Here is a 57,671-nt window from a genome sequence, read left to right on the forward strand (position 1 = left end):
CGGACGACCGGCCGCGCAAGGCCGCGCGCCGCCGCCGGCTCGGCGCCGCCGGAGTGCTGATGACGCCGTTCTTCCTGCTGCTCACGGCGGTCTTCCTGATCCCCGTCGGCACGGCCGTCTGGCTCGGCTTCTTCAGCGACGACCAGCCGGGCCTCGGCTTCGGCCCCGAGCGCACCGTCTTCACCGGCCTGCGCAGCTACGCGGCCGTCCTCGGTGACCCGACCTTCGTCGGCGGACTCGCCACCGTGGGCCTCTATGTCCTGGTCTATCTGCCGCTCATGGTCATCGGCTCGCTCGCCCTGGCCCTGCTGCTCGACTCCGGCGTCGTACGGCTGCGGGCCTGGGCCCAGATGGCGCTCTTCCTGCCGCACGCGGTGCCCGGCATCATCGCCGCCATCATCTGGCTGTACCTGTACACGCCCGGCCTCAGCCCGGTGATCGACCTGCTCGGCAAGGCCGACATCACCGTCGACTTCCTCGGCATCCACACCGTGCTGCCGTCCATCGTGAACATCTCGCTGTGGAGCAACCTCGGCTACAACACGGTGGTCTTCTACGCGGCCCTGCAGGCGGTCCCACGCGAAGTCCTCGAAGCGGCCGTGGTGGACGGCGCGGGCCCCGTGCGCACCGCGATCCGCGTCAAGGCGCCCCTGGTGCGCGCCTCCACCGTGATGGTCTCGATGTTCACCCTGATCTGGGCCCTGCAGCTGTTCACCGAGCCGATGCTGATCAGCCAGGCCACCTCGGTGGTCAACTCCCGCTTCTCGCCCAGCATGTACATCTACGACGCCGCCTTCACCCGCAACAACTACGGGCTCGCCGCAGCCGCCTCGGTGATCCTCCTGGCCATCACCATCGCGCTGTCCTACGGCGTGACCCGCTGGACCCGGCGGGCCGACAACGCGGAGGGGGAGACCCGATGAGCCGGCAGGCAACCGCACTGCGCCCGCGCACCATGGGCCGGATCACCGTCAACACCGTGGTGGGCATCTCGGTGCTCTACACCCTGCTGCCGGTGCTCTGGCTGGTGCTCGCCGCCGCCAAACAGCGCGACGCCCTCTCCGGAGGCGATCTGCTGTCCCTCGGCGACCTGTCCTTCTGGAGCAACCTCTCCGATCTCTTCGCCATGGACGGCGGGGTGTACACGGACTGGTACGTCAACAGCCTGCTGTACGCGGTGCTCGGCGCCGCCATCGGCTCGTTCGTCAGCGTGGCCTGCGGCTACGCCTTCGACAAGTACCACTTCCGGCACAAGGAGAAGCTGTTCGGCCTGGTCCTCGCGGCCGTGATGGTGCCGCAGACGGTCCTCGCCCTGCCGCTGTATCTGCTGGCCTCGAGCACCGGCCTGGTGAACACCTTCTGGGCGGTGTTCGTCCCCGTCCTGTTCAACCCCTTCGGGGTCTACCTGGGCCGGATCTTCGCCCAGGGGTACGTACCCGACGAGGTCCTGGAGGCGGCCCGGGTGGACGGCACCGGCGAACTGGCCGCCTACTTCCGCGTGGCGCTGCGGATGCTCGGGCCCGGCCTGGTCACCGTCTTCCTCTTCCAGCTCACCACCATCTGGAACAACTTCTTCCTGCCCATGGTGATGCTCTCCGACCAGCAGCTGTACCCGGTCAGCCTGGGCCTCTACAGCTGGAACAGCGCGGCGACCGTCTCGCCCGAGTACTACCCGGTGGTCATCATGGGATCCCTGCTCGCGGTCCTCCCGCTCATCCTCGCCTTCCTCCTGCTGCAGCGCTTCTGGCGCTCCGGGCTCACCGCCGGATCCGTGAAGTAGCAGACGAAGCAGGCCGGTTGACGGAGACCGGCCACCCTCAGCCCCCGCACAGAGAGACCCAGATGTCCGCACCGAACACCCCCCGCCCCACCGGGCGTCCGCGCGCCGCCTTCGCCATGGCGGCGACGACCGCGCAGTCCGTGCTGCGCCCGTCCGTCCGTACCGCGTTCGGCGAGGTCTGCGAGCTCGCCCCCGAGGTGCTCGACGACTTCGGCACCGAGCACGCTCGTGCGGTGCTCGCCGACACCGAACTCCTCGTCACCGGCTGGGGCTGCCCGCCCCTCGACGCGGCCGTACTCGAAGTCGCGCCAAGGCTGCGCGCCGTCGCCCACACCGCGGGCACCGTGCGCGGCCATGTCACCGAAGCCTGCTGGGCACGCGGCATCGAGGTGTCATCGGCCGCCGCGGCGAACGCGCTGCCCGTCGCCGAATACACCGTCGCCATGATCCTGCTCGGCGGGAAGCAGGTCCTCGAATCGGCCCGCGAGTACCGGGCCACGCACCGCAGGGACATGCTGCGTACAGCACTCGACGTGGGCAACTACCGCCGCACGGTGGGCATCCTGTCCGCCTCGCTCATCGGCCGCCGGGTGATCGAACTGCTCCGCCCGTACGACTTCCAGGTGCTGCTGCACGACCCGTACGTGCCGGATGCCGAGGCGGCCGAGCTGGGCGTCGAACTCGTGGGCCTCGACGAGCTGTTCGCGGCGAGCGACATCGTCAGCGTGCACACCCCGCTGCTGCCGGCCACCCGGGGCCTGGTCGGCGCGGACCAGCTCGCCGCGCTGCGCACCGGGAGCCTGCTCATCAACACCTCCCGGGGCGCCGTGCTCGACCAGGACGCCCTCACCGCCGAGTTGGTCGCGGGCCGGCTGCGCGCGGTGCTGGACGTCACCGAGCCCGAGGTACTCCCGGACGGACACCCCCTCTGGGACTGCCCGAACGCCCTGATCACCCCGCACCTCGCCGGCTCCCAGGGCAACGAACTGGACCGACTCGCCGACCTCGCCCTCGCCGAGGTGACCCGCTGGGCTGCGGGCGACGGATTCGCCCATCCCGTACGACCCGAGAGGCTGGCCTTTCTCGCATGACGGAGCGTCCGACCCGACACCCGCTGTCCCCGCACCCCGTGCGGCTCCCTGCCGACGACCGCACCCTCAGCCCGTACACCGGATTCACCCGCCGGCACTGGGAGGCCGCCGCTGACGGACTCCTCGAGGCGGCCTGGCGCTGGGCGACCCCGGGCCGGGCCCTGCTCGACCTGCCCGGGCGGCCGTCCGCCTCCGGTGTGCGCTCGGACGGCCTGGAGGGGTACGCCCGCACCTTCCTCGCGGCCGGCTTCCGCGTCGCGGGCGCGGGCGGCTCCGATCCGCACGGCTGGCTCGAGCGGTACGCGGACGGCCTGGTGGCCGGCACCCGCACCCCAGGCCGGGACGACACGGAGTCCTGGCCGCTGATCGGTGACCACACCCGGCAGTTGGGCCAGCCGATGGTCGAGTCCGCGTCGGTGGCGCTCGGCCTGCGGATGACGCGGCCCTGGCTGTGGGACCGTCTCGGCGAGGCGGAACAGGACCGCGCGGAGGAGTGGCTGCGCGGCGCACTACGGAACACCCCCGCGCCCAACAACTGGTACCTCTTCCCCTACACCGTCGCCGGCTTCCTCGAGTCCGTCGGCCGCGGCGACCAGGAGACCGAGCGCGCCAGGACCCGCGCGCTCGAACTCCTGGAGGGCTGGTACCGCGGCGACGGCTGGTACGCGGACGGCGACGGCCGGGCCTTCGACCACTACAACGGGTGGGCGCTGCACCTGTATCCGGTGCTTGACGCGCACCTGGCCGCGGGTGAAGCGGGGGACGGGGCCGGGATCGCGGGTGCGGCCGCCGTCGGCGCGAGCGCGGCCACCGCCCGGCACCGGGACCGGCTGCGCCAACACCTGGACAGCTTCGGCCTGTTCTTTGGTGCGGACGGCGCGCCCCTGCACATGGGCCGCTCCCTCACCTACCGCTTCGCCGCCACCGCGGCCGTCGGGCTCGGCGCAGTCACCGGTGACACCCCGCTCCCGCCCGGCGTCTCCCGGCGCCTGATCAGCGGCGGCCTCCGGTACTTCCTGGACCGCGGCGCCCTCACCCCGGACGGCCTGCTGTCGCTCGGCTGGCACGGCCCGAACGACGCGGTACTGCAGAGCTACTCCGGACCGGCATCCCCGTACTGGGCGAGCAAGGGCTTCGTCTGCCTCCTCGCGGACGAACAGCATCCGCTGTGGACGGCCACCGAAGCGGCGGCCCCGGTCGAGCAGGCCGACCGGACCCTTGCCCTGCCTGCCCCCGGCCTCCTCCTCCAGACCACCCGCGCCGACGGGATCGTCCGGCTCCACAACCACGGCAGCGACCATGTCCGCCCGCACGAGGGCGAGTCGGCGACGGACGACGACCCGCACTACGGCCGTCTCGCGTATTCGACGGTGACCGGACCGACCGCGCGGGCCAATACGGCGGACAACCACCTGGCCATCGTGGTCGACGGCGCCCGCAGCGTACGCCGCAGGATCCACCCGCTCGGCGCCGGCCAGGGCAACGGCTGGGCCTGGGCCGCCTCCTGGCACACCCCGGTCCTGCCGGCGGGGGCGCCGACCGTGCCCGGACTCCGGGTGGAGAGCGTCACCTTCGCCCACGGCCCGTACGAGCTGCGGGTGCACCGGGTCGTCGGGGCGCCCGAGGGCTCGTCCGTGGAGGAGACCGGCTGGGCGACGGGGCCGTCCGGTCCGCCGTACGCGACGCTGTGTCCGCTGGCGGGGTGGGACGAGCCCGGCGGCGGTGGGCACTTGGACCGCGTCCGGGCCCCGCAGGGCACCGCGTACACCCGCTGGGCCTTGCTCGACCGCCTCCGCGGCGAGGGCACCGGCCTCTATGCCTCCCTCACCACCCTCACCGGCGAACCGACCGGCGACCTCACCTCCGTCGTCGCCGTCACCACCGAGCCGGCCGGCCCCGCTACCCTCCGCTTCCACTGGAAGACCACCTCCGCAACCACCGCGATCTCCTTCGACCCGCTCGAGGTCACCCACGTCGAGCCTTGAGTCCCGCGGCTTCACGGCCAACTCGCAGCGACAGTCCGCCAGGAGGAAATGGGGCATCTCGGGAAGCTGCGTGGCGTGGTGAAATCATCTGGCGTCCCGGTGACGCAGCGGAGTGAGTCGTAACGCCTCGTGCTTGCCGGAGGGGTGACGAGCTCCGACCCGCGTTGTTGGTCTACGCCAAGTCTGCGTATGGGCAATGGAGTTGCAGAGGCCCGAACGTGCGCGGGCAGATTCCGATTGCTGTGCGCGAAGCCGCGTCTGCCACGGCTCGGCTTGGCCCCGCGCACTACAGCGGGCGCCCTGCCTGCCCCGTCGAATGCCGGGGCTGAAATTCGCCGCAACCGTCCGCGATCATCCGTGAACACCTGTGCGGTTGTGCGCGTTGCGTGATGAAGTGCGTGAGCCCAGTGACCGTGGGGGTCACTGGGATTTCGTATGTCCTGAGGAGGAGCATGTCTTCACGCACCACAGGAACAGGAACGGGAACACGGCTCAGACGCAGCCAGGTCACCGCCCGTCGCTCCGCGATCGCGGTTGTTGTCGCAGGTGCGCTGGCCGCCGGGGCGATACCGGCGGCCATGGCCGCACCGGGTGACCGGGACAAGCCGGTGTCGGCTTGGGGCAAGGACGGCGGCAAGGCGACGATGCCGGCAGTGAAGGTCGGCAAGAACCAGGCGCCGAAGGCCGTGGCCGAGAAGAAGCCATCGGCTGAGGTGGCTGCCTGGCGGGCCGCGCAGAAGGAGCGGGCCGGGACGGCGACGGATCAGCGCAAACGTGCCGCGAAGGCCGTCGCCGCAGTCGTACCCAAGGGCCAGGGCGATGTGCCGTATCACCAGATCTCGGATGTCCGGGTCACGGACTCTCTGGTGGCCCGGATCAACTACTCGACCGGCAATCTGATGCTGGCCGGCACCGACCTCCAGGTCGCCGGTGTCGGCCAGTCGCTGCAGCTGACGCGTACGTACAACTCCCTTGAGGCGCCGTGGGGGAAGGTGTCGCAGCGCTGGTGGCAGAACTACGAGCGCTATCTGCAGGTCGAAGACGACCAGGTCGTCCTCTATGACGGGACAGCGGGTGCGGTCACCTTCACGAAGAAGACCGACGGCACATACACCACCGCCAAGGGCTACCGGCTCGATCTGAAGAAGACCGACAGCGGCGAGTTCACGGTCACCGAGCGCGGCTCGGGCACCAAGGACACCTATAGCGCATCGGGCACCCTGTTGAAGATCACGGACCGCAACAAGGGCGAGATCAGCGTCGAGCAGCACGACGACGGCGACGAGCACACCGGGTTCAAGCTCACCGATCAGCGTTCGGGACGTTTCATCGATCTGACGAAGACGGATGCGTCGCAGTGGCAGGCGAAGGACAACGCCGGCCGCACGGTGGTCTATGACCTGAACGAGGCCGGTGACCTGGTCAAAGTCGCCGATACGGAGGGCAAGGCGACCGAGTTCGGTTACGACGCCGACCGCCGCCTGACGAAGATCACCACCCCGGAGGGGCGGGTCACGGTCTTCACCTACGACGCCGACAACCGCGTCACGTCGATGAAGCGGGCCACCGACTTCGACGGCTCCGGCGAGACCGGCCCCACCTACACGTACGCCTACACGGCGGGTGAGGGGGACGCGGGGACGACGAAGGTGTCCGACCCGGCGGGCAACACGACCACGTACGCGCACGAGGCGAACGGTGAGATCACCAAGGTCACCGATGCCCTCGGCAAGTCCCGCGAGCGCACCTACGACGCGAATCTCAACCTGGAGACGGCCGTTGACGCGATGGGCGTGGGAGGCGAACCGGGCAACGTCACGGCGTACGGTTGGGACGAGCGTTCAAATCCCACGTCCCTGAAGCTCCCGACCGGTGCGACCTCTTCGCTCACCGCGTACCAGACGATCGCCGGTGCCGACGTCCCCGGAAAGATCACTTCGGCGGACGGTGTCGTGGTCGACTACACCTACGACTCCAAGGGCAACACCACCAAGGAAACCGTCGCCGGCACCCAGGGCGGCACCCGCACCTTCACCTACAACCCCGCGGATCCCACCTGCGGCGGCTTCGAGGGCCAGCGCTGCGAGGTGAAGGACGCCAACGGCCATGCCACCAAGTTCTCCTACGACTCCAAGGGGAACCTGACCAAGGCCACCCCGCCCGGTCCCGTCGGTGAAACCACGTACACCTACGACGAGTTGGGCCGCGCCGAGACCGCCACCGACGGCCGCGGCATCAAGTCGGTGTTCGTGTACGACGACCGGGACCGCATCACCAAGGTCTCCACCACCAACACCACGGTCACCTACGCCTACGACGGCGACGGGAACCTCAAGCAGCGTTCCGACTCCACCGGCGTGACGAAGTACGACTTCGACCCGCTCTCCCGCGAGACGGTGCGCACCCTGCAGGACGGCTCCCAGACCGTCCTCGCCTACACCGCCGAGGGCAACGTCGAGTCCTACACCGACCCCTCCGGCCAGGTGAAGTACACCTACGACAAGGTCAACCGCCTCGTCTCGCTGACGGACGCGCAGGGCAAGAAGACCGGCTACGAGTACAACGCCAACGACGCCCGCACCAAGACCAGTTACCCCGGCGGCACCGTCGAGACGATCACGCGTGACAAGGCGAACCGGGCCGAGCGGATCAAGGCCACCTCCGCCAAGGGCACGCTGATCGACCTGGCCTACGACTACTCGTACACCAGCGGCGGGGCGAAGAAGGACGGCACCCAGATCCGCTCGGAGAACGACGCTGTCGAGGGCCTCAAGCGGGCGTACGAGTACGACTCGGCCGGGCGGTTGACGTTCACCAAGGAGACCGAGGGCTCGACCACCGCGAACAGCTGGCTGTACTGCTACGACAAGGCCGGCAACCTCACCTCCCAGGGCATCAAGGCTGGCTGCCCGGGTGGCACCACGTACGACTACAACGACGCCTCCCAGATCACCGGCAAGAACGGGGAGACGGACGGCTGGTCCTACGACGAGACCGGCAACGAGACCGCCGGTGCTCCGACCCCGGAAACCGCCCGCACGGACGCCACCTGGAGTGACCACTCCCAACTGACCGGCATCACTCAGGGCGGCACCGACTACAAGGCCCGCTACGGAAGCACGGACAACTCCGAGCGGATTCAGTTCGGTGACACCACGTTCCACCACGGCCCGGTCGGCCTGTCCTCACAGACCACCGGCGGCGTCGACATGGACTTCACCCGCGAACCGAACGGCAACCTCAACTCGTTCCGCACGGAGACCCCGACGCGTTCCGAGGGCACGTACTACTACCTCACCGACGCCATCGGCAGCGTGAAGGCAGTCGTCGACGACCAGGGCGAGAAGGTCAACACGTACTACTACAGCCCCCGCGGCGTCACCGTCCCGACAGAGAAGGTCCCGCAGCCGAACCGCTTCGCCGGCGGCTACCAGGACCCCACCGGCCTCTACCACCTCTCCGCCCGCTACATGGACCCCCGCACGGGACGGTTCACCCAGCCCGACCCCAGCGGCCTGGAGGCCAACCCCTACCTCTACGCTTCCGGCGACCCCACCAACATCATTGACCCCAGCGGACTCTTCGGCTGGGGCGACGTGTACGGAGCAGTGCTAGGAACTGCCGTGGGTATCACAGTAGGCGTAGTAACCAGAAACCCGTGGGCCGGTGGCGCGGCTGGCGGCTGTGTGACAGGTGCTGTCAATGAGGCCTACCAGGAGAACTCCAAGCTGGAAATGCTCGGTTCGTGCGTACTTTACGGAGCATTTGGCACTCCCGCAGGTGGAGGCGCGGGGCAATTGTTGAAGAAGTTCGGACCCGGACGCAAGTAATTGATCTGTTGGGGATCCGGGGTGTTCAGCAGGCGGTGACGCCACCGAACACCCCGGATTTCCGGTATGGGCGGCAAGGCTCAGCATTATTAGATAAATTGATCTTTGGGGTGCATCGAATGAGCGGATGCTCCTTCGGTTCCGCATTCAAGATTGGCTGCTAAAGTGATCGGACAGGTATCCATGGATGAAAATTCGAGGATTCGTCGCTCCGTACGCCGTGGACTCTTCGCGCGATCTATTCTGTTCGCCTGGGCTCTCGCTGGGTTCCCCCTTGCCCTGCTCGGCATTCAAACTCTACTGCGAATCGAAACTGCAACAGACCCCGTGTTCTTCGGTGTATGGGTGGGGAGTGCATGGGTTGTCTATTTCAGCGGGCAATCTTGGAAGGATAGGAAACGAGTTCAGAGTCTGATCCAATCTAATGAAACGCTCCAAGCGGTGCTGCCAGTAGTGATGCCTGGTGCTACAAGAATTCAGCGCATGGCAAGTGGCTGCTTCATCGTGCTCACTGACCGAAAAGCTCGAGCGGTCACCTATAGTCGAATTCTTGACGTCCCTATCCGTTTCTGGGCGACTGTCGACCGGAGTGAATGTTCGGTCGTTTCGCAACCGGAAGGAGGAACTGTCTACTTCAGGTCCGAAGGGCTTGAGAGCACGTTTCGTGTGTCAGCGAGAAGGTGGCAACAAATTCAAGATTTTCTGGCCGAGCTGGGCAGGTAGAATCCTGGCCCAGTCGGTGCCTATTTGGGTGCAATAGGCAGCATAGATTTCACCATCAGTGGAAATTACGGCGAAGTTGGCGCGAACTGGTTCTCGTTGTGGATGGCCAGTGTTGGGGCACGCAACGACTCGATCCTTTTTCCCTGACCTCCGGAGGTCACTATGCGAGACAGGCGACGGATCTTTCGAGCGGTCGGAATTCTTGAGATCGTCCTCGGGGTACTGCTGATTCCGATAGCTCTCTCCGATATGGTCGCCGACCAGCCGCGCTGGATCATTCCGGGAGCTTTTGCCGCTCTGTTCGTTGTGTCAGGAATTTTCCTGTGCCACGTCGCGGGAAGAAATCACCGATGACGTCTCCTTCTCCAGCGTCACCGTTGGGTGGCGCTCCAGGTTCGTTAGGACGGTCAGAGGCCAAGGGGGCGTTCGCGTGAGGTCTGCGGAATCAAGAGGGCGGCTGGCTCGGGTTGTTGATGCGTACTGGCGATTTGAGAGGCGTTTCAGTCGACCGCCTACCAGAGGTCAGAGGTTCAGTGCACGGCATCCCGTGCTGGTTGGGATGTGCGTGGGAGCGATCTTTTCGCTGTTGCTGCTCACGTTTGGCGATGCGGGTCGTGGAGTCACTTACAGAGTCGTGGTTTCTGTGCTCGGAGGGCTCGCCGTGGCGGCTGTCCTTGTCGGTACCTGCTTCTGGGAGCGGAAGCGGCAGGAGAAATTGTTCGGGGGTTCTGATGAGTGACCGCCGCCGTGTGAGGGCTGCGAGGGGCCTGGCGTTCGCCGCTTCCGGGTTGTTCGTTGCGGTGGCTGTCGGGTGGGTCGGTGATGGTCGTCTCTGGGCGATCGTCGCTGTACTTGCAGTCGGGAACGCGGTGATATCAGCTGTCACGGCGGTTCGTCCCGCCGCCCGGCTTGTTCCCGATCAGCCACCGGCCGTGCGTGGTTCGCTTCATGCTCTCGGCCGTGCTGACTTCCTGAACCGATCGCGATGTGCCTACGCCGTGACGAGCCGGACGAGTCCGGTCCAAGCGTGGTGCGATACGGCGAGGGTGGGGCCGGAGAGCATCTTGGTGTCGCGTACGCACACGGTGCCCTGTGCGGCGGCGACCTCTACGCACTCGCCGCCTTCCGCGCCGCTGTAGCTGCTCTTGAACCAGGTGAGAGCGGTCTCGGGTGCCCGTGCGTGTTCGGTGTTCATGTCGCTCCTCACACGGTCCGGTCCGTGACGGCGAGTTGGATCAGTCCGGCCCAGGCGTTGTGGGATACGGCAACTATGGGGCCGTCGAGTGTCTTGGAGTCGCGTACGCAGACGGTGTCCGTGAGGTCTGCGACCTCCAGACACTGGCCGCCCTCACCGCTGCTGTAGCTGCTCTTGAACCAGGCCAACTGCGACAACGCCGAAACCGGCATCCGATCGGTCATCTTTCCCCCAGCAGTTTCTCGATGAAGGTCAGCGATTCGCGCGGAGTCAGGGCTTGCGCCCGTAGGATCCCGTACTGCTCCTCGAGTTCCCTCACTGCCGCCCGCTCGGTGTACAGGCGACTGTTCCTCTGGACCTCAACGTAGGCGATCCTGCGGGCATCGCGCGTCTCGATCAAGGTGAACGGACCTGCAAGTCCGCCGTGTTCCTCACGGTCGTTCGGCATGACCTGGATCTCGACGTTGCGGCGGTGACCATGTAGGAGCAGCTGCTCCAACTGCCCTTGCGTCACCGACCAGCCGCCGATCGGGCGGCGCAGCACGGACTCTTCGATCACGAAGCTGAGAGTCGGGAGGAACGGCTGCGAGAAGATCGAGTGCCGGGCAACCCGTGCGGCAACCCTTTGATCGACCGTGTCGTCGTCCAACAGGGGGCGCCGCATCGCGAAGACTGCCCGTGCGTATTCGGGCGTCTGTAGCAGGCCGTTGATCAGATGCGTGTCGTACACGTGAAGCTCGACCGCCTCCGCCTCCAACCGCGCCATATCCCGAAAGAACGCCGGATACTGCGCCCGAGCAACCTCCTCCTTCAGCGCCCGCAGCACCCCACCCGCCCCCAGCACCTCGTCCGCCTGGTCGATGAATCTCGGGGCGGGGATCCTCCGCCCCTGTTCGAACGACGCGATCGTCGCCGCCGAGTAGCCCGTGCGCGTGCCGAACTCCCCGCGTTCCAGGCCGGCCCGTACCCGTAGCAGCTTCAACTGCCGTCCGAAGGCCGCGACTACGCCCGTCCCGGGCTCGTCCTCCGGTCGCCGTCCGCCGGGATCGCTCCCGGACCGTTCACCCTCGCCGTACGGCTCCACTCGCATCACCTCCCCGGGCCAACGCGTCCGCGGAAGCGTCGTCACGCCGTACGCCGCGTACAGCGCCCACCCCCGTCCGCGTACAGAATCCGACACGTCGGTGCGTCACCACTCGTCACGCTACGCCACCACGGCGCGCTGCAGCGGGCGGATCTCGAATCCCGGCTGCCGCACACACTCACCGCCTACAGCACCCCTCTGTCGGCGCGAACCCCCTGGTGGGCACCTTGCCGGCGCCGAAACCGTGACCCCATGACCTACGAAACGGCCCGAGCCCTCGCCCAACCGGGCCCCGCCCTCCAGCACTTCGCCATGTCCTTCAGCTCCACACCCCGCGGCGCCCGCCTCGCCCGCCGCCTCGTCGCGGTGCGGCTCGACGCCTGGGGCCTGCCGTACGGGAGTGAGGTGCACGATGCGACGGTGCTGATCGTCGCCGAGTTGTCCGCGAACGCGGTCCGCCATGGGCGGGTGCCCGGCAGGGACTTCCACGTCCGGCTGATCGCGGCCCCGGGAATCGTGCGCGTCGAGGTCACCGACACCCGTGCCGAGCGCCTCCCGGTGGCGCCGCCGGCGGCCGTCCCCGCGGAGCCAACTGCCGACGGTGGCCGCGGACTTGCCCTGGTGGCCGCCCTCGCCACCCGCTGGGGCTGGAGTCCCCGCCCGAACGCACCCGGCAAGACCGTCTGGGCGGAGTGCTGCCGCCCGTCGCAGCACGGCGGGGGCTGAGCTCCGTCAATCGATCCGGCGCCGTATGTCCGCCGCCAGCGAGTGCATCGACATGCGGAAGATCTCCGCCTGGTGGTCGCCGATGAAGGACGTGTGGCCGAAGACCTCCAGGGTGACGAGGCCGTGCATGTGGCCCCAGGCGCTCAGCATGAGGGCGATCGCCGGCGCGGGCAGGGAGTTCGGGCCGTCCGCCGGAGCCAGGTGGGCGAAGTCGGCGAGGAGGGTGGGGGAGAGCTCGGGCGTGCGGGCCGCGGCGAGTTGGGCGGTGGTGTATCCGGCGAAGAGTTCGCGCTGGAAGATCGCGCTCAGCCTGCGCGTCGCCTTCGTCGTCGGACCCTCCTCGGGGGCCGCGTAGTCCCGTAACGGCGTGCCGTAGATGAGCTGGAACCGCTCCGGATGGGCCACCGCCCAGCCGCGGTACGCCTCGGCCGCGACCACCAGACCGGGCAGTTCGGCGCCGTCGGGAGCCTCGTCGATCGCCGTCTGCACGGCATGTGCCAGATCGTCGTACGTCTTGGTGATGAGCGACGTCACGAGCGCCGCCCGGTTCGGGAAGTAGTGGTACAGCGCCTGGACGGTCATCCCCAGATCCCGGGCCACTGCGCGCAACGACAGCGCCGCGGGCCCGCGCTCGGTGATCTGGCGCTCGGCGGCGTCCAGGATCTCCGCGGTGGCGGCGGCCCGGCGGCGATCGCGCAGGGAGGACACGGCGGGCGCACCGTCGGCCCTGGTGGCTGTTGAGGTCATGGAACGACGCTACGGCGTCAATCATCGCCGCGGAAGCGGAAGTTGAACAGTGTCAGGTAAATCTCACACTGCCAAAAACGGTGTCGCCGCGCCTACTTTCGCCTCATCCGCACGTTCGATCCGACATTCCGAGAGCGCATGGGAGACCCGCGCGTGTTTGAACGCATTGCCGGACTGGCGATCCGCCGGTCCCGGCTCATCCTCGTCATAGCCGCACTGGCGGTGGCCCTCATGGGCGCCCTGGGCGCCGGAGCCTTCACCAAACTCCTGGGAGGAGGCTTCGACGACCCCGCATCGGACTCCAGCCGGGCGGCCCGGGTCATCGACGAGAAGTTCGGCGGCGAGCCCAACCTGGTCCTCCTGGTCGGCGCCGACGGCGGCAGCCGCGTCGACACCGAGGCGACCGAACGCACCGGACGCGCCCTGGTGGCCGACCTCAAGAAGGAGAAGACGCTCGCGAACGTCGTCTCGTACTGGGACACCGGCAGCGCCGACCTCCGCTCGAAGGACGGCCGCGAGGCGCTGGTGATCGCGCACGTCAAGGGCGAGGAGACCGAGCAGCAGGAGAACGTCCAGTACGTCCTCGACACCTACGGGGGTACGTACGAGAACGCCCTCACGGTCCGGGCCGGCGGCGGCGCGGCCGTGGGCACCGACATGTCGACGCAGGTCGTCGACGATCTCGTCCTGGCGGAGACCATCGCCATCCCGCTGACGCTCGTACTGCTCCTCGTCGTCTTCGGCAGCGCGGTCGCAGCCCTGCTGCCGCTGGCGATCGCGATCATCGCGATCCTGGGTTCGTTCGCCCAACTGTCGCTGCTCGGCAGCATCACCGACGTCTCGATCTCGGCGACGAACCTCACCACCGCGCTCGGCCTCGGCCTGGGCATCGACTACGCGCTCCTGATGACCAGCCGCTTCCGCGAACAGCTCGCCACCGGCGCCGAGGTCGCCGACGCGGTGCGGCAGACCGTGCACACCGCCGGACGCACCGTCGCATTCTCCGCCGCGACCGTGGCCGCCGCGCTCGCCGCGCTCCTGGTGTTCCCGCAGTACTTCCTGCGGTCGTTCGGCTACGCGGGGATCGGCGTCGTCGCCCTGGCCGCGGTCAGCACGCTGTTCGTGATGCCGGCGCTCTTCGCGGTCCTCGGGCACCGGGTCAACAGCGGCCGGATGCCCTGGGCGATGCCGGGGCGGTACGCCGGCGGCCGGGCGTCCCTGTGGGGCCGGCTCGCCCGTACCGTCATGCGGCGGCCCGCGTTCACCGCGCTGCCCGTCCTCGCCGTCCTGCTGCTCGCGGCGAGCCCGCTGCTCGGCATCGGCTTCGGCACCCCCGACGAACGCGTGCTGCCCGAAGGCGCCGAGAGCCGGCAGGTCGCGGCCGCACTGCAGAAGGACTTCAACGGCAGCGACGAGGCCGCCCTGCACATCGTCCTCGAACAGGCCGTGGACAAGGCGCAGTTGGCGGCGTATGCGAGTGAACTGTCGGGCCTCAAAGGAGTCGTGCGGGTCGAGAGCAGCGCGGGGACCTACGCGGACGGCGCGGCGGCGACGGGGCAGCCGAACCCCGCACTCGGGCGGCCCGACGCCCAACGCCTCAGCGTGGTCAGCTCACTCGAGCCGCGCTCGGACGCCGCGCAGCGCCTCGTCGACGAGACACGGGCGGTCGATGCGCCCGACGGTACGAATCCGCTGGTCGGCGGAGTCGACGCCCAGCTCGTCGACTCCATGGACTCCATCGGCGGCAGGGTGCCGCTCGCCGTCGCGCTCGTCGCCCTCACCACCTTTGTACTCCTGTTCCTCTTCACCGGCAGCGTCGTGCAGCCGCTCCGAGCCCTGGTACTCAATGGAATCAGTCTGGGCGCGACCCTGGGTGTGATGACCTGGATCTTCCAGGACGGCCATCTCTCCGGGCTGCTCGGCTTCACGGCACAGCCGATGGAGGTCGCGATGACGGTGCTGATGTTCTGCATCGCCTTCGGACTCTCCATGGACTACGAGGTGTTCGTCACCAGCCGGATCAAGGAACTGCACGATCTGGGCACCGACACCGGGACCGCCGTCGCCGACGGGCTCGGGCACACCGGACGCATCGTCAGCGCGGCGGCCTGCCTGCTCGCGGTGAGCTTCTTCGCCTTCGGCACCGCCGAGATCAGCTTCATGCAGATGTTCGGCCTCGGCAGCGGTCTGGCGATCCTCATCGACGCGGTGGCGGTGCGCGGGTTCCTGGTGCCCGCCTCGATGCGGCTGCTCGGCCGAACGGCCTGGTACGCGCCGCCGCTCCTGCGCAGGATCCACGGCCGGTTCGGCCTCAGCGAGTCGGGACCCGCGGCGGCGCCGGAAGCCGGGAGCGGTGCCCGGACCGACGCCGGCGCCGCGATGGCTACGGCTTCCGCCCCACCGCCACGTAGCCCCCGGTGACGACGTCGGCCTGGCCGGGCACCGGGTCGCCGAGTTCCGGATGCCAGGCCTCGGCCGCGGTGATGCCCGGCTCGATCAGGTCGAGGCCCTTGAAGAAGGCGGCGAACTGGTCGCGGGTGCGCGGGGCGAGGGTCAGTCGGTTCGCCTTGTACATCTCTTCGACCTGCGCGGTCTGCTCCGGGTGGAAGTCGGCCGTCAGATGCGACATGACCAGGTGGCTGCCCGGGGCGAGCGCCGAGACCAGCCGCTCCACGATCTCGTACGCGCCGTCCTCGTCCGTGACGAAGTGCAGCATGGAGATCAGGGAGAGGGCGACCGGGCGGTCGAAGTCGAGGGTCTTGCCCGCCTGTTCGAGGATGGACTCCGCGTCGCGGAGGTCGGCCTGCACGTAGTCGATCGCGCCCGCGGGAGTGCCGCTGAGCAGGGCCTCGGCGTGGGCGAGGACGATCGGGTCGTTGTCGCAGTAGACGATCCGGGCGGACGGCACGGACTCCTGGGCCACCTGGTGGAGATTGGGCTCGGTGGGGATGCCGGTGCCGATGTCGAGATACTGGTGGACGCCGCCCTGCTCCGCGAGCCAGCGGGTGGCGCGGTGCATGAAGGCGCGGTTCACCTTCGCCATCACGGGGATGGTCGGCTCGACGGCGAGCATCTGCTGCCCCATCGCCACATCCACCTCGTAGTTGTCCTTGCCGCCGAGGAACCAGTCGTACATCCGGGCGGGATGCGGCCGGCTGGTGTCGATGCGCGGTGGGGTGGTGTCGGGCTCCGGTCCGGCCATGGTCGACTCCGAGGTACGTAGGGAGGCAGGAACCGCCACGATGGGCGGGGGCCCGCGCTCGGGAGATCATCTCCGGTTCACCATAAGCAACTTGGGGACCGGCGAGGTCAGGTTTCGTACACAAATCCGGGTACAGCTTCCGGTGTCCGAGCCCTCCCGGGCCGCCTAACAACTTACGGAGCCGCCATGAACGCGGAACCAGCACCACTCGCCACCGCAGCCCGTACCAGACGCATCGGACAAGGCGCCCGACCGCCTCTCCTGCTCGCCCTCGCGGTCGCTCTCCTCCTCGCGCTGCTTCCGGGGTGGACCGCGGCCGGCGCAGAGCCCGCCGCCGAGCGGTCCCCGCGGGGCGGCGCCGAGGTCGTGGACGTCACCCGGGTCGCCGACCGGCAGATCGATCTGTCCGTACGATCCAGCGCGCTCGGCGGCCGTACGGTGAACGTCCGCCTGCTCACGCCCGACGGCTGGGACCCCGCCGACCGGAGTCGGCACCGGCCCACGCTGTGGCTGCTGCACGGCTGCTGCGGCGACTACACCTCGTGGACCGGCTCCACCGACGTCGCCGAGATCGAGAGCCTGCGCGACGTCCTGGTCGTGATGCCGGAGGCCGGCCGGAACGGCTGGTACAGCGACTGGTGGAACGACGGCCGCGGCGGCGACCCAGCCTGGGAGACCTTCCACACCGAGGAACTGCGCCGACTCCTCGAAAGCGACTGGGGCGCGAGCAGCAACCGCACCGTGGCCGGACTGTCGATGGGCGGCCAGGGCGCGCTGCTCTACGCGGCACGGCACCCCGGCATGTTCAAGGCGACGGCCGCGTACTCGGGCTCGGCGCACCCCCTGCTCGACGAGGAGTCCGTAGACCGGCTCCTCGGACTCGTCGAAGGACAGGGCGACGACCCGCTGCGGCTGTGGGGCGACCCGGTCGAGCAGCGCCGGATCTGGGCCGCCCACGACCCGTACCACCTGGCGAAGCGGCTCAGGCACCTGCCGGTCTATCTGTCCTGCGGCGACGGTACGCCCGGACCGCTCGACCCGCCGGACTCCGCCGACGACGCCCTCGAAGCGGACTTCAACCGGCAGAACCACGCCGTCGCCGCGGAGCTCGAGCGGCTCGGCGCCCGGAAGCTCACGACCAACTTCTACGGCCCGGGCCGGCACACCTGGCCGTACTGGGAGCGCGAACTGCACGCCTCCCTGCCGATGCTCCTCGACGCGATGGGTGTGCGGTGAACCGACTCCGGTGACGTGACCGTCCGGCCGTCGAGCACTGCTGAGCACCGCCGAGCAGTGCTCGACGGCCGAGACTAGCGTGGAGGAATGAAGGCGTCCCTGCCGATGTCCGCCGTACGCCGCCTCGTGGGTTCCGTCGTGGTCGGGGTGCCGGCAGGTGTCCTGGTCGGGCTGCTGGTCGAGGGCTCGCTCGGGGTGCTCGTGGGGATCGCGGTCACCGAGCTGGTCTTCGTGGTCTGGGGCTGGGCCGTGCTGTGGCCGATGGACGCGGCCGCGACCCGGCGCAACGCCCGCCGGGAGGACTTCAGGCCCGCCGGCGAGGAGACCGCGGTGGTCGGCGTCGCGCTCTGCGGACTGGTCGCGATCGTGGTCCTGCTGCTGCGCGGTCCCGGGCACGGGGAGGCCACCGGCCAGGCGGCCGCGGCGACGGCGCTCTGCGGAGTCTTCATGGCCTGGGCGGCGCTGCATCTGATGTATGCCGCACGGTATGCGTACGTGTACTGCGAGTCCGGGGGCGGAATCGACTTCAACGGCACCGATCCGCCCTCGTACCGGGACTTCTTCTACTTCAGTTACAACCTCGGCATGACCTACCAGGTGTCCGACACCGATGTCTCCAGTTCGGTGATCCGGGCGATCGCGCTGCGGCACTGCCTGCTGTCGTACGTGTTCGGGACGGGCATTCTCGCCACGGCCATCAACCTCGTGGTCGGACTCGTCACGGGCTGAGCCACGGTGACAGGGGGATTCCCGGTCCTGGATGGCGACCGGGGAACCCCGGGAATAGCCTGAACCGGAGTGCACAGACCCGCGCCCGTATGCGGAAGGTGAGCACCGTGACCAGCAACGAGGACCGCAGGGAGTCCGTGGACGCCCTGGATCCGCACGTGACGACGGATCCGCCGGCCCCTTCGGAGCCCCTCGCGCCGCGTGAAGCCCGAGTCGGACCCAGTCCCGAGGGCGAACCGGAATTCCACCCGTACCACCACCCGGCGGCGGCCTGGGGCGCGCGAAGAGCGTCAGCCGATTCCTGCTCAAGGAGCGCGCACTGGTCGACGGTCCGCGGGCCATCAAGCGGATGAACCACGAGAACGGCGGCTTCGACTGCCCGGGATGCGCCTGGCCCGACGACACCAAGGGCCTGCATCTGGACATCTGCGAGAACGGCATCAAGCACGTCACCTGGGAAATGACCAACAAACGGGTGGGCCGGGAATTCTTCGCCGCCCATTCCGTCACCGAACTCGCCGGATGGAGCGACTTCGCCCTCGAGGACCAGGGACGGCTCACCGAACCGATGGTCTACGACGCCGAGTCGGACCACTACGTGCCGATCAGCTGGCAGGAGGCGTTCGAGACCTTCGGCCGCGCGCTCGGCGCACTCGACGACCCGAACCAGGCGGCGTACTACACCTCCGGCCGGCTCGGCAACGAGGCGACCTTCCTGTACCAGCTGATGGCCAGGGAACTGGGCACCAACAACCTGCCCGACTGCTCCAACATGTGCCACGAGGCGAGCGGCCGCGCCCTGCAGGCCTCACTCGGCACCGGCAAGGGCACCGTCGACCTCAAGGACTGGGAGACCACCGACGCCCTGTTCATCATGGGCGTCAACGCGGCCTCCAACGCCCCGCGGATGCTGACCGCGCTGGCCGAGGCCTACCACCGCGGCGCGCAGATCGTGCACGTCAATCCGCTGGTCGAGGCCGCCGCCACCCGCACGATCGTGCCGCACGACTTCCTCGACATGGCCCTGTACAAGACCACCCGGACCAGCACCCTCAATCTGCAGCCGCGCATCGGCGGCGACATGGCGCTGCTGCGGGGGATGGCCAAGGCGGTTCTCGAGCAGTCGGCGACCGATCCGAAGGCCGTGGACCGGGAGTTCATCGAGCGCCACACCGAAGGCTTCGAGGCGTACCGCGACATGTGCGAGGCCACCACCTGGGAGGAGCTCGAACGGCAGTCGGGCCTCAGCCGCGACGCCATCCTCAAGGCGGCCCGGGTCTACGGCGAGGCCGACCGCACGATCATCAGCTGGTGCCTCGGGGTGAGCCAGCACGAGCACGGCGTCGACACCGTACGGGAGATCGTCAACCTCCTACTGCTGCGCGGCAATCTGGGCCGAGAGGGCGCCGGTCCCTCGCCCGTCCGCGGGCACAGCAATGTGCAGGGCAACCGCACCTGCGGCATCGACCACCGGCCCGAGCCGGAGTTCCTCGACCGGCTCGGAGCGGTCTGCGGCATCGAACCGCCGCGCGCGCACGGCCTGGACACGGTCGGCACCATCGAGGCGATGCAGCGCGGCGATGTGAAGGTGTTCGTCGGCATGGGCGGCAACTTCGCGCTCGCGGCACCCGACACCCCCTACACCTACGAGGCGCTGCGCAACTGCGAGTTGACCGTGCAGGTCAGCACCAAGCTCAATCGCAGCCATCTGGTGCACGGCCGCCGGGCGCTGATCCTGCCGTGCCTGGGGCGCACCGAGAAGGACCACCAGCGCGGCGGCGTGCAGAGCACCTCGGTCGAGGACTCGATGAGCATGGTGCACCTCTCGCGCGGCATGAAGCGTCCCGCGTCGAAGCACCTGCTCTCGGAGCCGGCGATCATCGCGGGCCTGGCTCGGGCCGCGTTGCCCCGCAGCGACACCCCCTGGGAGTGGTACGTCGAGGACTACGACCGGATCCGCGACACCATGGCGCAGGTCCTGGACGGCTTCGAGGACTGCAACCGGCGGGTGCGGCTGCCGCTCGGCTTCCGCATCAGGCAGCCGGCCCGCGAGCTGGTGTTCCGTACGCCGTCGGGCCGTGCCGAGTTCAGCGCGGCCCCGCTGCCGGACGTGGTGCCCGAGCCGGGCACGCTCGCGCTCGGCACGATGCGCTCGCACGACCAGTGGAACACCACGATCTACTCGGACGACGACCGCTACCGGGGTGTCAAGAACCTGCGCACCCTGGTCTTCATGAACAAGGACGACATGCGCGAGCGCGGCCTCGCCGAATTCGACCCGGTGACCATCGTCAGCACCGCCAAGGACGGCAGCCGGCGCAGCCTGGAGGGCTATCTGGCCGTCCCGTACGACATGCCGCGGGGCTGTGCGGCCGGATACATGCCGGAGATGAACGTGCTGTGCGCGATCGGTGACTTCAGCGTCCAGAGCGACCAGCCTCTGATGAAGCATGTCAAGGTCACCATCACACGGGAGAGTTGACGCCCCGCCGGCATGTCGGTTTCTCACCTGCCGGTGCCGGGAACCCGAGACAGCCCTGAACGACAGCCAGCACACGGGAGGCCGAGGCAAGTGCCCGAACCCCGACCCGCCCCCGAGCCACAGCCCGTACTCGAACCCCCCGCGCGCGCCGCGGTGTTCCTCGTCGTCACCGTGCGCCACGGGGCGGAACAGCAGGTCCGTGACGTCCTCGAGAACCTGCCGGGCCTGCAGCGCTCGGTGGCGTTCCGGGCACCCGAGGACCGGCTCAGCGGCGTCACGGGCATCGGCTCCGAGGCCTGGGACCGGCTGTACGGCGGGCCGAGGCCCGCCGAGCTGCATCCGTTCCGCGAGCTGAACGGCGCCCGGCACCGTGCCGTCGCCACCCCCGGCGACCTGCTCTTCCACATCCGGGCCCGGCGCATGGACCTCTGCTTCGAACTGGCCCGCCAACTGCTGACCCAGCTCGGCGACGCGGTCACGGTCGTCGACGAGACACACGGATTCAAGTACTTCGACGAACGCGATCTGCTCGGCTTCGTCGACGGCAGCGAGAACCCGACCGGCGAGGCGGCCGGCACGGCGGTCCTGATCGGCCCGGACGAGGACCCGGACTTCACCGGCGGCAGCTATGTCGTCGTCCAGAAGTACCTGCACGACATGGCCGCCTGGGAGGCGCTGCCGACCGACGAGCAGGAGCGCGTCATCGGCCGCAGCAAGAGCACCAACATCGAGATGCCGGACGACGTCAAACCCGCCGACTCGCACGTCGCGCTCAACACGGTCACCGACGCCGACGGCGAGGAACAGAAGATCGTCCGCGACAACATGCCGTTCGGGACCATCGGCCGCGGTGAGTTCGGCACGTACTTCATCGGGTACGCGCGCACCCCGAGCGTCATCGAGCAGATGCTGCAGAACATGTTCCTCGGCGAACCCCCGTCCGTCACCCACGATCGCATCCTCGACTTCTCGACCGCCGTCACCGGGAACCTCTTCTTCGTGCCCCCGGCCGGATTCTTCGACGACCAGCCGGATCCGCCGGACCAGCCGGGTGCCGCCGCCGCGGAACAGGCCGACGTCGCCGTCGCACCGGCCGCGGCCGCCACGGAGCCGGCCACCCATGGATCGCTCGGCATCGGCAGCCTCAAAGGAGCAAGCAGCCCATGAACAATCTGCACCGGGACCTCGCCCCCATCAGCGCCGCCGCCTGGGCCGAGATCGAGGAGGAGGCCGGCCGCACCTTCCGGCGCAACATCGCGGGCCGTCGCATCGTGGACGTCACCGGCCCGGAAGGACCGGAGCTCGCCGCTGTCGGCACCGGCCATCTCACCGAGATCGCCTCACCCGCAAAAGGCGTACGCGCCCGGCTGCGCAAGGCCATGCCGGTCACCGAACTCCGGGTGCCGTTCACCGTCTCGCGGGACGCCGTGGACGACGTGGAGCGCGGCTCGGGGGACTCCGACTGGCAGCCGGTGAAGGACGCGGCCCGCAGCATCGCCTTCGCCGAGGACCGGATCGTCTTCGACGGGTACCGCGAGGCGGGCATCGACGGCGTACGCGACCGGTCGTCCAACCCGGTGCTCACGCTGCCCTCCGACGTCCGCGAGTACCCCAACACGGTGAGCCAGGCGCTGACTTCGCTGCGGCTCGCCGGTGTCGACGGCCCGTACTCGCTCCTGCTCGGCGCCGAGGCGTACACGGCGGTCAGTGAGACCTCGGACCACGGCTATCCGGTGGCGCAGCACCTCACCAGGCTCCTGGACGGCGAGCTGATCTGGGCGCCGGCGCTCGCCGGGGGAGTGGTGCTGTCCGGTCGCGGCGGCGACTACGAACTGCGCCTGGGCCAGGACCTGTCCATCGGCTACACGGGCCATGACGGCAGGGAGGTGGAGCTGTACCTGCAGGAGACCCTCACTTTCCTGATGCTCTCCGACGAGGCGGTCGTCACGCTGAACACCTGACGTCAGGGCACCCGGCAGTCCTTGGAATACTGGAGCGCGTCGGACCGGATCCGCCGGACCGGACGGACCAGTGCGAGCAGGACTTCGGGGAGGCAGACGTTGGCAGCCGTGGTGTCGGAGGTCGGTGGAGGCGTCCAGTCGCGGGAACGGCACGCGGTCGTCGTCGGCGGAAGCATCGCGGGGCTGCTCGCCGCGCGAGTGCTCGCCGACCACGCGGAGCGCGTCACCGTCGTGGAGCGCGACCGGCCGTCCGAGGCGGACAGCAGACGCTCCGGAGCCCCGCAGTCCCGGCACACCCATGTGCTCCTCGAGGGCGGGCAGAGCGCCCTCGAGGCCGTACTGCCGGGATTCATGGCCGAGTTGCGGGCGGCCGGCGCACCCCGGGTCGGCATGCCCGAGCACATGGTGCAGTGGCAGAACGGCGGCTGGTACCGGCGCACAGCCGCCACCACCCATCTGCACACGGGCACCCGCGCCCAGCTCGAACGCCTGGTACGGCAGCGGGTGTTGGAGCATTCCGCGATCGACGCCGTGCAGGGCACCGAGGTGGTCGGGCTTGTCGGTGACGCCGACCGGGTGCGCGGCGTGCAGTTGCGCGGACGCGACGAGGGCCCGCGGGCCGAACCCCGCACCCTCCGCGCGGACTTGGTGGTGGACGCCACCGGCCGGGGCACGAAGGCCGGGCGCTGGCTCACCGGGATCGGCGCCGAACCGCCGCACGAGGAGATCATCGACAGCGGTCTCGCCTACGCCACCCGCGTCTACCGCGACACCGAGTCCAGGCTCGGCACCACTGCCCTCGGCTACTACATGGTGCCCAACCCGCGCCAGACGCTCGGCGCCGTGGTGCTGCCCATCGAGGACGGCACGTATCTCGCCACCCTCTCCGGCCTGCGCGGCGACGAACCACCCACCGACGGCGAGGACTTCGAGGCGTACGCGAAACGCCTCCCGCACCCGATCGTGTACGACTGGATGCGCGCATCCGAGCCGCTCTCGCCGGTCGTCGGCTTCCGCCGCACCGCGAACGTCCGCCGCCGCTACGACCTGCCCGGCCGCCGCCCCGCCGGATTCCTGGCGACCGGCGACGCCCTGTGCACCTTCAACCCGATCTACGGGCAGGGCATGACCGTCGCCGCGCAGAACGCCGTCGCGCTGCGCGAGGCGCTCACCGATCCGCGCCGCACACCCGGCACCCGCCGGGTGCAGCGGGCACTGCTCGACTCGTCCCGGCTCGCCTGGGACATCTCCGCCGGTGCGGACAAGCAGATGCCGGGCGTGTGGGGCAATGCGCTCGGCACGCCCGCCGCCGCGCGCCCGGCCGGCTGGTATCTGGCGCGTGTGCAGCAGCGTGCCGGCACCGACCCCGTGATCGGCAGGGCGTTCCGGGCCGTGCTCGGCCTGAACGCACCGGTCACCGCGCTGTTCGCGCCCGAGGTGGCCCGCCGCGTCCTGTTCACTCCCGTACGGCCGGGCGCGGACCGGCCGCCGCTGGAGTCGGAGGCTGCCGGCGGCAGTTGATCCGGCGGGGCGGCGCCGAACCATTGACATGTCCCCTCACCGCGCTGCAGGCTCATCCTCGCTGACAACGTTGTCCAGATGGTCCCGAGAGAAGAGGCGGCTCGTGCGGGTCTTCGGAAGACATGGACGTGGCAGGGGAGCCGGGGCGGTCGTGGCCGCCCTCGTGGCGGGGACACTCGGGGCGGGCACCGGCCCGGCGGGAGCGGCGGACGCGGCCGCCGCGGCGGACAACTCGCCTCCGGCGGCGGGCCATTGGTCCACATCCTTCGAGCCCGGCACACCGCGGCCCGCCGGATTCCCCGCCGTCGGCGCCGCGCGCAACCTCCGCGGCGAGACCACCCGGGTCACCACCACGGTCAGTGACATCCGATCCGACCACCCGAACGACACGAGTACCTCCGAAGGCGTGCCGAGCCTCGCCGACCAGGATCCCGGCACCAAGTGGTACGCCAAGGACAGCGGCCGGCCCACCGCCGACGCGCCCGTGCACGCCACCTACACGCTCCGCAACTCCGCGGCCGTCACCGGCTATTCGCTCACGGCGGCCGACGACGCCGCGCCCCGCGACCCCGCCGCATGGACCGTCCTCGGCAGCAACAGCGACTCCGCCGCGAAGAACCCGGACGACGCCTCGTGGAAGGTCCTCGACCGGCGGAAGGAGCAGCGGTTCGACAGGCGCGGCCAGACCGGCTTCTACTCGATCGGAGCGCCGCGGGCGTACCGCCACTACCAGCTCCGGATCACCGACAACTGCGCCGACCGGTGCGAGGGTTCGGCCGACGACAGCGAGAAGCTGCAGCTCGCCGACTGGACCCTGCGCAGTTCGGCGGGCTCCGGCGCCTCGGCCCTCGGCGTCTCGGTCGAGAACGCCGACGCGGCGGGCGCGGCCGACGGATCGGCGGCCCTGCGCTACTCCGGGCGCGTCCTGGGCTCAGGGGCCGCCTCCTCCACGGTGGTGCTGCGCTCCGGCCTCGACGTCCCGATCGGGGAGAAGGCCGAGCTCCGCTACCGCATCCGTCCGCAGGACGCGGCCTCCGAGCCGGTGGCCCTCGACGTCGTGCACACCGACAAGGACGGCCAGCACCCCCGTACCCGCAAGGGCGAGCCCGGCGACGGGGCGCCCGAACCGGGCGAGTGGACCACCGTCTCCGCAGGCCTCGGCGACCTCGCGGGCCGGCGGGTCAGCGAGATCCGGCTCCGGTACGCGGACGGGCACGCCAAGTCCGGTGCCACACCCACCGGTTGGATCGACGACATCGTCCTCGGCAAGGCCGCCCTCGACGGCTCGGCCGCCTGGAGCTATCTCGACGCCCCCGACGTCGACCCGGCGCGCGGTGACGAGGACCGCACGGCCTGGACCCGGCCCGGCTTCGACGACGGTGACGTGCCGTGGAAGGAGGCCACCGGACCGTTCGGCGCGAAGAACGACGGCACGGACCTCGGCGACGGCTTCCCCGTCGAGACAGAGCTGAAGCTGCGCAAGGAGTCCGGGGACAACCTGGAGGCGTACTTCTTCCGGACCTCCTTCTCCCTCGACCGGGCCACGCTCGACTCGATGACCGGACTGCTCGGCACGGTCGTCCACGACGACAGCGTCACCGTCTACGCGAACGGCCACCGCATCGCCGGCCGCGGAGACGGACAGATCGAGAAGAACCTCCAGTACCAGAAGCCCGACGGCGGCGACGGCGAGGGCGATCCGGCCACCACCCGCTTCGGCGTCCCGGCGGCGGCGCTCAAGGAGGGCAGCAACACCCTGGCCGTCGAGGTCCACCAGAGCAACAGCACCAGTTCCGATGCCTACTTCGGGCTCGGCGAACTCGCCCAGACCACCGGAACCCTGCCCTTCACCGGCGACGAGCTCGACACCTCGTACGACTCGGACAAGCGTCCCGACGCGCCCGACGGCGGCGACTACGTCACCTGGATGCTGCGGTCCTTCGACGCGGCCCGGAACACACCCTCCCTGATGGGCGCCAACGAGGTGCTGCCGGAGGGCACTTCGTACGAGGACCTCACCGCCGTCAACGACCGGACCGTCGTCGACATCAACAACGCGCCCTCGGGGCCCGCCGATCCCAAGGTCCACAAGGCCCTGATCGACGGCGCGAGCAGCCCCTACCGGTCCATGTCCGACGGCCTGGGCAGCACCCTCGGGCGGCTCTACGACCAGGCCCTGAAGAACGGCGAACTGCCCAAAACGCAGGCGCTGTTGGACGGCCGGATCGAGAAGACCCCGGACTCGGACGCCGACTGGTACCAGGAGGCGAAGAACAACTACCAGTACAAGCGCCCGTTCGTCCGTATGGGATTCTCCGGCGAGAAGGGCCTCATCGAGCCGTGGGACAGCCGCGGCGGCTACGACGGCCTGGCCGGTGACGGCTCCTTCCCCAGCGGACACACCAGCCACGGCTACGCCCAGGGCATCACCCTCGCCACCCTGCTCCCGGAGCTCGCGCCGCAGATCCTCGCCCGCGCCTCGGAGTACGGCGACAACCGGGTGGTCCTGGCCTTCCACTACCCGACCGACATCATGGGCGGCCGGATCGTCGGCGCCAAGACGGCCCAACTGCGCTGGTCCGACCCGGAGTTCCGCGAGCTGCTCAGCCGGGCGCGGGACGAACTGACGACCGTGCTCGGCCAGAAGTGCCGGGAGATCGGGGCGGGCTCGACGCCGGCCGAGTGCGCCGATCACGGAAAGCCGTACCTGCCGACCGACCAGGCCCTGAAGGTGTACCGGGAGCGGATGTCCTACGGCTATCCGCACATCGGCGAGGAGGGCAGAGCGCCGTCCGTGCCGGCCGGGGCCGAGGACCTGCTGCGCACGGCGCACCCCAAGCTCACCGGCGCCGAGCGGCGCGCGGTGCTCGCCGCCACCCAGACCGACTCCGGCGCGCCCCTGGACGAACAGGGCGAGGGCGGCAGTTGGCAGCGCACCGACCTGGCGGCGGCGATGACCGCGAAGGTCACCGCGCACGAGGACGGCACGCTGACGGTCGACGGGGTGCGGGTCGACGCCGAGGGAGTACGGGTCGCGGAGAAGTGATCGCGCGGGGCCGGGCGCGTGCGTCCGGCCCGCGCTCGCCGGTGGGCGCCGTGCCGGACCCCGAGCACGGTCCCTAGAGTGCTCTCGGCAGCAGATCACCAGGTCGAGAGGTACGCACTCCAGTGGACACCGGCAGCTACTACGAGCCCGTCGACGAGCACCGCTACAAGCCCACCGCGCACGTCGGTGGCGCCTGGGACATCGCCGAGCAGCACTTCAGCCCGCTCGGCGGCCTGGTCGTGCACGCCATCGACCGGCATCTCGCGGGCCGGCCCGGCAGCGGTCTGCTGCTGTCCCGGATCAGCTTCGACATCCTGGGGCGCCTCGCACTCGACGAGTGCGAGATCCGGGTGGAGACGGTCCGCCCGGGGCGCACCATCGAACTCCTCGAAGCCGTCGTACGGATCGCCGGCCGCCCAGTGGTGCGGGCCCGCGCCTGGCTGCTCGCCGCCGGTGACACCACCGGCGTGGCGGGCGGCGCGGGCGAACGCCTCACCCCGCCCGACGACCTCGACCGGTGGGCCCTGGAGGAGCTGTGGCCCGGCGGCTACATCGCCTCCCTGGACATCCGCCCGGTCGCACCGCCACGGCCGGGCCGTACGACGGCGTGGGTGAGGACCGGCCTGGATCTGGTCGCGGGACAGCCGAGCAGCCCGCTCGCCTCGTACGTGACCCTGATCGACACCGCGAACGGCATCGCCACCCGGCAGCCGCCCACCGAGTGGATGTATCCCAATGTCGACCTCACCGCGCACTTCCATCGGCAGCCCACCGGGCCCTGGACGGGCCTCGACACGACGGTCGCCTTCGGCCCCACCGGTCAGGGCCTGACCAGCAGCGTCCTGCACGACGTGGACGGTCCGGTCGGCCGGGCCGAACAGATCCTCACCGTACGTCCCCAGCCATGAGCTAAGTGGCGTCGGTCAGCCGGACGCCGGTCTCGGTGAAGCGGCGCAGCGCTCGCGAGGGACCCGGGAGGTCGAGGCCGCGATCGGCCGTCCACGCGTCGGCGTAGTACGTGTCGTGGTACGCCTCGCCGCCGTCGCCGATCAGCGCGACGACCGGGCCGCCGGTGCCGTACCGGCGCATCCGGTCGAGCAGCTGGCAGGCGCCCCACAGACAGCTGCCGGTGGACGGGCCGGCCAACACACCGGTGACGGCGTGCAGATGGCGCATCGCGGCGATACTCGCCGCGTCCGGCACGGGGATCACCAGATCGACCAGGTCCGGGTCGAAGGCCGGCTCCATCCGGGGCCGCCCGATGCCTTCGATCCGGGACGGCATCCCGGTGCCGTAGTCCCGGCAGCCGGACGCCCAGCCGGGAAAGTACGCCGAGTTCTCCGGATCGACCACCGCGAGCCGGGTGTCCGCGCCGCGCCGCCGCAGGGCGCGGCCCACCGCGGCCGAGGTGGCGCCGCTGCCCACACCGACCACGATCCACGCCGGATCCGGCTCACCGGCCCGTTCCACATCGCGCAGGATCTCCTCGCCGAGACCGTTCGGGGAGGTGAAGTCCACCGCCCCGCCCACGTGCCGGAGATGGTCGAGGTAGTGGCCGCCGTGCGCCCGGGCGAGCTCGGCGGCCCGCTCGTACACCGCGAGCGGCGGGTCGACGGGATGCACGCGGCCGCCCCTCGACTCGATCCTGCGGCGCTTCGCCGGACCCGTCCGCCCGGGTACGACGGCCGTGTACTCCAGGCCGAGCAGCCGGGCGAAGTGCGCCTGGGAGACTGCCATGTTGCCGCTGGTGGCCTCGTACAGCGGAGTGCCCTCGTCGATGCGGCCGCGGCGCAGGGCGTCGATGAACAGGTCCCGTGCCGGTCCGTGCTTGAGGCTGCCGGTGGGGCGCCGCGACTCGTCCTTGAAGTAGAGCGCGGCACCGGGCGGGCCCGCCAGGGGGAACGGGTGCAGCGGGGTCGGCCGGTCGGCCGCCCGGTCGGCGAGCAGCCGGTCCACCGCCCGGCGCGCCCAGGCGCTCGGACGTTTGTCCCCGTTGTCGTGCGGCACGCGCTGATGCTCCGTTCCCCGAGGCGCCCACTGCTGCGTCGTCCCAGCTTGCACCGGGTGGCGGGAGGTGGCCAGGGCGGCGCCCGTACTTCACTGCCGGCCTGCCGGCGGCAGCACTCCCGTCCGGGCCACCTCCGCGTACCAGCGGGCACTGGCCTTCGGGGTCCGGGTGCCGGTCGGATAGTCCACGTACACCGCGCCGAAGCGCTTGCTGTAGCCGTGCGCCCATTCGAAATTGTCGAGCAGCGACCACAGGAAGTAGCCCCGTACGTCCGCACCGTCCTGCACGGCCTGGTGGACCGCGGCGAGATGATCGCGTACATAGGCGATCCTGGCGGGGTCGTTGACCGCGCCCGAGGGGTCCGCGTAGTCGTCGAACGCCGCGCCGTTCTCGGTGATGACCAGGGGCAGCCGGGGGAAGTCCGCGGCGAGCCGGAGCAGCAGGTCGTAGAGGCCGGTGGCGTCCACCGCCCAGCCCATCGCGGTGCGTTCGCCCGGCGGCTGGTGGAAGGCGACGTGCTCGGCCGCGGGCCAGGGGCTGTGCGCGCTGGCGCCGTGGCCGTCCGAGCCGTGTCCCGCCCGGTCCGGGTCGTGCGACACCACGGTCGGCGTGTAGTAGTTCACCCCGAGGAAGTCCAGCGGCTGCCGGATCTGTTCCAGGTCCCCGTCCCGTACGAAGGACCAGTCGGTCAGCGCCGCGGTGTCCGTGACGAGGTCGTCCGGGTAGGTGCCGCGCAGCATCGGGCCGGTGAAGACGCGGTTGGCGAGCGCATCGATGCGGCGGGTCGCATCGAGGTCGGGCGCGCTGTCGGTGAGCGGCCTGACCTGGTGGATGTTGAGGGTGACCGAGCATCGGGCGTCGGGGCGCAGCCGCTCGCGCAGGGCTTGGACGGCGAGTCCGTGGGCCAGATTGAGGTGGTGGGCGGCGCGCAGCGCGGCCGCCGGATCCGTGCGGCCCGGCGCGTGCACCCCGGAGCCGTAGCCCAGAAAGGCGCTGCACCAGGGCTCGTTGAGGGTGGTCCAGGTGTACACGCGGTCGCCGAGCGCATCCGCGGCGAAGCCCGCGTACTCGGCGAAGCGCTCGGCCGTGTCCCGCTCGGGCCAGCCGCCCGCGTCCTCCAACTCCTGCGGCAGGTCCCAGTGGTAGAGGGTCGCGACCGGTTCGATGCCCTTGTCGAGGAGCTCGTCGACGAGACGGCGGTAGAAGTCGAGGCCCTTCTGCACCGCGGGGCCGCGTCCGGTGGGCTGGATCCGCGGCCAGGCGAGCGAGAACCGGTAGGCGCCCACGCCGAGTTCGGCCATCAGGGCGACGTCCTCGCGCCAGCGGTGGTAATGGTCGGTGGCCCGGTCGCCGGTGTCGCCGTTGCGCACCCGGCCGGGCGTGCGGGCGTAGGTGTCCCAGATGGACGGGGTGCGCCCGTCCTCCGTGACGGCGCCCTCGATCTGGTACGAGGCTGTCGCGGTGCCCCACAGGAAGTGCTCGGGGAAGGTGCGAGGAGCGTCCCCGGTGTGCGCGGCGGACGGACGCCGATGTGCTGCGATGGTCACGAAAGTCCTCTCGGATAAGGGTGGTTGGGGGATCAGCGGGAAGCTGCGGCGGTCAGCCCTTGACCGCGCCCTGCATGATCCCGCTGACGATCTGCCGGCCGAAGACGATGAACATCGCGAGCAGCGGCAGCGTGCCGAGCAGCGCACCGGCCATGATCAGCGACTGGTCGCGGATGTATCCGGCACTGAGCTGGGTGAGGGCCACCGGCACGGTCGGATTGGTCATGTCGAGCACCACGAACGGCCAGAAGAAGTCGTTCCAGGCGTGCACGAACGTGATCATGAAGAGCACGGCCATCGGCGGCCGCGCGATCGGCAGCACGATGGACCAGAAGATCCGCAGCGAGTGCGCCCCGTCCACCCGGCCCGCCTCGACCAGCTCGTCAGGCAGCGCCTCCGACAGGTACTGCCGCATGAAGAACACACCGACCGCGCTCACCAGGGTGGGGAAGATGACCGCGGGCAGCTGCTGCTGCCAGCCGAGCTCGGACATCATCATGAACAGCGGTACGACCCCGAGCTGCGGCGGCACCATCATGGTCGCGATCACCAGCATCAGCAGGAAGTTGCGGCCCCTGAACCGCAGTTTGGCGAAGGCGAATCCGGCCAGCGTCGCGAACAGCACCGTCGACAGGGCGATCACCCCGGCCACGATCAGGCTGTTCGCCATCGCCTTGCCCATGGCGGCCTCGTCCCAGGCGCGGGCCAGATTGCTGAAGAGATTCGGGCCCGGCAGGAACGGCGGCGGGGACTGGCTGACCCGGGTGTTGTCGGTCGAGGCCGCGACCATCGTCCAGTACAGCGGGAAGATCGACACGATCGCCGCGATCGCGAGCAGGGTGTACGCGAGCGGGCCGGCGTGGTGCTGGCGCCCGGCGCGCTGACGGAAGAGCGGGCGCCGGCCACGGGCCGGCGGCGCTTCTTCGGGGGGCCGGGCGGCCGGAGCGTCCGTCCGGACCCGGAGACTCTGTGTGGTCATGGTGACGTGACTCCTGGTCAGGACGTACGGGCGCGCAGCCGCTTGATCAGGCGCTGCGCCAGGAAGGCGAGGACGAGCAGCAGGAACATCGCCCAGGCGACGGTCGCCGAGCGGCCCATCTGGTAGTTCTTCCAGCCCTCTTCGTAGAGCAGCAGGCCGAGCGTCTGGTACTGGTTGTCGGCGCCGCCGGTGACGCCGTTCGGGCCCTGGCCGAAGATCAGCGGCTCACCGAAGAGCTGGGTCGCGCCGATCGTGGAGAGCACGATGGTGAAGACGATCGTCGAGCGGATGCCCGGCACGGTGACCTGGGTGAACTGCTTCCAGCGGGAGGCGCCGTCGATGGCCGCGGCCTCGTACCGGTCGGCCGGGATGGCCTGCATGGCGGCCAGATAGAGCAGCGCGTTGTAGCCGGTCCAGCGCCAGATCACGATGGTCGAGATGGCGATCTGGGCGGGCCATTTGTCGGCCTCCCAGTTCACCGGGTCGATGCCGACCGTGCCGAGCGCCCAGTTGATCATTCCGAAGTCGCGCTCGAAGAGCATGGTGAAGACCAGGGCCGCGGCACCCACCGAGGTGGCGTACGGCACGAGCGAGGCGACACGGAAGAACAGCGAGGCGCGCATCCGGTAGTTGAGCAGATGCGCGAGGCCGAGGGCCATGAGCAGCTGCGGCACGGTGGAGATGACGCCGATGGTGACGGTGTTGCCGAGTGCGTTCCAGAAGCGTTCGTCGCTCCAGAGTGCGATGTAGTTGTCGAGCGCCACCCACTCCATGAAGTCGAGGGTGGACAGCTCGACCCGGTGCAGCGATATCCAGGACGTGTAGATCAGCGGATAGAAGCTGAAGGCGGCGAAGACGATGAAGAACGGCGCGACGAACGCGTAGGGCACGCCCTTGACGTCGAGCCGGTGCAGCAGCGCGCTGCGCCGCCGGCCCGCCCGGCCGTCGTCGCCGGACTCGGGTGGCGGGCCCGAACTTCCGGTGCCCGCCTGGGCGTTGGGGGTGGAGGTGGCCACCGCACGGATTCCTTCCGTCGAGCGGGGTGGTGGGGCCGGGCCCGGGTCCGCCCGCGCGAGAGGCGGGCCCGGGTCGGCATGAAGGGTGGCGGCGTGTCAGCCCACGGCCTTGTCGATGCGCTCGGCGGTGGTCTCCCACGCCTTCTTGCGCGCCGTGCCCTGCTGTTCGATCAGCGTCAGACCCTGCGAGAAGGTGTCCTTGATCGTGCCGTCCTTGCGGCCGAGCACCTGCTTGTCCGGGATCTCCTTGGCGGCGTCACCGAAGATCCGGCCGATCGGTGCGTCGCTGAAGTACTCGGAGGTGACCTTCTTGACCTCGGGGCTGTCCAGGGCCGTCTTCGAGGACGGCACACTGCCCTGCTTCTCGAAGATGTGCGCCTGCTGCTCCGGCGCGGTGAGCCAGGCGACCAGCTTCTTGGCCTCCTCCTTCACCGGGCTGTTCTCCACCACACCCAGGAAGGAACCGCCCCAGTTGGCACCCTGCGGGGCCTTCGCGACATCCCATTTGCCGGTGTTCTTCTCGCCCGCCTTCTCGCTGATGTGGCCGAGCATCCAGGCCGGGCAGACGGCGGTGGCGAAGGTGCCGTTCGCGAGACCGGGGTCCCAACCCGGCTGGAACTGGCGGAGCTTGGCCGTCAGACCGTCCTCGGCGGCGTCCGCAGCCAGGTTCCAGGCCTGCTTCACGGCCGGGTTCCTGTCGTAGATCAACTCGCCCTTCTCGTCGTAGAACTGCTGCTCGTGCCCGTAGACCATGGCGTTGAACAGGCCGCTGGACGCATCCATGTACGCGACCTTCCCGGCGCCCTTGTCGCCCTTGCCCTTGAAGTCCTTCTTGAAGGTGCGGCCGACCTCCACGTACTTCTTCCAGTCGCCCGCCCACAGCTCGGCGACCTTCTCGCGGTCGGTGGGCAGCCCTGCCTGCTCGAAGTAGTCCTTGCGGTAGCAGACCGCCATCGGGCCGATGTCCGTGCCGAGGCCGAGCACCTTGCCGTCCCCGGTGGTGATCTGGGACTGCTTCCAGGGCAGGAAGTGGTCGGTGTTCTTCACGTCCTTGAAGTCGGCGAACTTCGCGGCCTGGGTGTCGGTCATCTCCTTGGCGCGCAGGATCTCGATGCCCTGGATGTCCTTGAGGCCCTTGCCGCCGGCCAGGCGGGTCTGCAGCGCGGTGTAGTACGTCTGCTCGTCGCCGGCTATCTCGGCCTTGATGTCGACCTCGGGGTTCTCCTTCTCGTACTGCTCGATCAGGCCCGTCTCCTCGAAGCCCATCACACCGAACAGGCCCATGGTGATGGTGACTTTGCCGTCCTTCTTCCCGCCGCCCGTCGAGGCGCTGTCGGAGCCCCCGCAGCCGACGACGAGCGCGAGGGCGCCCACGGCCGCGACGACCGCCGACGCTCTGGTGCGCAACGACCTTTGAACAGGTGCCATATCTGTGGTTCCTCCCAGCGACGGCGCTGACGCACCGGAGTGACGCGGTCTCGAGGGCGTTGGGAACGTTCCCAACGCGAGGTGGGAACGTTCCCACCGGCGATGGGAAGACTCGTGCCAACTCATGTGCTGTGTCAATCACTTGAACGCGACTTCTTGCGGCGGCGGCCGTTCCGCATTCGTCCCGGCCGCCCACGGGGCTGCTGGGACCGGCGGCACGTCTGCCATGATTGCCGCTGGTCACGTCACACACGCGTCCCCGGCCGCAGCGGCGGGCACGGGGCGTGGCGGTAGCCAGGGGGAGGAGCACATGGCTGGGAACGGCCGTCCTACGATCAAGACAGTCGCGGCCCGCGCGGGGGTGGGCCGGACGACGGTCTCGCGCGTCATCAACGGCTCGGAGCTGGTGAGCTCGGACGCCCGCGACCGGGTCCTCGCGGCCATCGAGGAGCTGCAGTACGTCCCGAACTCGGTGGCCCGCGGCCTGGTCACCAACCGCACCAACGCGGTGGCCCTGGTCATCCCCGAGTCGGAGAGCCGGCTCGGCTCCGAGCCCTTCTTCGCCGCGTTGATCCGCGGAGTGAGCGGCGCACTCGCCGCGACCGGCACCCAGCTCCAACTCATGCTGGTACGGGACCAGTCGGAGCGCGACCAGCTCACCGCATCCCTGCAGACCCGCCGGGTCGACGGCGTCCTGCTGGTCTCCGTCCACGCACACGACCGGCTGCCGGGGCAGCTCGACGAGATGGGCCTGCCCACGGTCCTCGCCGGGCGGCGCGACGCGCAGGAACACCTCGGCTACGTCGACTCGGACAACTCGGGCGGCGCGACCCAGGCCGTCGGTCACCTCCTCGAGCGGGGCAGGCGCCGCATCGCCACGATCACCGGCGCGCTCGACATGGACGTCGGCTGCAGCCGCCTGGCCGGCTGGCGCACCGCGCACCGCGCGGCGGGCGTACCGGCCGACGAATCCCTGATCGAGGCCGGCGACTTCACCGAGGAGGGCGGCCAACAGGCGATGCGTTCGCTTCTTGAACGCTCACCGGACCTGGACGCGGTCTTCGCCGCATCCGACCTGATGGCGGTGGGCGCCCTCGCCGAACTGCGCCGCCAGGGCCGCGGCGTCCCCTCGGACGTCGCGGTGGTCGGCTTCGAGGACTCCGTCCTGGCCCGCCACACCAACCCACCCCTGACCACGGTCCGCCAGCCGGTCGAGGAACTGGGCCGCACGATGGCGCGGATCCTCCTCCAGGAGATTTCCGCCCGCACCGCGTCCCCGGCCACGGAGCCGGCCTCACATCAACAACTCACGCTGCCGACGGAGCTGGTCGTACGCGAGTCGACATAGCGCTTGTCGCATCCCGGGCACCGACGGCCGCCCGGACAAGCGGATGACTGAGCGGCGTGATCCCGGCCATCGAGAGCATTATCACCAGGCGGAGGGGGAGGCCTCGTGTGTCGGTGATGAGTCGATCGTGGTCATGAAGTCGAGTATGCGGCGGTTGATCACTTCTGCGTGGTCGATCTGCGGGCCGTGGCCGGTGCCGGAGATGATCTCGGCGCGGGCGCCCGGTACCAGGCGGGGTACGCGCTCCGCTTGCCGGTGTGGGTGCAGCAGGAGGCTCCGCTTGCCGAGTACCAGGTACAACGGTGTGCGCACGGTGGACAGTTCGTCGTCGGACAGCGGCCGGGGCGCCGGGCGGCGGATCCGGTAGGCGCGGACCGCGGTCCTGGTCATCGTGCGCAACTCCGGTACGACGAGGGCCGGTTGCTCCAGCCAGGCCGCCAGGCGCGGGCGCAGGGGCTTCGGTGCGAACGTCGCGAAGAGGCTGACGAAGAGCCAGACGAAGAAGCGGGGACCCACCTTCTCCAGGCCGCCGGGATCGAGGAGCGTGACCGAGGCGAGGCGGTGCGAGCTGCGGTGGGCCTGGTTCAGGGCCAGCCAGCCGCCGTAGGACGACCCCACGAGGTGGACTCGGTCGAGAGCGAGCTCGGCGAGCGCCTCGTCGAGCCACTGGGCGGCGTGTTCGGGCCGGTGCAGGGCGGCGGTGTGGACGCTGCGGCCCGGGTCGCCAGGGGTGTCCAGGGCGTAGACGGGGCGATCGGCGCTGAGGTCGGGGGTGTTCGGGTACCACATGGCGGAGCAGGAGCCCGCTCCGTGGATCAGTACGACGGGGGTGCGGGACGCGGCCGCCGAGTCGGTGGGGCCGTAGCGGTACACGTGCGTGGCCCCGAAGGAGGTCTCCACGTCGCGTTCCTCGAGTGCTGGTGCGCCCAAGGCGTGGACCGCGTCGCAGGCGGCGAAGTAGCGCTCACGCCAGGCGTCGCTCACATAGCGGCCGACCTCGGCCTGTGGACGGGCAGGGGTCTTGGGCATGGTCAACTCCGAAGCGGGTCGATTTCGTGGTACGAACGTACCATGATGATGGTACGGCTGTACCATCCAGGTGGCCGACGGGGGCCGTACCAGCGACGACGGAGAGTGGAGGGGCAGTCGGTGCCGAAGCGAGTGGATCACGGGGAACGGCGTGGCGAGATCGCCGAGGCGCTCGTCCGGGTGGCCGGACGGCGCGGGCTGCATGCCGTGGGGATGCGTGATGTGGCTGCCGAGGCAGGGGTGTCACTGCGCCTGGTGCAGTACTACTTCGAGACGAAGGAGAAGCTGCTGCTCTTCGGTCTCGAGTATCTGGCGGAGAGGTTCGGGGAGCGGGTCGCCGCCCGCGTCCGCGCCGCCGGACCGAGTCCGGGGCCGCGTGCGACGGTCGAGGCGCTGCTGATGGCGGCGCTGCCGGTCGACGAGGAGAGCCGCACGTTCCACCTCCTCTACACCTCGTACGCCGTCCTGTCCGTGCACGACCGAACCCTGGCGGCCCAGCCCTTCATCAGGAATCCCGACGCCGCCGAAGAGGTCGTGAGCGAACTGCTCCGGCGGGCGCACGAGTCGGATCGGCTCGCATCCGGCCTGGATCCGCGGTTGGAGGCGGCCGGTCTGCTGGCCATGTCCGCGGGGCTCGGCACCAGCATCCTCGTCGGCCAGCGCACTCCGGAGTCGGCGGCCGAGGTACTCACCCATCACCTGGACCGGATCTTCGGCGCCCGCGACGGCGATACGTGTGCGCACGACACGTCTGCGCACGACGCCTGACCGTGCGCCTCGGGCTCGCCGTCCACCGCTGCCCGCGAACGCGTGTGGGTGCGCGAGGCGGACCTCGCGCACCCACTCACCGTCGTTCGTCCCGAACTCGCCGATCAGCGATCCGAACTCGCCGATGTGCACGACGGACCGGCGGTCGACGGGCAGTCACTCGGGCGGTCAGACCGCCGGCGAAGGGAACGTCGGGTACTCGACGCCCGAGACGTGCTGGACGACTCGGATGACCTGGCAGGAGTAGCCGAACTCGTTGTCGTACCAGAGGTAGAGGATGGCGTTGTCGCCGTCGACCTTGGTCGGGCCCGCGTCGATGATCGAGGCGTGCCGGGAGCCGATGAAGTCGCTGGAGACGGCGTCCGGGGCGGTGGTGAAGTCGATCTGGCGCTTCAGGGGAGAGGTGAGGGAGACCTCGCGGAGGTGCTCGAGGACCTCGTCGCGGGTGGTCTCGCGGCCGAGCTGCAGGCTCAGGATGGCGATGGAGACGTCCGGGACGGGGACGCGGATCGAGCTGCCGGTGATGGTCGCGTTCAGGTCCGGCAGTGCCTTCGCGACGGCCGAGGCGGCGCCGGTCTCGGTGATGACCATGTTGAGCGGCGCGGAGCGGCCGCGGCGGTCGGCCTTGTGGTAATTGTCCAGCAGGTTCTGGTCGTTGGTGAACGAGTGGATGGTCTCCACATGGCCGCGCTCGACGCCGTACTCGTCCGCCATCGCCTTCAGCGGCGGCACGATCGCGTTGGTGGTGCAGGAGGCGCAGGAGATGATCTGCTCGTCCGGCTTGATCATGTCGTGGTTCACGCCGTGCACGATGTTCGGCACGTCGCCCTTGCCGGGAGCCGTCAGGACGACCTTGTCGACGCCGGGGCGCAGGTGCTGGGAGAGGCCCTCGCGGTCGCGCCAGCGGCCGGTGTTGTCGATGAGGATGGCGTCCTTGATGCCGTACGCCGTGTAGTCGACCTCCGAGGGGTCGTCGGCGTAGATCATCTGGATCTCGTTGCCGTTCGCGACGATCCGGCCGTGCTCCTCGTCGACCGTGATCGTGCCCTGGAACTGGCCGTGGATCGAGTCGCGGCGCAGCAGCGAGGCGCGCTTGATGATGTCCTGGGCGCCGCCCTTGCGGACGACGATGGCGCGCAGGCGCAGGCCGTTGCCCGAGCCGGCCTTCTCGATCAGCAGGCGGGCGAGCAGACGGCCGATGCGACCGAAGCCGTAGAGGACGACGTCCCGGCCCTCGCCGCGGCACTCGATCTTGTTCGCACCGGTGGCGCCCGCGACCGCCTCGGCGGTGAACGCCTCGACGGACAGGCCGCGGTCGTCGCTGCGGTGCAGCGCGGCGAGCATGCCGATGTCGATCTGGGACGGGCCGAGGTCGAGCGTCGTCAGGGCCTGCAGAAACGGCAGCGTCTCGGTGACCGACAACTCCTCGCCGGCGATCTGCCGGGCGAAGCGGTGGGTCTTGAGGATGCTGACGACCGACTTGTTCACCAGGGAACGGCTGTGCAGGAGGACGGTGACGTCCTGCTCGCGGTGCAGCTTCCCGATGATCGGGATCATCGACTCCGCGATCTCCTCGCGGTGCTTCCAGTTGGTGAACGAGTCCTCGTTGACAGTCACAGTCGGCCTTCATCTTTCGAGCTGGAGGGTGCTCATATGCTAACCCGCTCGAACTTCTGATCGTTCAGGGGTCTGCTGCAGGGGTCTGCTCCAGGTGTCTGCGCGGGCTGGGGGGGCGAGCGGCCGGACTGGTCACGCGTCCGTGCGGATCACCACGTCCAGGGTGCGCGGCCCGTGCACGCCCTCCACCCGCTCCAGTTCGATGTCGGAGGTGGCCGACGGGCCGCTGATCAAGGTCGTCGGACGTTCCGGTACGAGACGGGCCAGCGCCTCCGGCACTCCCACCTCGACCGAGGAGAGGTCGACCACACAGACATGCAGATCGGGTACCAGGGACAGGGCGCGGCGGCCCTGGTCGGGCGACCCGTCGAGGAAGATCGTGCCGGTCTCGGCGCAGGCCACCGCCGAGGCTGTGACCACCCCGTCCAGGGCGTCGAGCCGCGGAGCCGGTACGTCCGCGGAGTCCACCTGCACCGTGCCGCCGTCGAACGCGGCCAGCCAGGAACGATCGAGCCCGGCCGGCACCCCGACCGTGCGCACCCTGCGCTCGGCGAGCACCCCGGCGATCGTCTCGGCCGTGGTGTCCGCCGTGCACGGGTGCACCTGCGCCTTGTAGTCGACGAGCCGGTCGGTGAGCAGCTCGAGGCGCTGCTTGTCGGGCAGCGTGCGGCTGGTGCGGTAGCTCCGGTCCACCGTGGTGTCCGGCTTCGGGGCGAGGGTGAGCGCGTCCCGGATCCGGCCGAGGACCGCCTCGCGCGCACTGCCAGGGGTGACTGTCATCGCTGCTCCTCCTCGGAGTCGGAGCCGGAGCCGGAGTCGGGGCGGGAGCCGGGGCCGGAGTCGGCGTCGGTTCCGGAGTCGGCGGAGTGGGTGCCAGGGCCGTGATCGGCGCTCTCGCGGGACGTGCCCGGGCCACCGTCCGGAACCCCTTCCTCCGCGGCCCGCCGCAGCTCCGCCGCCCCCTCCGCGGAAGCGAGCCAGGAACGGAACGTCTGCTTCGGCGGCGCCGGAGTGTCCCGGCTCCCGCTCCAGCCGCTGAACGGCGGCGGCAGATGGGAGATCTTCCGGTCACGCCCGGCAACCACCCGCCCCAGAGCGGCCGTTCGCTGCGCGCTCGTGTAGAGCTTCGGCCGGGACATCACCGCTCCCGCCGCCTTCATGGCCAGCTTCTCCGCGCTCCGGCCCGACTCCTCCGTGTGCTGATGGCGCAGCTCGACAAGGAGCGACGGGATGTCGATCTTCACGGGGCAGGCGTCGAAGCAGGCCCCGCAGAGGCTGGAGGCGTACGGCAGCGAGCTGTTGGGGTCGTCCTTCGCCTCGTGCATACCGGCCAGCTGCGGAGTGAGCACGGCGCCGATGGGACCCGGGTACGTCGACCCGTACGCATGCCCGCCGGCCCGCTCGTACACCGGGCAGACGTTCAGACAGGCCGAGCAGCGGATGCAGTTGAGGGCCTCGCGGCCGACCGAGTCGGCGAGCGCGGCGGTGCGGCCGTTGTCGAGCAGCACCAGATGGAAGTCCTGCGGTCCGTCGCCCGGCGTGACCCCGGTCCACAGCGAGGTGTACGGGTTCATCCGCTCGCCGGTCGAGGAGCGGGGGAGCAGCTGGAAGAAGACCTCGAGGTCGCTGTAGCGCGGCAGCACCTTCTCGATGCCCATGACGGTGATCAGGGTGTCGGGCAGGGTGAGGCACATCCGCCCGTTGCCCTCCGACTCGACGACCGAGAGCGTGCCGGTCTCGGCGATGCCGAAGTTGGCGCCGGAGACCGCGACCTTGGTGGTCATGAACTTCTCGCGCAGATAGGCGCGGGCCGCCGCGGCCAGATGCGCCGGCACGGAGTCCAGGCCCGGGTCGACGCCGGGGATGCCCTTGAGGAAGATCTGCCGGATCTCGTCGCGGTTGCGGTGGATCGCCGGGACCAGGATGTGCGAGGGCTTGTCGTGCGCCAACTGCACGATCAGCTCGGCCAGATCGGTCTCGTGGGCCTTGATGCCCCGCTCCTCCAGATGTTCGTTGAGCCCGATCTCCTGGGTGGCCATCGACTTGACCTTGATGACCTCCCGACTGCCGGTGGCCTCCACCAGGCGGGTCACGATCGCGTTGGCCTCCACCGCGTCCCGCGCCCAGTGCACGGTGCCGCCGGCCGCGGTGACCTTCTCCTCCAGCTGTTCGAGGAGTTCCGGCAGCCGGTTCATGGTGTCGGTCTTGATCGCGGAGCCCGCTGCCCTGAGCTCCTCCCAGTCGGGCAACTCCCCGGTCACGGCGAGGCGTTTGGCGCGGATCGTGTGGGTGGCCTTGTGCAGATTGCCGCGCAGCTGCGCATTCTGCAGATCGGTGTGGGCGGCCTCGGGGAACTTCTTGTCGCCGCGCAGATTGCCCTCGCCGTACGGGGCGCGGGGCGGCGCGGCGGGCATGCCGAGGAATGTACTGCTCATCGTGCGGCCTCCGTCAGGGCGTACGGCGAAGTGCGGGTCGCGGCCAGGATCTGGGCCAGGTGCAGGGTGCGGGTGCCCGACTTGATACGGGACAGGCCGCCGCCGATGTGCATCAGACAGGACGAGTCGCCGGCCGTGCAGACCGCGGCCCTGGTGTCCTGCACGGCCGCGATCTTGTCCTGCAGCATGGCGGTCGAGGTGTCGGCGTTCTTCACGGCGAAGGTGCCGCCGAAGCCGCAGCAGGAGTCGGCCTCCGGCAGTTCGACGAGATCGATCCCGTCCACGGCCCGCAGCAGCCGCAGCGGTTTGTCGCCGACCCGCAGCATGCGCAGCGAGTGGCAGGTCGGGTGGTACGTGACGCGGTGCGGGAAGTACGCCCCGACGTCGACCGTGCCGAGCACGTCGACGAGCAGCTCGGACAGCTCGTACGTCTTGGCCTTCACCCCGGCCACACCGGACCGCAGGGCCTTGTCCCCGTACCGCTCGGCGACGATCTCGTGCTGATGGCGGACCGATCCGGCGCAGGAGCCCGAGGGCATCACGACCGCGTCGATGGAGGGATCGCCGAACTGCTCGGCGAAGTTCCGCACCAGCGGCACGGGTTCGCGCTGGTACCCCGTGTTCACATGCATCTGCCCGCAGCAGGTCTGCTCCGGCGGGAACACCAGCTCATGGCCGAGCCGGCTCAGTACGAGGGCGGTCGCCTTGACCGCGTCGGGGAAGAGGGTGTCTCCCAGGCACGTGGCGAAGAGTCCGATACGCATGGGGGACCTCCATGATCCAGTGGCTCCGGGCGGCACTCGGTGGATTTACGGTCCGACCATACTAGCGTCGTGCCGAGCTGGACCAGAGGTGTGCCGCGAGTGTGCGTCAGACCCGGACGTCGTGCTCGACCACCCCGCCGACCACCACCGTCTCGGCGACCGTGCCGGGGATGTCCTCCGGAGCGGCGCGCAGGATGTCGCGGGAGAGGACCACGAAGTCGGCGGCCTTGCCGACGGTCAGTGAACCGCGTTCGTCCTCGAGGAAGTTGGCGTACGCCGACCCCATCGTGTACGCGTGCACCGCGGTCCCCACGTCGACCGTCTCCGCGGGGAGCCAGGCCGGCCCGCCGTCGAGCGAGCGCCGGGTGACGGCCGTGTAGATGCCGACCATCGGGTCCATCTCGGCCACGTTCCAGTCGCTGGAGAAGGCGAGGACCGCGCCCGCCCGCTGCAGGCTGCGCATCGGCCAGGCCTTGTGCCAGCGGTCGGGCCCCACGTTCTCCGCCCAGTCCTTGCCGGGCCCCGCGACCTCCGGGGCGCAGTGCCGCGGCTGCATGCAGGCGACCACCCCGAGTGCGGCGAAACGCCCGGTGTCGGCCGGGTCGAGGCATTCGACGTGGACGACCTGGTGGCGGGCGTCGCGCGGTCCGTTCAACTCGCGGGCGTGCGCGACCGCGTCGAGGACGGTACGGATGCCGCGGTCGCCGGTGGCGTGCACGAAGCACTGGAAGCCCCGGGCATCCAGCTTGGCGAGCAGCTCCCCGAATTCGTCCGCCGGATAGAAGGTGTCACCGCGGTGCTGCCCGCATCCGGTGTACGGCTCGAGCAGGGCGGCCGTACGGGGCTCCACCACATCGTCGATGTACAGCTTGAGCGGGCCGACCCGCAGCCGGTCGTCCCGGTACCTCCGGGCCGCCGCCGCGAAGTCGTCCAGGTCGGCGTCGCCGGTGCCGCGCGGGTGGAACAAGGCCGCGACGATCCGCGACCGCAGCCGGCCCTCGGCGCGGGCACGCTCGAAGAGGGCCAGATCGTCCAGGGAGTTCTGCGGCTCGACGACGGTGGTGATGCCGTAACGGATCGCGTCGTCCAGGGACTTGGCGAGCCTGCCGTACTGCCGGTCGGGCGAGGCCCACGGGACGCCGAGCTCGCGCAGTGCGCGGTGGCCGTCGCGGGAGAGGCCCTTGACGGCGAAGTCCCTGATGAATCCGGTGGGTTCACCGGTCGCCGGGTCGGTCTCCGCCTCGCCGTACGGGAGCGAGGTGTGGTCGCGGTCGATGCCGAGGCGGCGCAGGGCGGCGGTGTTGAGCCAGGCGGTGTGCACGTCGTAGCTGAGGACGAAGGCCGGGGTGTCGCCCGTGACCGGGTCCAGGTCGGCGGCGGTGGGCATCCGGCCGCCGGGGATCGCCGAGTAGTCGAAGGCCTCCGCCTCGATCCAGGGGGCGTCCGGGTGCGCGGAGCGCCAGTCGCCGATGCGCCGGTGGATCTCGTCGAGGGTGTCCGCGCCGGCGAGTTGGACGCAGGCGTCGTCGGAGCCCAGGCGTACGTGGTTGTGCGCGTCGATGAAGCCGGGCAGGACCAGTTTCCCGGCGGCGTCGAGGACCCGGGTGCCGGGGCCCGTCCACTGCTCGGCCTCCGCGTCCGTGCCGACATGGACGAGCACCCCGTCGCGTACGGCGAGCGCCTGCGCCTCGGGCTGCTGCGGGTCGACGGTGTGGATGCGCGCGCCGCGCAGGACCAGGTCGGCGGGGCGGGAGGTGTGGGACATCGGGGGTGACTCCTGGGGTGGTGCGGGTTCTTGGTGGGCGTCCGGGTGCTTCGGGGTCAGTCGGAGGCGGCGAGAGGGCGGGCGGCGTCCGCCCGTATGCGGCCGCGGGCGAGCAGCCAGTACGTGGCGGCGGCGACGACCGAGCCGAGCAGGGTGAGGTCGGCGCCGCCGAGCGGTGCCACCAGCGGGCCCGTCCACAGTTCGGAGTCGCAGGTCAGGGCGGCGAAGGCCATACCGGTGAGCAGGGCTGCCGCCCCGGCGGGGTGGCAGCCGGCGCGGTACCAGTAGGCGCCGTCGCGTCCCTGGTGCAGCGCGGCCGCGTCGTAACGGCAGCGGCGCAGCACCATGTCCGCGAGGAACACCCCGCCCCATGGCGCGAACACGATGATCAGCAGGGAGAGGAAGGACAGCAGGGACTCGGTGAAATCGGTGAGGAAGAGCGCGTACAGCGAACCGGCCGCGGTGACGCCCGCACTGATCAGGATGGCCTTCGAGCGGCTCCACGGGATGCCGAGCACCTGCAGATTCAGGCTGGACGAGTAGAGCGTGATGATCGAGTTGGTGACGGACCCGCCGAGCACCAGGGCGAGGAAGAGCGGCTGGAACCAGCCCGGCAGGAGCCCCTCCGTGCCCGCCACCGCATCCGTCATGTCGGCCTGGGTGGCGGCCGCGACGCCTGCGATGCCGAGGGCGACGGAGGAGACGAAGCCGCCGATCGCGCCGGACCAGGTGATCGAGCGCAGCGAGGTCGACCGCGGCAGATACCGGGTGTAGTCGGCGGGCATCGGCAGGTACGAGAACGGCCCGGCCAGCATCACCACGAAGGCGAGGCTCCACCCGGAGGCCCCGGGCACGACGCCGGAAGGCCCGGTGTCGGCACCGGGCAGCAGGAACACGAGCAGGGCCGCGAAGCCGATCGCGAGGACGTACGCCATCCAGCGTTCGGCCCACTGCACGGTCGCATGGCCCCACATGGCGACCGCGAAGGTGAGCAGCAGCGTCACGCACAGCGCGAGTGCCCGCGCCAGGTCGCCGCCGTGCCACCCGAGGTCGCGGAAGAAGGCGTCGAGGGCGAGGGTGCCGACGACCGTGTTCACGATCGTGTAGCCGATGCTGACCACCCAGTTGAGCAGCCCGGCCGGCCAGTTGCCGCGCACTCCGAAGGCGGCGCGCGAGATCACGAGGGTGGCGGTGCCGGTACGGATGCCGCTCAGGCCGGCCGCGCTGATCGCGAAGAACGCCAGACCGCCGATCACCACGACGCCGGTGGCCTGCCAGAAGGAGAGGCCGAAGGCGACGGCGAGGGCGCCGTTGATGACGTAGGTGAACGTCAGATTGGAGCCGAACCAGAGCCAGAACAGGTCCTTGGCGCTGCCGTGCCGCTCGGCGTCCGGGATGGGGTCGATGCCGTGCGACTCGACCTGGAACACCTCGTCCGTGCCGGGCCCGGTGGGGGCGGGCGCGGTCGGTGGGATTGCCTCCGCTGTGCCCTGCTGTGTCATCCGGGTCCCTTCGGCAGCCTTGAACGACGTTCTAAAATATTGAACGGCATTCAAGATGCGCCCCGACTCCGGGAGGCGTCAAGACCCCGGCCGAAAACGACGGCACGGAACGGGAGCTAGGGTCGGTTGCCGCGGAAGCACAGGCGGACAGCTCGGGACGAGGAGGCGCGGCGGTGGCGGGGCGACGCAACGACGGACGGCTGGCCGGGGACCGGATCCTGCAGGAGGCCATGACCGCCATCGCCGAGGAAGGGCTCGCCACACTCACGATGGCCGCACTCGGCCGGCGCCTCGGGACCAGCGGCGGACACATCCTGTACTACTTCGGCAGCAAGGACCGGCTGCTGCTCGAGACCCTGCGCTGGAGCGAGAACGGCCTGGCCGAGGAGCGGCGGACGCTGCTCGGCCGGCGCGTGACGGCCGGCCGCAAGCTGGATCTGTTCGTCGAGCTCTATCTGCCGCGCGGTCCGCGCGACCCGCGCTGGACGCTCTGGCTCGAGCTGTGGGCCCGTACCTCCGCCGACGCGGAACTGCAGCGGGCCCAGGAGGAGATCGATCGTGGCTGGCACGACGATCTGGTCACGCTGCTCGCCAAAGGGATGGAGCAGGGTCGCTTCAAGGAGCGGGACCCCGAGGCCCGCGCCGGTGAACTCCTCGCCCTGCTCGACGGGTTGAGCACCCGCGTGGTGCTCGGCCAGCGCGCGGCGGACCGCGAGCGGGCTCTGGCGACGGCGCGCTCCGCGGCGACCCGGCTGCTCGACCGGGTGTGACGTCCCCTACGCCGCCCCCGTGCCGGCGCCGCCTTCGTTCCCGCCCTCGCCATCGCCCGCCACGAGCGTGCCGTGGAAGCCGCGGATGTGCTGTTCCACCAGGTCCGCGGCGCGGGCGCCGTCGCCGGCCCGGACCAGTCGGAGCAGCTCGGTGTGCTCGGCGTTGAGCCCGCGGGCCGTCTCCGGCCAGTCGTCGCCGGTGGCCTCCTCGGCCTGAAGGATGAGCGTCCGTACGGACTCCCGTACCGCCGAAGTCAGCGTGGAGATCAGCTCGTTGCCCGAGCTGCGGGCGATGTGGACGTGGAAGCTGGTGTCCAGGTCGTTGAACTCGGAGACCGGGAGTGCGGGGTCCTGCATGCGCTCGAGGACGGCCTCGGCCTCGGCGAGCTCCTCCGCGGAGGCCGAGCGCGCGGCCGCCTCGAAGCTGGAGCGCTCCAGGGTGACCCGCGCCTCCATCACGTCCTGGAGGCTGTAGCTGCCGAGCGCCACATGCAGGCGGAGCAGCCGGCCGAGGGCGCTGTCGGGGTTCTGCACGATGCGGGCGCCTGCGTCGGGGCCGCGGCCCGCGTTCGCCACCAGGACGCCGATCGTCTCCATCACCCTGAGGGCCTCGCGCAGGGCGGAACGGCTGACCCCGAGCACGGGGGCGAGCTCGCGCTCCGGCGGGAGCCGGTCGCCGGCCTTGAGGCGGCCGGTGAGCACCTGCTCCTCGATGCTCTCCAGGACCAGTTCATGTGTTCGTGACTGCCGGACCGGACGCCATTCGGCCACTGTCGGCACCTCCCCAAACCGCTTGCCGTATCCGTCCATGACTATGTCATAACGGGGCTAAGGTCCGACCATAAACCGGTGACGGCCGACCGGCGACCCGGGGTGCCGTGTCAGCGCGCCCCGCCGCGCACGGCACCACCCGGCCGCGATGCGAGGAATCGGGCCGGCAGCTCGCCCCCGCCGTGCACCGCGAGATCGGCCCCGTTGACGTAACCGGACAGATCGCCCGCCAGGAACAGGCAGGCGCGGGCCACGTCTTCGGGTACCGCCATCCGCTGCATCGGGACGACCGCCGCGACCGCGGCACCACCGTCCGGGCCGTAGACCTCGGCCGCGCTGTCGGTGCGGATCAGGCCGGCGGTGATGTGGTTGACCCGCACCCGGGGTGCCCACTCCAGGGCCAGCGCCCGGGTGAGCGCGAGGAGCCCGGCCTTGGCCGCGGAGTAGGCGGCGGTGCCCGGCTGCGGGTCATGGGCGGCGACACTGCCGATGTTGATGACCGTGCCGCCGGAGTCCTGCTCGCGCATCACCCTGTTGGCCGCCTGCGACACATGGAACGGCCCGAGCAGGTTCAGCGCCACGACCTTCTCCACGAACCGCGGCGAGACGGACGCCGAGTCGGCGTCCGGCGAGCCGCCCGCGTTGTTCACCAGGACGTCGAGCCGTCCGAACCGCCGTACGGCGAAGTCGACGAGCGCCGCAGCCTGGCTCGCCTCGCGCACGTCACAGGCGTGGAAGACCGCCTCCCGGCCGCCGGCCGACGGCAGCCGCGCGGGCTCGCTCCGGCCGCACACCACCAGCTCCGCGCCGGCCGCGAGGAACGTCTCGGCGATGCACGCGCCGATGCCCTTCGTGCCGCCGGTGACCAGGGCCACGCGCCCCGTGAGATCCAGCGGATTGCCGATGTCCATACGTGTGTGGGCCTCTCGTGAAGTCGGGGCGTCCGCCGCCTTGGCCGTACGGAGCGGAGTCAGCCGCCCGGCAGTCCGATGTGCGCCGCAAGCCGGGCCCGGTGCCCGGCCGCCGTGCCGAACAACTGCCCTGCTCCGTGCGCCCGTTTGAAGTAGCGGTGCGCGTCGTGTTCCCAGGTGATGCCGATGCCGCCGTGCAGCTGGATCATCTCGCCGGCCACCGCCGCGTACGCCTCCGCGCACACCGACCCGGCGACCGCCGCGAGCCGGGGCAGCGACCGCGGATCCAGATCGGCCGCCGCGGCCGCCGCGAGCGCCGCCGAACGCGCCGACTCCACCTGCACATAGGCGTCCGCCAGGCGGTGCCCGACCGCCTGGAACGAGCCGATCGGCCGCCCGAACTGCACACGCTGCAGCACGTGCTGGACGGTCAGCTCGAGACACCGCGCGGCGGCCCCGGTCTGCTCCGCGGCCAGCGCGGTCACCGCCAGATCCCGTACGTGCCGCAGGACCCGCGCCCCGTCGGCGGCGTCGCCGACCGGGGTCCCGGCCGCACCGTCGAACTCCCAACGAGCCTGCGCCCGCGTCCCGTCCATCGTCACCGACGGCTCGCGGCGCACTCCGGCACCGTCCACCGCGACCTCGAAGAGCCCGACCGCATCCGGTCCGGTCCGGGCCGCCGCGAGCAGCAACTGCGCCCCGCCGCAGTCCAGTACGTGCTCCTTGGCGCCGGAGACCAGCCACCCGCCGTCGGACCCGCGCACCGCCTCGGCACGGATCGCCTCCGGCTCCCAGGAACCGCCCTCGGCCCAGGCCAGCACACCCACTGCCGCTCCGTCGGCGAGCCCGGGCAGCAGGCGCGCGCAGGCGGGCCGGTCCCCGGTGGCCAGCAGCGCGCCCGCCACCAGGACCGACGACCCGAGGAACGGCACCGGGCTGAGCACCCGCCCCAGTTCCTCCATCACCACCGCCACGTCCCGGGCGCCGCCGCCGGCCCCGCCGTACTCCTCGGGCACGGCGAGACCCGCCGCCCCGATCTGCCCGGCGAGCGGCTGCCAGGCCGCGGCACCCTCCGTGCGCGCCAGCAACGCCCGTACGGCGGACCGCAGTTCGTCCTGCTCCGGTGTCGTCCGCATGCTCACGCGGTCGCCTCCGTACCGGCCGCCGACAGGACCCGGGCCCGGCAGGCGGCCGGGGTGCCCCAGGCGTCCCGCAGCGGACGGGCCTTGCGGATCCACAGCGAGAGCCCGAGCTCGTCGGTGTAGCCGAGCGCGCCGTGCAACTGCAGTGCGGTGCGCGACGCCCGGTAGGCGGCCTCGCCGGCCGCCACCTTCGCCGCCGCGACCTCACGGCCCGCATCCGGCGAGCACCCGGCCAGCGCCAACGCCGCCGCGTGCACCAGGGGAGCGGCGAACTCGAGCCCGAGCAGCGTGTCCGCAAGCCGGTGCTTGACCGCCTGGAACGAACCCACCTGCACCCCGAACTGGGCCCGCTGCTTGACGTGTTCGACGGTGCCCGCGAGCAGCTTCCGCCCGACACCGAGCGCCTGCGCCGCCGTCATCAGGGCCGCCACATCGGCGGCGTGCGCGGCCGCCGCGGTCACCTCGGGGCCCTGCGCCAGCACGGTCCCGACCTGCGGCGCCGCGAGCCGCCGCGCCGGATCGGCCGAGGGCTGCACCGGCCCCCAGCCCGCCGCGATCCGCAGCGTGTCCCCTTCCACCACGAGCACCGCGTCCGCGGCGTCCGCATCCAGGGCGTACGGCCCCTGCGCGGCGAGCTGCAGCGATGCGGACCGCTTCCCGGACGCGATCTCGGCGAGCAGGCCGCCGCCGACCGGGTCCGCACCGGACGCCTCCGCGTGCCGCCCGAGCAGCGCCGCCGCCGCGACCGTCTCGACCACCGGGCCGGGCACCGCATGCCTGCCCAACACCTCGAAGGCGACGGTCAGTTCGACCGGCAGCGGACCGAGGCCCTGGTACCGCTCGGGCACCGCGAGCCCGAAGACCCCGGAGTCCGAGAGCCGCGCCCACAGCGCCCGTCCGGGTCCGTGATCGCCGGCCGCCCAGGCACGCACCGCCCCCTCGGTGCCGGCGGCACCGAGCATGCCGTCCAGGGACCGCGCGAAATCCCGGGTCTCCGGATCGAGGAGGAACCGCATCACCGGCGTCCCTTCGGAAGGCCGAGCAGCCGCTCGGCGACGATGTCGCGCTGAATCTCGTTCGTACCGGCGTAGACGGGTCCGGCGAGCGAGAAGGTGTAGCCCTCGGCCCAGGCGCCGCCGTCCGGTGCGTCGGGCGCACCGTCGGAGAGTTCACCGAGCGGGCCGAGCACATCGAGCGCCGCCTCGTGCAGCGCGATGTCCAGCTCGGACCAGAAGATCTTGTTCAGACTCGACGAGGCACCCGATGCGCGACCGCCCGTATCCACGCCGGCGGCGAGCGCCGACACCCCTGCGTACGCGAAGAGTTGATAGGCGCGCGCCCCGATCACCGCGTCCGCGACCCGGTCGCGCAGCGCCGAGTCCGCCGGGTCCGCGTGCTGCCGCCACAGTGCGGTCAGCCGCTCGGCCGCGGCCGTGAACCGGCCGGGGCTGCGCAGGGTGAGCCCGCGCTCGTCGCCCGCGGTGCTCATCGCCACCCGCCAGCCCTGGTGCGGCTCGCCGATCACATCCTCGTCCGGTACGAACACCTCGTCGAGGAAGAGTTCCGCGAAGGCCGGCTTGCCGTCCAGTCGTCCGATCGGCCGCACCGTCACGCCCTCCGCGTCCAGCGGGAACATCAGATACGTCAGGCCCCGGTGCGGCCGGTCCGCGCCCGGATCGCTGCGGAAGAGGCCGAACGCCCGGTCCGCGAACGCCGCCCGCGACGACCACGTCTTCTGCCCGCTGATCCGCCAACCGCCCTCGGCCCGCACCGCGGTGGAGGTCAGCGAGGCCAGATCCGACCCCGCCTCCGGCTCCGACCAGGCCTGCGCCCAGATCACCTCGCCGCTCGCCATCGGCGGCAGGATCCGGGCGCACTGCTGCGCACTGCCGTGCTCCAGCAGGGTCGGCGCGAGCAGACTGATGCCGTTCTGGCTGACCCGGCCGGGCGCGCCCGCCGCGTAGTACTCCTCCTCGAAGATCAGCCAGTGCAGCAGCGGGACACCCCGGCCGCCGTACTCCTCGGGCCAGGAGACCACCGACCAGCGGTCCGCGGACAGCGTCCGCTCCCACTCCCGGTGCGCGGCGAAACCCTCCGCGGTCTCCAGGGACGGCAGCGGGACGTCCGGTACATGGGTGGCCAGCCAGTCGCGCACCTCGGCGCGGAAGGCGTCGTCGGCGGGTGTGAAGTCGAGGTCCATCAGGCACCTGTCCGCTGCTCGTCGTGGTGCGCGGCTGCGGTGCGCGTGCGGCTGTGTGTGCGGGCGCGGGTGTGGGCCGTCGGCATCGCCACTCCTTCCCTAACAAGTGTTTGGTAGATTAACGTACTGCCATGAGCAGCGTCGAGGAGTTCCGCGCCGAGATCCGTGACTGGCTCGCCACCCACCTCACCGGTGAGTTCGCGGTCCTGCGGGGCCGCGGCGGCCCGGGCCGTGAGCACGAGGCGTATCCCGAACGCCTCGCCTGGGAACGGCACTTGGCCGCCGAGGGCTGGACGTGCATCGGCTGGCCCGAGGAGTACGGCGGCCGGGGCGCCACACTCGAGCAGCAGGTCGCCTTCCACGAGGAATACGCCCTCGCGCGCGCCCCTGCCCGGGTCAACCACATCGGGGAGCAGCTGCTCGGCCCGACCCTCATCGCGTTCGGCACCCCCGAGCAGCGTGCCCGCTTCCTGCCGCCGATCGCCGCGGTCGAGGAACTCTGGTGCCAGGGCTACAGCGAACCGGACGCCGGATCCGACCTGGCGAACATCCGCACCAGGGCCGAGCTCACCGGCGGCGGGGCGGACGGCGACTGGTCCGTCACCGGCCAGAAGACCTGGACCTCGCTTGCCCACGAGGCCGACTGGTGCTTCGTGGTGGCCCGCACCGACCCCGCATCCCGGCGCCACCACGGGCTCTCGTACCTCCTGGTGCCGCTCGACCAGCCGGGCGTCGAGGTGCGGCCGATCACCCAGCTGACCGGGACATCCGAGTTCAACGAGGTCTTCTTCGACGGGGCGCGCACCGCGGCCGGGAACATCGTCGGCGCGCCCGGCGACGGCTGGCAGGTGGCCATGGCCACTCTCGGCTTCGAGCGCGGCGTCTCCACACTCGGCCAACAGGTGGGCTTCCGGCAGGAGTTGGAAGCCCTGATCGCGCTCGCCAGGAGCAACGGCGCGGCGGACGACCCGCTGATCCGCGACCGCCTCGCACGCGCCTGGGCCGGCCTGGAGACCATCCGCGCCAACGCGCTGCGGATGCTCGACGGTGTCGCCGCCGGCGCACCGGGCCCCGAGGCCTCCATCGGCAAGATCTTCTGGGCCACCTGGCACCGCGAACTCGGCGAACTCGCCATGGACGTGTGCGGCGCGGGCGGCATGCTGGTGCCGAGTGGGGCACCGGCGGCCGGCGAGCCCTACGACCTCGACGACTGGCAGCGGCTCTATCTCTTCTCCCGCGCCGACACCATCTACGCCGGGTCGAACGAGATCCAGCGCACGATCATCGCCGAGCGCGTCCTCGGCCTGCCCAAGGAGGCCCGCCCGTGACCGGAAAGCCCCCGCCCTATGTGCAGGGACACGGACTGCTCGCCGGACGGACGGCCGTCGTCACCGCCGCGGCCGGCGCCGGGATCGGCGGCGCCACCGCGCGGAAGCTTCTGGAGGAGGGCGCCCGGGTGGTGATCGGTGACGCGCACGCGCGGCGCCTCGGGGAGAGCGTCGTCGCCCTGGCCGGTGAGTTCGGTGCGGACCAGGTCGCCGGACTGCCCTGCGACGTCACCGACGAGGAGCAGATCGACGCGCTCCTCGCGCTCGCGGTCCGGCGCCACGGCGGACTCGACCTGGTGGTCAACAACGCCGGTCTTGGCGGCACTTCGGACCTCGTGGAGATGACCGACGACGCCTGGAACAAGGTCGTGGACGTCACCCTCGGCGGCACCTTCCGCTGCACCCGCGCCGCCCTGCGCATCCTCAAGGAGCAGGACACCGGCGGGGTCATCGTCAACAACGCCTCGGTGATCGGCTGGCGCGCCCAGCGCGGCCAGTCCCACTACGCCGCAGCCAAGGCCGGGGTGATGGCCCTGACCCGCTGCTCGGCCCTGGAGGCGGCGGACTACGGCGTACGGATCAACGCGGTCGCCCCGAGCCTCGCCATGCACCCCCACCTGGTGAAGGTCACCACCCCCGAACTGCTCGCCGAACTCACCGAGGGCGAGGCCTTCGGCCGATACGCCGAACCCTGGGAGATCGCCAATGTCATCGTCTTCCTGGCCAGCGACTACTCTTCGTACCTCACCGGCGAGACGGTCTCCGTCAGCAGCCAGCGGGCCTAGACGGTGCGTCCCTCGCCCGAGCGCCACGGTCAACTCCTGGCCACCGCGGCCGAGGTGTTCGCCGCCGAGGGCTACGACGCGACGACGGTGCGGCGGATCGCGGATGCGGCCGGGATGCTCGCGGGCAGCCTCTACTACCACTTCGACTCCAAGGAGGCGATGCTGGACGAGATCCTCTCGGGCTTCCTGGACGAGCTGCGGGAGGGCTACGACGCCGTACTGGCCGCCGCTCTCGGGCCGCGCGAGACCCTCGAGGCGCTGGTCACCGAGTCCTTCCGGGAGATCGACCGGCACCGCGCCGCGGTCGCCATCTACCAGAAGGAGTCCCGGCAGCTGGCGGCACAGCCCCGCTTCCGCCATCTCGCCGACACCCAGGTGCACTTCGAGCAGGCCTGGCTCGGCACCCTGGAACGCGGCGTCGCCGACGGGGTGTTCAGGGACGACCTGGACATCCGCCTCACCTACCGCTTCGTACGCGACACGGTGTGGGTGGCGGCCTCCTGGTACCGGCCGGGCGGACTGCACAGGCCGGAGGAGATCGCCCGCCAGTACCTCTCCGTGGTGCTCGAAGGCATAGCCGTACCTCGATGAAGACCGCCGTACCCCGGTGAACCCCCAAGCGAACGACCGACACCCCCAAGGAGCAGTCATGGCCGACGCCTACATCGTCGACGCCGTCCGTACGCCCGTGGGCCGCCGCAAGGGCGGGCTCGGCGGCGTACATCCCGCGGACCTGGGCGCGCACGTGCTGAGCGAGCTCGTCGAGCGGACCGGCGTGGACCCCGCCGCCGTCGAGGACGTCGTCCTCGGCTGCCTGGACGCCGTCGGGCCGCAGGCCGGCGACATCGCGCGAACCGCCTGGCTGGCGGCGGGACTTCCCGAAGAGGTGCCCGGGACCACGGTGGACCGGCAGTGCGGTTCCTCGCAGCAGGCCGTGCACTTCGCCGCTCAGGGTGTGCTCTCCGGCACCCAGGACCTGGTCGTCGCGGGCGGCACCCAGAACATGACGATGATCCCGATCGCCTTCGCCTCCCGGCAGGCCGCCGAACCGCTCGGTCTGACCGAGGGCCCCTTCGCGGGCTCCGAGGGCTGGCGGGCCCGCTACGGCGACCAGCCCGTCAACCAGTTCCACGGCGCCGAGCTGATCGCCGAGAAGTGGGGCATCACCCGTGACGACCAGGAGGCCTTCGCGCTGCGGTCGCACCAGCGTGCCGTACGGGCCGTCGACGAGGGCCGCTTCGACCGCGAGACCGTCGCGTACGGCGACGTCACCACCGACGAGGGCCCGCGCCGCGACACCTCCCTGGAGAAGATGGCGAACCTGGACCCGGTGGTGGCCGGCGGCACCATCACCGCCGCCTGTTCCTCGCAGGTCTCCGACGGTGCGGCGGCCCTGCTCATCGCATCCGAGCGCGCCGTGCGCGAGCACGGGCTGACTCCGCGCGCCCGTATCCACCATCTCTCGGTGCGCGGCGAGGACCCGATCAGGATGCTGTCCGCACCCATCCCGGCCACCGCGTACGCCCTCAAGAAGGCCGCGATGTCCCTGGACGACATCGACCTGGTGGAGATCAACGAGGCCTTCGCGCCGGTGGTACTCGCCTGGCTGAAGGAGACCGGCGCCGATCCCGAGCGGGTCAACGTCAACGGCGGCGCGATCGCCCTCGGCCACCCGCTCGGCGCGACCGGCGCCCGCCTGATGACCACCCTGCTGCACGAACTGGAGCGCACCGGCGGCCGGTTCGGTCTGCAGACCATGTGCGAGGGCGGGGGACAGGCCAATGTGACGATCATCGAGCGGCTGTGAACGGCGACCGGTGAAGGGGGCGGTCGGGTTTCTCCGGCCGCCCCTGTGATCCAGACGCCCCTGTGATCCAGACGCCCCTGTGATCCAGACGCCCCTGTGATCCGGCCGGCCATGTGAGTCGTCGTCGTACGTGCGAGTCCCGCCCTGTCACCGCGGCAGCGACTTCGGCAGCGACTTCGGCAGCGACTTCGGCAGCGACTTCAGGGTCGCGTGCGCCTCCGCCATCACCCGGTCCACCAGCTCGGCGCAGGACGGCAGATCGTCGATCAGGCCCGCGACCTGACCCGACGCCATCACGCCACGATCCGTACGGCCGTCCACCATCGAGGACTTCAGCATCATCGGGGTGTTCGCGGCGAGCAGCACCTGGCTCCAGGTGAGCTCCTTGCCGTGTTTCATGGCCAGGCCGTCGCGGACCAGAGTGGCCCAACTCGCCCCGGACTCCTTCTTGAACGCCGCCGCGTGCCCGACCGCCCGCAGCAGCGCCGCGGCCCGCCCGGACCGCTCGAGGGCGTCGACGAGCTCCGTACGCAGCATCCGGTGCGGCAGCCCGTCCACCCGGGTGGTCACCGTGACGTCCTTGACCGCGGCCGCCAGATACTTCGCCTTCACCGCGTCCGGCACCGTGCTGTCCGAGGTGAGCAGGAATCGGGTGCCCATGGCGATCCCCGCGGCCCCGTACGACAGAGCGGCCACCAGGCCCCGCCCGTCGTGGAAGCCACCGGCCGCCACCACGGGGATGTCCACCGCGTCCACGACCTGCGGCAGCAGCACCGTGGTGGCCACCTCACCGGTGTGCCCGCCGCCCTCACCGCCCTGCACAAGCACCGCGTCCGCACCCCAGGCGGCCACCTTCTCGGCATGCCGACGGGCCCCGACGGACGGGATGACCACCACCCCGGCGTCCTTGAGGCGCCCGATCAGCGCCTCGGACGGGGCGAGGGCGAAGGACGCCACCCGCACCCCCTCCGCGATGATCACATCGACCCGTTCGCCCGCGTCCCCGGCATCGGCCCGCAGATTCACCCCGAACGGCGCGTCCGTACGGGACTTGACCTCCCGTACCGCCGCGCGCAGTTGCTCCACCGACATGGTGGCCGAGGCGAGGATGCCGAGCGCGCCCGCGTTCGCCGATGCGGAGACCAGCCGCGGGCCCGCCACCCAGCCCATCCCGGTCTGCACGATCGGACACCGCACCCCGGTCAGCTCGGTGAGCGGCGTCCCGATGGCGGCCGGCCCGCCGCTCACGCCGGCACCTCGCGCTCGCGCAGCCCTTTCGGGTCCACCACCTCGCGGATCAGGCGGAGTTCGACGTCCGTGGGCTGCCGGGTGTACGGCACCTCTTCCGGTACGACGAGGGCGAACCCGGTGGCCTCGGTGACCTGTTGGACGCTGACGCCCGGGTGCAGCGACCTGAGCCGCATGGTGCGGTCCGGTGTCTCGAAGTCGAACACCCCCAGATTGCTGATGACTTCGGGAATCCGGTGGTAGCGCATGGCGGAAGGGCCCGCCTCGGCCGCCCGGTCGTGACCCACCCCGCTGACCATGTCCACCCGATCGACGAAGACCCGGGACGAATGCCGCGGCACCCAGTAACTCGTCGGATTGTTCAGGGTGTTGACCGGTGCGCCGCGCACACCGAGCAGCTGCCGGGTGGGGCGCTCCCAGGGGCCGATGCAGGAGATGTTCTGATTGCCGTGCCGGTCGATCTGGCTCGCGCCCATCATCACGTGCCGCCGCCCGGTCGCGGTGAGCGCCAGATGCTGCCGGAACGGCAGCCAGCCCTCCACCGCGTCCGGCCGCTGCCCCACCGCGGGCACATCGGCCATCAACAGCGCCTCACCGTCGGTCAGCAGCAGCTCCGGCGAGAACGTCAGCCGGGCCAGTCGCGCCCCGATCGTCGGCACCGTCCCCATCGGGCTCGCCAGCACCTCGCCCGCGTTCCGCCAGGCCTCCGCGCAGGCCACCACGCAGTACTCGGCACGCGTCACGGTGGAGGCGCCGGTGCTGCCGGACGGAGTTGCGGTCCCGTACGCGCTCATGCCGCATCGCCCTTCTTGGCGGACTGCTCCTGGTGGAACGCGGCGACGGCGGCCTGATAGGCGGCCTCGTCCCCGGACAGGAACCGCTCGCGGAACGCCGGCCAGGCCTCCGGGTCGCGGGCGGCGGCCACATAGGCGCGTTGGAAGGCCTCGTCCCGGTCGTGGTCGGGGGCGCAGGAGGTGAAGTGTGCGCCGTGCGGCGTCTCCACCACCCCGTGCACGAACAGCCGCTTCACGAGCAGCGTCTGCGGCCCGTGCTCCTTGAGCAGGTCCGCCGTCTCCACCACCTGTTCGCAGGACACATACGCCTGCTCCGCCGCCTCGCAGAACAGATCGTCGAAGTACGGGTCGGGGCCCAGGTACTGGCCGTT

General features: G+C 70.6%; 46 protein-coding genes and 1 pseudogene (1 of these 47 running past the window's edge). 22 read left to right on the forward strand and 25 right to left on the reverse strand.

Translation table 11 applies throughout. From position 1 onward, the window contains the following. The 5 genes from DY218_RS06005 to DY218_RS06025 all read left to right on the forward strand — a co-directional run. Nucleotides 1-923 (forward strand): carbohydrate ABC transporter permease (locus tag DY218_RS06005; RefSeq protein WP_147336122.1); only part of this gene is annotated, 923 nt, incomplete at its 5' end. Beyond that, nucleotides 920-1,780, forward strand: coding sequence for a carbohydrate ABC transporter permease (locus DY218_RS06010; RefSeq protein ID WP_128554859.1), 861 nt, complete (start codon nucleotides 920-922; stop codon nucleotides 1,778-1,780). The genes DY218_RS06005 and DY218_RS06010, both read left to right, overlap by 4 nt. 62 nt (nucleotides 1,781-1,842) lie before the next feature. Continuing rightward, nucleotides 1,843-2,871 (forward strand): hydroxyacid dehydrogenase, encoded by a 1,029-nt coding sequence (locus DY218_RS06015; RefSeq protein WP_128554860.1) that lies wholly within the window; start codon nucleotides 1,843-1,845, stop codon nucleotides 2,869-2,871. After that, nucleotides 2,868-4,856 (forward strand): DUF2264 domain-containing protein, encoded by a 1,989-nt coding sequence (locus DY218_RS06020; protein ID WP_128554861.1) that lies wholly within the window; start codon nucleotides 2,868-2,870, stop codon nucleotides 4,854-4,856. Before DY218_RS06015 ends, DY218_RS06020 begins: the two co-directional genes overlap by 4 nt. A gap of 644 nt (nucleotides 4,857-5,500) precedes the next feature. Continuing rightward, nucleotides 5,501-8,686: an RHS repeat-associated core domain-containing protein gene (locus DY218_RS06025; RefSeq protein ID WP_407703566.1), complete on the forward strand. Its 3,186-nt coding sequence runs from the start codon at nucleotides 5,501-5,503 to the stop codon at nucleotides 8,684-8,686. Nucleotides 8,687-10,400: 1,714 nt separating this feature from the next. On the opposite strand, the gene DY218_RS06030 is transcribed toward DY218_RS06025, so the two are convergent. From DY218_RS06030 to DY218_RS06040, 3 genes are read right to left on the reverse strand one after another with little or no spacing between them, the layout of a single operon-like run. Beyond that, on the reverse strand, nucleotides 10,401-10,604 hold the full coding sequence (locus tag DY218_RS06030) for a DUF397 domain-containing protein (RefSeq protein ID WP_128554862.1): 204 nt from the start codon (nucleotides 10,602-10,604) through the stop codon (nucleotides 10,401-10,403). Nucleotides 10,605-10,612: 8 nt separating this feature from the next. Beyond that, nucleotides 10,613-10,828, reverse strand: coding sequence for a DUF397 domain-containing protein (locus DY218_RS06035; RefSeq protein WP_128554863.1), 216 nt, complete (start codon nucleotides 10,826-10,828; stop codon nucleotides 10,613-10,615). Continuing rightward, nucleotides 10,825-11,694 (reverse strand): helix-turn-helix domain-containing protein, encoded by an 870-nt coding sequence (locus DY218_RS06040; RefSeq protein WP_128554940.1) that lies wholly within the window; start codon nucleotides 11,692-11,694, stop codon nucleotides 10,825-10,827. Before DY218_RS06040 ends, DY218_RS06035 begins: the two co-directional genes overlap by 4 nt. Nucleotides 11,695-11,940: 246 nt before the next feature. Here DY218_RS06040 and DY218_RS06045 point away from each other — a divergent pair, with 246 nt between their 5' ends. Then, entirely contained in the window at nucleotides 11,941-12,414 is a 474-nt protein-coding gene (locus DY218_RS06045) for an ATP-binding protein (protein ID WP_233521392.1), read from the forward strand. Nucleotides 12,415-12,420: 6 nt separating this feature from the next. Here DY218_RS06045 and DY218_RS06050 read toward each other — a convergent pair whose 3' ends face one another. Continuing rightward, nucleotides 12,421-13,161 carry a TetR/AcrR family transcriptional regulator gene (locus tag DY218_RS06050; protein ID WP_128554864.1) on the reverse strand — a complete coding sequence of 247 codons (741 nt, stop codon included), beginning with the start codon at nucleotides 13,159-13,161 and terminating at the stop codon, nucleotides 12,421-12,423. 153 nt (nucleotides 13,162-13,314) lie between these two features. On the opposite strand from DY218_RS06050, the gene DY218_RS06055 reads away from it, so the two are divergent. Next, nucleotides 13,315-15,582: an MMPL family transporter gene (locus DY218_RS06055; protein ID WP_128554865.1), complete on the forward strand. Its 2,268-nt coding sequence runs from the start codon at nucleotides 13,315-13,317 to the stop codon at nucleotides 15,580-15,582. On the opposite strand, the gene DY218_RS06060 is transcribed toward DY218_RS06055, so the two are convergent. After that, a complete protein-coding gene (locus DY218_RS06060; protein ID WP_128554866.1) occupies nucleotides 15,545-16,363 on the reverse strand; it encodes an SAM-dependent methyltransferase in 819 nt (272 codons plus the stop codon). The genes DY218_RS06055 and DY218_RS06060 overlap by 38 nt on opposite strands. Nucleotides 16,364-16,549: 186 nt before the next feature. Here DY218_RS06060 and DY218_RS06065 point away from each other — a divergent pair, with 186 nt between their 5' ends. The 8 genes and pseudogenes from DY218_RS06065 (at nucleotide 16,550) to DY218_RS06100 (ending at nucleotide 28,246) form a co-directional block, all read left to right on the forward strand. Continuing rightward, a complete protein-coding gene (locus tag DY218_RS06065; RefSeq protein WP_128554867.1) occupies nucleotides 16,550-17,599 on the forward strand; it encodes an alpha/beta hydrolase in 1,050 nt (349 codons plus the stop codon). 87 nt (nucleotides 17,600-17,686) lie between these two features. Then, complete coding sequence (locus DY218_RS06070) at nucleotides 17,687-18,328, forward strand: DUF1345 domain-containing protein (RefSeq protein ID WP_128554868.1); 642 nt, start codon at nucleotides 17,687-17,689, stop codon at nucleotides 18,326-18,328. A 158-nt stretch (nucleotides 18,329-18,486) separates the two neighbouring features. Beyond that, nucleotides 18,487-20,810, forward strand: a pseudogene (locus DY218_RS06075) (FdhF/YdeP family oxidoreductase). Between the two features lie 90 nt (nucleotides 20,811-20,900). Continuing rightward, nucleotides 20,901-21,977: a Dyp-type peroxidase gene (locus DY218_RS06080; protein ID WP_233521393.1), complete on the forward strand. Its 1,077-nt coding sequence runs from the start codon at nucleotides 20,901-20,903 to the stop codon at nucleotides 21,975-21,977. After that, on the forward strand, nucleotides 21,974-22,771 hold the full coding sequence (locus DY218_RS06085) for a family 1 encapsulin nanocompartment shell protein (protein ID WP_128554871.1): 798 nt from the start codon (nucleotides 21,974-21,976) through the stop codon (nucleotides 22,769-22,771). The genes DY218_RS06080 and DY218_RS06085 overlap by 4 nt, the downstream gene beginning before the upstream one ends. Before the next feature lie 108 nt (nucleotides 22,772-22,879). Continuing rightward, nucleotides 22,880-24,292: an FAD-dependent oxidoreductase gene (locus DY218_RS06090; RefSeq protein WP_128554942.1), complete on the forward strand. Its 1,413-nt coding sequence runs from the start codon at nucleotides 22,880-22,882 to the stop codon at nucleotides 24,290-24,292. 151 nt (nucleotides 24,293-24,443) lie between these two features. Beyond that, nucleotides 24,444-27,338 (forward strand): acid phosphatase, encoded by a 2,895-nt coding sequence (locus DY218_RS06095; RefSeq protein ID WP_233521394.1) that lies wholly within the window; start codon nucleotides 24,444-24,446, stop codon nucleotides 27,336-27,338. 122 nt (nucleotides 27,339-27,460) lie between these two features. After that, nucleotides 27,461-28,246 (forward strand): thioesterase family protein, encoded by a 786-nt coding sequence (locus DY218_RS06100; protein WP_128554873.1) that lies wholly within the window; start codon nucleotides 27,461-27,463, stop codon nucleotides 28,244-28,246. 1 nt (nucleotide 28,247) lies between these two features. On the opposite strand, the gene DY218_RS06105 is transcribed toward DY218_RS06100, so the two are convergent. From DY218_RS06105 to DY218_RS06125, 5 genes are all read right to left on the reverse strand, one after another. Beyond that, nucleotides 28,248-29,345, reverse strand: coding sequence for a PLP-dependent cysteine synthase family protein (locus DY218_RS06105; RefSeq protein WP_128554874.1), 1,098 nt, complete (start codon nucleotides 29,343-29,345; stop codon nucleotides 28,248-28,250). Between the two features lie 90 nt (nucleotides 29,346-29,435). Then, on the reverse strand, nucleotides 29,436-30,893 hold the full coding sequence (locus DY218_RS06110; RefSeq protein WP_128554875.1) for a GH1 family beta-glucosidase: 1,458 nt from the start codon (nucleotides 30,891-30,893) through the stop codon (nucleotides 29,436-29,438). A 52-nt stretch (nucleotides 30,894-30,945) separates the two neighbouring features. Continuing rightward, nucleotides 30,946-31,872, reverse strand: coding sequence for a carbohydrate ABC transporter permease (locus tag DY218_RS06115; protein ID WP_128554876.1), 927 nt, complete (start codon nucleotides 31,870-31,872; stop codon nucleotides 30,946-30,948). A 17-nt stretch (nucleotides 31,873-31,889) separates the two neighbouring features. Beyond that, nucleotides 31,890-32,888, reverse strand: coding sequence for a carbohydrate ABC transporter permease (locus DY218_RS06120; protein ID WP_128554877.1), 999 nt, complete (start codon nucleotides 32,886-32,888; stop codon nucleotides 31,890-31,892). Nucleotides 32,889-32,984: 96 nt separating this feature from the next. After that, nucleotides 32,985-34,316, reverse strand: a complete 1,332-nt coding sequence (locus tag DY218_RS06125) for an ABC transporter substrate-binding protein (protein WP_128554878.1) — start codon at nucleotides 34,314-34,316, stop codon at nucleotides 32,985-32,987. Nucleotides 34,317-34,626: 310 nt separating this feature from the next. On the opposite strand from DY218_RS06125, the gene DY218_RS06130 reads away from it, so the two are divergent. Further along, entirely contained in the window at nucleotides 34,627-35,664 is a 1,038-nt protein-coding gene (locus DY218_RS06130) for a LacI family DNA-binding transcriptional regulator (RefSeq protein WP_128554879.1), read from the forward strand. An 81-nt stretch (nucleotides 35,665-35,745) separates the two neighbouring features. Here DY218_RS06130 and DY218_RS06135 read toward each other — a convergent pair whose 3' ends face one another. Further along, nucleotides 35,746-36,693 (reverse strand): alpha/beta fold hydrolase, encoded by a 948-nt coding sequence (locus DY218_RS06135; RefSeq protein WP_128554880.1) that lies wholly within the window; start codon nucleotides 36,691-36,693, stop codon nucleotides 35,746-35,748. Between the two features lie 120 nt (nucleotides 36,694-36,813). Here DY218_RS06135 and DY218_RS06140 point away from each other — a divergent pair, with 120 nt between their 5' ends. Next, the gene (locus tag DY218_RS06140; protein ID WP_128554881.1) at nucleotides 36,814-37,461 is read left to right on the forward strand and encodes a TetR/AcrR family transcriptional regulator; all 648 of its coding nucleotides are present in this window, start codon (nucleotides 36,814-36,816) and stop codon (nucleotides 37,459-37,461) included. A 168-nt stretch (nucleotides 37,462-37,629) separates the two neighbouring features. Here DY218_RS06140 and DY218_RS06145 read toward each other — a convergent pair whose 3' ends face one another. The 6 genes from DY218_RS06145 to DY218_RS06170 all read right to left on the reverse strand — a co-directional run bounded on the left by DY218_RS06145 (nucleotide 37,630) and on the right by DY218_RS06170 (nucleotide 45,544). Next, entirely contained in the window at nucleotides 37,630-39,078 is a 1,449-nt protein-coding gene (locus tag DY218_RS06145; RefSeq protein WP_128554882.1) for a glyceraldehyde-3-phosphate dehydrogenase, read from the reverse strand. A gap of 132 nt (nucleotides 39,079-39,210) precedes the next feature. After that, nucleotides 39,211-39,858: a LutC/YkgG family protein gene (locus tag DY218_RS06150; RefSeq protein WP_128554883.1), complete on the reverse strand. Its 648-nt coding sequence runs from the start codon at nucleotides 39,856-39,858 to the stop codon at nucleotides 39,211-39,213. Beyond that, on the reverse strand, nucleotides 39,855-41,513 hold the full coding sequence (locus DY218_RS06155) for a LutB/LldF family L-lactate oxidation iron-sulfur protein (protein WP_128554884.1): 1,659 nt from the start codon (nucleotides 41,511-41,513) through the stop codon (nucleotides 39,855-39,857). The genes DY218_RS06150 and DY218_RS06155 overlap by 4 nt, the downstream gene beginning before the upstream one ends. Beyond that, on the reverse strand, nucleotides 41,510-42,277 hold the full coding sequence (locus DY218_RS06160; RefSeq protein WP_128554885.1) for a (Fe-S)-binding protein: 768 nt from the start codon (nucleotides 42,275-42,277) through the stop codon (nucleotides 41,510-41,512). Before DY218_RS06160 ends, DY218_RS06155 begins: the two co-directional genes overlap by 4 nt. A gap of 106 nt (nucleotides 42,278-42,383) precedes the next feature. Further along, a complete protein-coding gene (locus DY218_RS06165) occupies nucleotides 42,384-44,042 on the reverse strand; it encodes an amidohydrolase (RefSeq protein WP_128554886.1) in 1,659 nt (552 codons plus the stop codon). Nucleotides 44,043-44,098: 56 nt separating this feature from the next. Continuing rightward, the gene (locus DY218_RS06170) at nucleotides 44,099-45,544 is read right to left on the reverse strand and encodes a purine-cytosine permease family protein (protein ID WP_128554887.1); all 1,446 of its coding nucleotides are present in this window, start codon (nucleotides 45,542-45,544) and stop codon (nucleotides 44,099-44,101) included. Between the two features lie 173 nt (nucleotides 45,545-45,717). On the opposite strand from DY218_RS06170, the gene DY218_RS06175 reads away from it, so the two are divergent. Then, nucleotides 45,718-46,314 (forward strand): TetR/AcrR family transcriptional regulator, encoded by a 597-nt coding sequence (locus tag DY218_RS06175; protein WP_267899363.1) that lies wholly within the window; start codon nucleotides 45,718-45,720, stop codon nucleotides 46,312-46,314. Nucleotides 46,315-46,320: 6 nt separating this feature from the next. On the opposite strand, the gene DY218_RS06180 is transcribed toward DY218_RS06175, so the two are convergent. The 5 genes from DY218_RS06180 to DY218_RS06200 form a co-directional block, all read right to left on the reverse strand. Continuing rightward, on the reverse strand, nucleotides 46,321-47,124 hold the full coding sequence (locus DY218_RS06180) for a FadR/GntR family transcriptional regulator (protein WP_128554888.1): 804 nt from the start codon (nucleotides 47,122-47,124) through the stop codon (nucleotides 46,321-46,323). Nucleotides 47,125-47,195: 71 nt separating this feature from the next. After that, nucleotides 47,196-47,996 (reverse strand): SDR family oxidoreductase, encoded by an 801-nt coding sequence (locus DY218_RS06185; protein WP_128554889.1) that lies wholly within the window; start codon nucleotides 47,994-47,996, stop codon nucleotides 47,196-47,198. A gap of 59 nt (nucleotides 47,997-48,055) precedes the next feature. Further along, nucleotides 48,056-49,132, reverse strand: coding sequence for an acyl-CoA dehydrogenase family protein (locus DY218_RS06190; RefSeq protein ID WP_128554944.1), 1,077 nt, complete (start codon nucleotides 49,130-49,132; stop codon nucleotides 48,056-48,058). A 2-nt stretch (nucleotides 49,133-49,134) separates the two neighbouring features. Next, on the reverse strand, nucleotides 49,135-50,154 hold the full coding sequence (locus DY218_RS06195; protein WP_128554890.1) for an acyl-CoA dehydrogenase family protein: 1,020 nt from the start codon (nucleotides 50,152-50,154) through the stop codon (nucleotides 49,135-49,137). After that, complete coding sequence (locus DY218_RS06200) at nucleotides 50,154-51,338, reverse strand: acyl-CoA dehydrogenase family protein (protein WP_128554891.1); 1,185 nt, start codon at nucleotides 51,336-51,338, stop codon at nucleotides 50,154-50,156. Before DY218_RS06200 ends, DY218_RS06195 begins: the two co-directional genes overlap by 1 nt. A 131-nt stretch (nucleotides 51,339-51,469) precedes the next feature. Here DY218_RS06200 and DY218_RS06205 point away from each other — a divergent pair, with 131 nt between their 5' ends. From DY218_RS06205 to DY218_RS06220, 4 genes are read left to right on the forward strand one after another with little or no spacing between them, the layout of a single operon-like run. Then, nucleotides 51,470-52,666: an acyl-CoA dehydrogenase family protein gene (locus DY218_RS06205; RefSeq protein ID WP_128554892.1), complete on the forward strand. Its 1,197-nt coding sequence runs from the start codon at nucleotides 51,470-51,472 to the stop codon at nucleotides 52,664-52,666. Continuing rightward, the gene (locus DY218_RS06210) at nucleotides 52,663-53,451 is read left to right on the forward strand and encodes an SDR family oxidoreductase (RefSeq protein WP_128554893.1); all 789 of its coding nucleotides are present in this window, start codon (nucleotides 52,663-52,665) and stop codon (nucleotides 53,449-53,451) included. Before DY218_RS06205 ends, DY218_RS06210 begins: the two co-directional genes overlap by 4 nt. A 3-nt stretch (nucleotides 53,452-53,454) precedes the next feature. Next, complete coding sequence (locus tag DY218_RS06215; RefSeq protein ID WP_128554894.1) at nucleotides 53,455-54,042, forward strand: TetR/AcrR family transcriptional regulator; 588 nt, start codon at nucleotides 53,455-53,457, stop codon at nucleotides 54,040-54,042. Nucleotides 54,043-54,100: 58 nt separating this feature from the next. Beyond that, complete coding sequence (locus tag DY218_RS06220) at nucleotides 54,101-55,258, forward strand: acetyl-CoA C-acetyltransferase (protein ID WP_128554895.1); 1,158 nt, start codon at nucleotides 54,101-54,103, stop codon at nucleotides 55,256-55,258. A gap of 147 nt (nucleotides 55,259-55,405) precedes the next feature. On the opposite strand, the gene DY218_RS06225 is transcribed toward DY218_RS06220, so the two are convergent. The 3 genes in view from DY218_RS06225 to DY218_RS06235 are tightly spaced (at most 17 nt apart) and all read right to left on the reverse strand, a layout consistent with a single transcriptional unit that may run on beyond the window. Beyond that, nucleotides 55,406-56,485: an NAD(P)H-dependent flavin oxidoreductase gene (locus tag DY218_RS06225; protein WP_128554945.1), complete on the reverse strand. Its 1,080-nt coding sequence runs from the start codon at nucleotides 56,483-56,485 to the stop codon at nucleotides 55,406-55,408. A 17-nt stretch (nucleotides 56,486-56,502) separates the two neighbouring features. Then, nucleotides 56,503-57,300 (reverse strand): CoA-transferase subunit beta, encoded by a 798-nt coding sequence (locus DY218_RS06230; protein WP_128554896.1) that lies wholly within the window; start codon nucleotides 57,298-57,300, stop codon nucleotides 56,503-56,505. After that, nucleotides 57,297-57,671: the end of a CoA transferase subunit A gene (locus tag DY218_RS06235; protein ID WP_128554946.1), read on the reverse strand. 495 nt of this gene lie beyond the right edge of the window; the window shows 375 of its 870 coding nt (coding positions 496-870); the start codon falls outside the window, past its right edge — the gene reads right to left on this strand; the stop codon is at nucleotides 57,297-57,299. The genes DY218_RS06230 and DY218_RS06235 overlap by 4 nt, the downstream gene beginning before the upstream one ends.

The sequence above is a fragment of the Streptomyces triticagri genome, from assembly GCF_003429565.1.
GTDB classification, from domain to species: domain Bacteria; phylum Actinomycetota; class Actinomycetes; order Streptomycetales; family Streptomycetaceae; genus Streptomyces; species Streptomyces triticagri.

Bases quoted from the DNA above. Each gene is read 5' to 3' on its own strand.
- DY218_RS06010 (WP_128554859.1), top strand. From the start codon at position 920: ATGAGCCGGCAGGCAACCGCACTGCGCCCGCGCACCATGGGCCGGATC.
- DY218_RS06015 (WP_128554860.1), top strand. From the start codon at position 1,843: ATGTCCGCACCGAACACCCCCCGCCCCACCGGGCGTCCGCGCGCCGCC.
- DY218_RS06020 (WP_128554861.1), top strand. From the start codon at position 2,868: ATGACGGAGCGTCCGACCCGACACCCGCTGTCCCCGCACCCCGTGCGG.
- DY218_RS06025 (WP_407703566.1), top strand. From the start codon at position 5,501: ATGCCGGCAGTGAAGGTCGGCAAGAACCAGGCGCCGAAGGCCGTGGCC.
- DY218_RS06030 (WP_128554862.1), bottom strand. From the start codon at position 10,604: ATGAACACCGAACACGCACGGGCACCCGAGACCGCTCTCACCTGGTTC.
- DY218_RS06035 (WP_128554863.1), bottom strand. From the start codon at position 10,828: ATGACCGATCGGATGCCGGTTTCGGCGTTGTCGCAGTTGGCCTGGTTC.
- DY218_RS06040 (WP_128554940.1), bottom strand. From the start codon at position 11,694: ATGCGAGTGGAGCCGTACGGCGAGGGTGAACGGTCCGGGAGCGATCCC.
- DY218_RS06045 (WP_233521392.1), top strand. From the start codon at position 11,941: ATGACCTACGAAACGGCCCGAGCCCTCGCCCAACCGGGCCCCGCCCTC.
- DY218_RS06050 (WP_128554864.1), bottom strand. From the start codon at position 13,161: ATGACCTCAACAGCCACCAGGGCCGACGGTGCGCCCGCCGTGTCCTCC.
- DY218_RS06060 (WP_128554866.1), bottom strand. From the start codon at position 16,363: ATGGCCGGACCGGAGCCCGACACCACCCCACCGCGCATCGACACCAGC.
- DY218_RS06065 (WP_128554867.1), top strand. From the start codon at position 16,550: ATGAACGCGGAACCAGCACCACTCGCCACCGCAGCCCGTACCAGACGC.
- DY218_RS06070 (WP_128554868.1), top strand. From the start codon at position 17,687: ATGAAGGCGTCCCTGCCGATGTCCGCCGTACGCCGCCTCGTGGGTTCC.
- DY218_RS06085 (WP_128554871.1), top strand. From the start codon at position 21,974: ATGAACAATCTGCACCGGGACCTCGCCCCCATCAGCGCCGCCGCCTGG.
- DY218_RS06115 (WP_128554876.1), bottom strand. From the start codon at position 31,872: ATGACCACACAGAGTCTCCGGGTCCGGACGGACGCTCCGGCCGCCCGG.
- DY218_RS06125 (WP_128554878.1), bottom strand. From the start codon at position 34,316: ATGGCACCTGTTCAAAGGTCGTTGCGCACCAGAGCGTCGGCGGTCGTC.
- DY218_RS06130 (WP_128554879.1), top strand. From the start codon at position 34,627: ATGGCTGGGAACGGCCGTCCTACGATCAAGACAGTCGCGGCCCGCGCG.
- DY218_RS06135 (WP_128554880.1), bottom strand. From the start codon at position 36,693: ATGCCCAAGACCCCTGCCCGTCCACAGGCCGAGGTCGGCCGCTATGTG.
- DY218_RS06150 (WP_128554883.1), bottom strand. From the start codon at position 39,858: ATGACAGTCACCCCTGGCAGTGCGCGCGAGGCGGTCCTCGGCCGGATC.
- DY218_RS06155 (WP_128554884.1), bottom strand. From the start codon at position 41,513: ATGAGCAGTACATTCCTCGGCATGCCCGCCGCGCCGCCCCGCGCCCCG.
- DY218_RS06160 (WP_128554885.1), bottom strand. From the start codon at position 42,277: ATGCGTATCGGACTCTTCGCCACGTGCCTGGGAGACACCCTCTTCCCC.
- DY218_RS06165 (WP_128554886.1), bottom strand. From the start codon at position 44,042: ATGTCCCACACCTCCCGCCCCGCCGACCTGGTCCTGCGCGGCGCGCGC.
- DY218_RS06170 (WP_128554887.1), bottom strand. From the start codon at position 45,544: ATGACACAGCAGGGCACAGCGGAGGCAATCCCACCGACCGCGCCCGCC.
- DY218_RS06180 (WP_128554888.1), bottom strand. From the start codon at position 47,124: ATGGACGGATACGGCAAGCGGTTTGGGGAGGTGCCGACAGTGGCCGAA.
- DY218_RS06185 (WP_128554889.1), bottom strand. From the start codon at position 47,996: ATGGACATCGGCAATCCGCTGGATCTCACGGGGCGCGTGGCCCTGGTC.
- DY218_RS06190 (WP_128554944.1), bottom strand. From the start codon at position 49,132: ATGCGGACGACACCGGAGCAGGACGAACTGCGGTCCGCCGTACGGGCG.
- DY218_RS06195 (WP_128554890.1), bottom strand. From the start codon at position 50,154: ATGCGGTTCCTCCTCGATCCGGAGACCCGGGATTTCGCGCGGTCCCTG.
- DY218_RS06200 (WP_128554891.1), bottom strand. From the start codon at position 51,338: ATGGACCTCGACTTCACACCCGCCGACGACGCCTTCCGCGCCGAGGTG.
- DY218_RS06205 (WP_128554892.1), top strand. From the start codon at position 51,470: ATGAGCAGCGTCGAGGAGTTCCGCGCCGAGATCCGTGACTGGCTCGCC.
- DY218_RS06220 (WP_128554895.1), top strand. From the start codon at position 54,101: ATGGCCGACGCCTACATCGTCGACGCCGTCCGTACGCCCGTGGGCCGC.
- DY218_RS06230 (WP_128554896.1), bottom strand. From the start codon at position 57,300: ATGAGCGCGTACGGGACCGCAACTCCGTCCGGCAGCACCGGCGCCTCC.